At 69.0% G+C, this 56,794-nt stretch carries 54 protein-coding genes and 1 pseudogene (1 of these 55 only partly in view); 28 read left to right on the plus strand and 27 right to left on the minus strand.

All coding sequences use genetic code 11. The features are described from left to right. From ABC319_RS08985 to ABC319_RS09010, 6 genes are all read left to right on the plus strand, one after another. A protein-coding gene (locus ABC319_RS08985) for a TonB-dependent siderophore receptor (RefSeq protein ID WP_413069892.1) crosses the window boundary here: on the plus strand, positions 1-612 show its 3' portion. It extends 1,653 nt beyond the left edge of the window; the window shows 612 of its 2,265 coding nt (coding positions 1,654-2,265); its start codon lies beyond the left edge, outside the window; it ends in the stop codon at positions 610-612. Then, entirely contained in the window at positions 609-932 is a 324-nt protein-coding gene (locus tag ABC319_RS08990; protein ID WP_413069893.1) for a hypothetical protein, read from the plus strand. Before ABC319_RS08985 ends, ABC319_RS08990 begins: the two co-directional genes overlap by 4 nt. Positions 933-944: 12 nt before the next feature. Further along, entirely contained in the window at positions 945-2,546 is a 1,602-nt protein-coding gene (locus tag ABC319_RS08995) for a PepSY-associated TM helix domain-containing protein (protein ID WP_413069894.1), read from the plus strand. Then, positions 2,543-2,836 (plus strand): DUF3325 domain-containing protein, encoded by a 294-nt coding sequence (locus ABC319_RS09000; RefSeq protein WP_413069895.1) that lies wholly within the window; start codon positions 2,543-2,545, stop codon positions 2,834-2,836. Before ABC319_RS08995 ends, ABC319_RS09000 begins: the two co-directional genes overlap by 4 nt. A 31-nt stretch (positions 2,837-2,867) precedes the next feature. Next, complete coding sequence (locus ABC319_RS09005) at positions 2,868-3,494, plus strand: DUF4198 domain-containing protein (RefSeq protein ID WP_413069896.1); 627 nt, start codon at positions 2,868-2,870, stop codon at positions 3,492-3,494. A 177-nt stretch (positions 3,495-3,671) separates the two neighbouring features. Beyond that, positions 3,672-4,337, plus strand: a complete 666-nt coding sequence (locus ABC319_RS09010; protein WP_413069897.1) for a phosphatase PAP2 family protein — start codon at positions 3,672-3,674, stop codon at positions 4,335-4,337. A 9-nt stretch (positions 4,338-4,346) separates the two neighbouring features. On the opposite strand, the gene galE is transcribed toward ABC319_RS09010, so the two are convergent. Continuing rightward, positions 4,347-5,324, minus strand: coding sequence for a UDP-glucose 4-epimerase GalE (gene galE, locus ABC319_RS09015; protein WP_413071664.1), 978 nt, complete (start codon positions 5,322-5,324; stop codon positions 4,347-4,349). A gap of 72 nt (positions 5,325-5,396) precedes the next feature. Between galE and msrA the strand changes: the two genes are divergently transcribed. Further along, positions 5,397-5,936 carry a peptide-methionine (S)-S-oxide reductase MsrA gene (msrA, locus tag ABC319_RS09020; RefSeq protein WP_413069898.1) on the plus strand — a complete coding sequence of 180 codons (540 nt, stop codon included), beginning with the start codon at positions 5,397-5,399 and terminating at the stop codon, positions 5,934-5,936. Between the two features lie 160 nt (positions 5,937-6,096). On the opposite strand, the gene ABC319_RS09025 is transcribed toward msrA, so the two are convergent. Beyond that, positions 6,097-7,032 (minus strand): L-threonylcarbamoyladenylate synthase, encoded by a 936-nt coding sequence (locus tag ABC319_RS09025; RefSeq protein ID WP_413069899.1) that lies wholly within the window; start codon positions 7,030-7,032, stop codon positions 6,097-6,099. 36 nt (positions 7,033-7,068) lie between these two features. Here ABC319_RS09025 and ABC319_RS09030 point away from each other — a divergent pair, with 36 nt between their 5' ends. The 4 genes from ABC319_RS09030 to ABC319_RS09045 all read left to right on the plus strand — a co-directional run bounded on the left by ABC319_RS09030 (position 7,069) and on the right by ABC319_RS09045 (position 10,330). Further along, complete coding sequence (locus tag ABC319_RS09030; RefSeq protein WP_413069900.1) at positions 7,069-8,784, plus strand: acyl-CoA dehydrogenase family protein; 1,716 nt, start codon at positions 7,069-7,071, stop codon at positions 8,782-8,784. A gap of 72 nt (positions 8,785-8,856) precedes the next feature. Continuing rightward, the gene (locus tag ABC319_RS09035; RefSeq protein WP_413069901.1) at positions 8,857-9,135 is read left to right on the plus strand and encodes an antitoxin of toxin-antitoxin stability system; all 279 of its coding nucleotides are present in this window, start codon (positions 8,857-8,859) and stop codon (positions 9,133-9,135) included. Then, positions 9,132-9,341 carry a type II toxin-antitoxin system RelE/ParE family toxin gene (locus tag ABC319_RS09040; RefSeq protein ID WP_413069902.1) on the plus strand — a complete coding sequence of 70 codons (210 nt, stop codon included), beginning with the start codon at positions 9,132-9,134 and terminating at the stop codon, positions 9,339-9,341. Before ABC319_RS09035 ends, ABC319_RS09040 begins: the two co-directional genes overlap by 4 nt. Positions 9,342-9,499: 158 nt before the next feature. Further along, positions 9,500-10,330 (plus strand): arylamine N-acetyltransferase family protein, encoded by an 831-nt coding sequence (locus ABC319_RS09045; RefSeq protein WP_413069903.1) that lies wholly within the window; start codon positions 9,500-9,502, stop codon positions 10,328-10,330. Between the two features lie 226 nt (positions 10,331-10,556). On the opposite strand, the gene ABC319_RS09050 is transcribed toward ABC319_RS09045, so the two are convergent. Beyond that, on the minus strand, positions 10,557-10,913 hold the full coding sequence (locus tag ABC319_RS09050; protein ID WP_413069904.1) for a GntR family transcriptional regulator: 357 nt from the start codon (positions 10,911-10,913) through the stop codon (positions 10,557-10,559). 35 nt (positions 10,914-10,948) lie between these two features. Beyond that, complete coding sequence (locus ABC319_RS09055; RefSeq protein ID WP_413069905.1) at positions 10,949-11,518, minus strand: nitroreductase family protein; 570 nt, start codon at positions 11,516-11,518, stop codon at positions 10,949-10,951. Between the two features lie 94 nt (positions 11,519-11,612). Here ABC319_RS09055 and ABC319_RS09060 point away from each other — a divergent pair, with 94 nt between their 5' ends. After that, the gene (locus ABC319_RS09060; protein ID WP_413069906.1) at positions 11,613-13,223 is read left to right on the plus strand and encodes a peptide MFS transporter; all 1,611 of its coding nucleotides are present in this window, start codon (positions 11,613-11,615) and stop codon (positions 13,221-13,223) included. A gap of 76 nt (positions 13,224-13,299) precedes the next feature. Here ABC319_RS09060 and ABC319_RS09065 read toward each other — a convergent pair whose 3' ends face one another. Then, positions 13,300-14,553 (minus strand): dicarboxylate/amino acid:cation symporter, encoded by a 1,254-nt coding sequence (locus ABC319_RS09065; RefSeq protein ID WP_413069907.1) that lies wholly within the window; start codon positions 14,551-14,553, stop codon positions 13,300-13,302. Positions 14,554-14,644: 91 nt separating this feature from the next. On the opposite strand from ABC319_RS09065, the gene glmM reads away from it, so the two are divergent. The 7 genes and pseudogenes from glmM to folP all read left to right on the plus strand — a co-directional run bounded on the left by glmM (position 14,645) and on the right by folP (position 21,646). Continuing rightward, positions 14,645-15,994, plus strand: a complete 1,350-nt coding sequence (glmM, locus tag ABC319_RS09070) for a phosphoglucosamine mutase (protein ID WP_413069908.1) — start codon at positions 14,645-14,647, stop codon at positions 15,992-15,994. Continuing rightward, a complete protein-coding gene (locus ABC319_RS09075) occupies positions 15,994-16,218 on the plus strand; it encodes a DUF1272 domain-containing protein (RefSeq protein ID WP_413069909.1) in 225 nt (74 codons plus the stop codon). The genes glmM and ABC319_RS09075 overlap by 1 nt, the downstream gene beginning before the upstream one ends. A gap of 211 nt (positions 16,219-16,429) precedes the next feature. Continuing rightward, positions 16,430-17,486 (plus strand): annotated as a pseudogene (locus ABC319_RS09085) (IS30 family transposase). Positions 17,487-17,688: 202 nt separating this feature from the next. Continuing rightward, positions 17,689-18,633 carry a bifunctional hydroxymethylpyrimidine kinase/phosphomethylpyrimidine kinase gene (thiD, locus tag ABC319_RS09090; protein ID WP_413069910.1) on the plus strand — a complete coding sequence of 315 codons (945 nt, stop codon included), beginning with the start codon at positions 17,689-17,691 and terminating at the stop codon, positions 18,631-18,633. 1 nt (position 18,634) lies between these two features. Further along, entirely contained in the window at positions 18,635-19,261 is a 627-nt protein-coding gene (gene rnhB / locus ABC319_RS09095) for a ribonuclease HII (protein ID WP_413069911.1), read from the plus strand. A gap of 164 nt (positions 19,262-19,425) precedes the next feature. Beyond that, positions 19,426-20,580, plus strand: a complete 1,155-nt coding sequence (locus ABC319_RS09100) for a site-specific DNA-methyltransferase (protein WP_413069912.1) — start codon at positions 19,426-19,428, stop codon at positions 20,578-20,580. Between the two features lie 10 nt (positions 20,581-20,590). Continuing rightward, positions 20,591-21,646 carry a dihydropteroate synthase gene (folP, locus tag ABC319_RS09105; RefSeq protein ID WP_413069913.1) on the plus strand — a complete coding sequence of 352 codons (1,056 nt, stop codon included), beginning with the start codon at positions 20,591-20,593 and terminating at the stop codon, positions 21,644-21,646. 18 nt (positions 21,647-21,664) lie between these two features. Here the strand turns inward: folP and rfbC are convergent, their stop codons facing one another. Beyond that, the gene (rfbC, locus tag ABC319_RS09110; protein WP_413069914.1) at positions 21,665-22,231 is read right to left on the minus strand and encodes a dTDP-4-dehydrorhamnose 3,5-epimerase; all 567 of its coding nucleotides are present in this window, start codon (positions 22,229-22,231) and stop codon (positions 21,665-21,667) included. Between the two features lie 301 nt (positions 22,232-22,532). Between rfbC and ABC319_RS09115 the strand changes: the two genes are divergently transcribed. The 3 genes from ABC319_RS09115 (at position 22,533) to ABC319_RS09125 (ending at position 25,040) form a co-directional block, all read left to right on the plus strand. Beyond that, entirely contained in the window at positions 22,533-23,363 is an 831-nt protein-coding gene (locus ABC319_RS09115) for a glycosyltransferase (RefSeq protein WP_413069915.1), read from the plus strand. Between the two features lie 119 nt (positions 23,364-23,482). After that, on the plus strand, positions 23,483-24,367 hold the full coding sequence (locus ABC319_RS09120; RefSeq protein ID WP_413069916.1) for a bestrophin family protein: 885 nt from the start codon (positions 23,483-23,485) through the stop codon (positions 24,365-24,367). A 10-nt stretch (positions 24,368-24,377) separates the two neighbouring features. Next, positions 24,378-25,040, plus strand: a complete 663-nt coding sequence (locus tag ABC319_RS09125) for an MBL fold metallo-hydrolase (protein ID WP_413069917.1) — start codon at positions 24,378-24,380, stop codon at positions 25,038-25,040. Positions 25,041-25,049: 9 nt separating this feature from the next. Here ABC319_RS09125 and ABC319_RS09130 read toward each other — a convergent pair whose 3' ends face one another. The 15 genes from ABC319_RS09130 to leuC all read right to left on the minus strand — a co-directional run bounded on the left by ABC319_RS09130 (position 25,050) and on the right by leuC (position 40,243). Continuing rightward, on the minus strand, positions 25,050-26,687 hold the full coding sequence (locus ABC319_RS09130) for a M28 family peptidase (protein ID WP_413069918.1): 1,638 nt from the start codon (positions 26,685-26,687) through the stop codon (positions 25,050-25,052). 793 nt (positions 26,688-27,480) lie between these two features. After that, positions 27,481-29,004 (minus strand): peptide chain release factor 3, encoded by a 1,524-nt coding sequence (locus ABC319_RS09135; protein ID WP_413069919.1) that lies wholly within the window; start codon positions 29,002-29,004, stop codon positions 27,481-27,483. Positions 29,005-29,135: 131 nt separating this feature from the next. After that, on the minus strand, positions 29,136-29,456 hold the full coding sequence (locus ABC319_RS09140) for a DMT family transporter (RefSeq protein WP_413069920.1): 321 nt from the start codon (positions 29,454-29,456) through the stop codon (positions 29,136-29,138). 158 nt (positions 29,457-29,614) lie between these two features. Then, complete coding sequence (gene nadA, locus ABC319_RS09145) at positions 29,615-30,613, minus strand: quinolinate synthase NadA (protein ID WP_413069921.1); 999 nt, start codon at positions 30,611-30,613, stop codon at positions 29,615-29,617. A gap of 31 nt (positions 30,614-30,644) precedes the next feature. After that, positions 30,645-31,439, minus strand: coding sequence for a hypothetical protein (locus ABC319_RS09150; RefSeq protein ID WP_413069922.1), 795 nt, complete (start codon positions 31,437-31,439; stop codon positions 30,645-30,647). A gap of 55 nt (positions 31,440-31,494) precedes the next feature. After that, positions 31,495-32,226: a DUF4230 domain-containing protein gene (locus ABC319_RS09155; protein WP_413069923.1), complete on the minus strand. Its 732-nt coding sequence runs from the start codon at positions 32,224-32,226 to the stop codon at positions 31,495-31,497. Next, on the minus strand, positions 32,208-33,077 hold the full coding sequence (locus ABC319_RS09160) for an MBL fold metallo-hydrolase (RefSeq protein WP_413071665.1): 870 nt from the start codon (positions 33,075-33,077) through the stop codon (positions 32,208-32,210). The genes ABC319_RS09155 and ABC319_RS09160 overlap by 19 nt, the downstream gene beginning before the upstream one ends. Before the next feature lie 132 nt (positions 33,078-33,209). Then, a complete protein-coding gene (locus ABC319_RS09165) occupies positions 33,210-34,883 on the minus strand; it encodes a M56 family metallopeptidase (protein ID WP_413069924.1) in 1,674 nt (557 codons plus the stop codon). Then, a complete protein-coding gene (locus ABC319_RS09170) occupies positions 34,880-35,248 on the minus strand; it encodes a BlaI/MecI/CopY family transcriptional regulator (protein ID WP_413069925.1) in 369 nt (122 codons plus the stop codon). Before ABC319_RS09170 ends, ABC319_RS09165 begins: the two co-directional genes overlap by 4 nt. A gap of 530 nt (positions 35,249-35,778) precedes the next feature. Beyond that, positions 35,779-36,117: a Grx4 family monothiol glutaredoxin gene (gene grxD / locus ABC319_RS09175; protein ID WP_413069926.1), complete on the minus strand. Its 339-nt coding sequence runs from the start codon at positions 36,115-36,117 to the stop codon at positions 35,779-35,781. A 25-nt stretch (positions 36,118-36,142) separates the two neighbouring features. Continuing rightward, positions 36,143-36,373: a BolA family protein gene (locus ABC319_RS09180; RefSeq protein ID WP_413069927.1), complete on the minus strand. Its 231-nt coding sequence runs from the start codon at positions 36,371-36,373 to the stop codon at positions 36,143-36,145. Then, a complete protein-coding gene (locus tag ABC319_RS09185; protein WP_413069928.1) occupies positions 36,373-36,696 on the minus strand; it encodes a DUF1476 domain-containing protein in 324 nt (107 codons plus the stop codon). Before ABC319_RS09185 ends, ABC319_RS09180 begins: the two co-directional genes overlap by 1 nt. A gap of 295 nt (positions 36,697-36,991) precedes the next feature. Beyond that, positions 36,992-37,990 (minus strand): NADPH:quinone oxidoreductase family protein, encoded by a 999-nt coding sequence (locus ABC319_RS09190; RefSeq protein WP_413069929.1) that lies wholly within the window; start codon positions 37,988-37,990, stop codon positions 36,992-36,994. Further along, the gene (gene leuD, locus ABC319_RS09195) at positions 37,953-38,582 is read right to left on the minus strand and encodes a 3-isopropylmalate dehydratase small subunit (RefSeq protein WP_413069930.1); all 630 of its coding nucleotides are present in this window, start codon (positions 38,580-38,582) and stop codon (positions 37,953-37,955) included. The genes ABC319_RS09190 and leuD overlap by 38 nt, the downstream gene beginning before the upstream one ends. Positions 38,583-38,803: 221 nt before the next feature. Then, a complete protein-coding gene (leuC, locus tag ABC319_RS09200; RefSeq protein ID WP_413069931.1) occupies positions 38,804-40,243 on the minus strand; it encodes a 3-isopropylmalate dehydratase large subunit in 1,440 nt (479 codons plus the stop codon). A gap of 145 nt (positions 40,244-40,388) precedes the next feature. Here leuC and ABC319_RS09205 point away from each other — a divergent pair, with 145 nt between their 5' ends. Continuing rightward, a complete protein-coding gene (locus ABC319_RS09205) occupies positions 40,389-41,618 on the plus strand; it encodes an MFS transporter (protein ID WP_413069932.1) in 1,230 nt (409 codons plus the stop codon). Positions 41,619-41,621: 3 nt separating this feature from the next. Here ABC319_RS09205 and ABC319_RS09210 read toward each other — a convergent pair whose 3' ends face one another. The 5 genes from ABC319_RS09210 to ABC319_RS09230 are packed head-to-tail and all read right to left on the minus strand — an operon-like array spanning position 41,622 to position 44,051. Next, positions 41,622-41,933: a nucleotidyltransferase family protein gene (locus tag ABC319_RS09210; protein WP_413071666.1), complete on the minus strand. Its 312-nt coding sequence runs from the start codon at positions 41,931-41,933 to the stop codon at positions 41,622-41,624. Position 41,934: 1 nt separating this feature from the next. Then, positions 41,935-42,390, minus strand: coding sequence for a nucleotidyltransferase substrate binding protein (locus tag ABC319_RS09215; RefSeq protein ID WP_413069933.1), 456 nt, complete (start codon positions 42,388-42,390; stop codon positions 41,935-41,937). Further along, a complete protein-coding gene (locus ABC319_RS09220) occupies positions 42,383-43,033 on the minus strand; it encodes a CoA transferase subunit B (RefSeq protein ID WP_413069934.1) in 651 nt (216 codons plus the stop codon). The genes ABC319_RS09215 and ABC319_RS09220 overlap by 8 nt, the downstream gene beginning before the upstream one ends. Further along, complete coding sequence (locus ABC319_RS09225) at positions 43,033-43,347, minus strand: DUF5076 domain-containing protein (protein WP_413069935.1); 315 nt, start codon at positions 43,345-43,347, stop codon at positions 43,033-43,035. Before ABC319_RS09225 ends, ABC319_RS09220 begins: the two co-directional genes overlap by 1 nt. After that, entirely contained in the window at positions 43,344-44,051 is a 708-nt protein-coding gene (locus ABC319_RS09230; RefSeq protein WP_413069936.1) for a CoA transferase subunit A, read from the minus strand. The genes ABC319_RS09225 and ABC319_RS09230 overlap by 4 nt, the downstream gene beginning before the upstream one ends. A 331-nt stretch (positions 44,052-44,382) precedes the next feature. Here ABC319_RS09230 and rplJ point away from each other — a divergent pair, with 331 nt between their 5' ends. From rplJ to rpoC, 5 genes are all read left to right on the plus strand, one after another. Next, on the plus strand, positions 44,383-44,898 hold the full coding sequence (rplJ, locus tag ABC319_RS09235) for a 50S ribosomal protein L10 (protein WP_413069937.1): 516 nt from the start codon (positions 44,383-44,385) through the stop codon (positions 44,896-44,898). Between the two features lie 69 nt (positions 44,899-44,967). Then, a complete protein-coding gene (rplL, locus tag ABC319_RS09240) occupies positions 44,968-45,342 on the plus strand; it encodes a 50S ribosomal protein L7/L12 (RefSeq protein ID WP_413069938.1) in 375 nt (124 codons plus the stop codon). Between the two features lie 296 nt (positions 45,343-45,638). Continuing rightward, a complete protein-coding gene (locus tag ABC319_RS09245; RefSeq protein ID WP_413069939.1) occupies positions 45,639-46,649 on the plus strand; it encodes an SdiA-regulated domain-containing protein in 1,011 nt (336 codons plus the stop codon). Positions 46,650-46,915: 266 nt separating this feature from the next. Then, positions 46,916-51,088, plus strand: a complete 4,173-nt coding sequence (gene rpoB / locus ABC319_RS09250) for a DNA-directed RNA polymerase subunit beta (protein WP_413069940.1) — start codon at positions 46,916-46,918, stop codon at positions 51,086-51,088. Positions 51,089-51,215: 127 nt separating this feature from the next. Next, positions 51,216-55,502: a DNA-directed RNA polymerase subunit beta' gene (gene rpoC / locus ABC319_RS09255; RefSeq protein ID WP_413069941.1), complete on the plus strand. Its 4,287-nt coding sequence runs from the start codon at positions 51,216-51,218 to the stop codon at positions 55,500-55,502. Positions 55,503-55,697: 195 nt separating this feature from the next. Here rpoC and ABC319_RS09260 read toward each other — a convergent pair whose 3' ends face one another. Then, positions 55,698-56,267, minus strand: a complete 570-nt coding sequence (locus tag ABC319_RS09260; RefSeq protein ID WP_413069942.1) for a hypothetical protein — start codon at positions 56,265-56,267, stop codon at positions 55,698-55,700. Between the last annotated feature and the right edge of the window lie 527 nt (positions 56,268-56,794).

The following is a 56,794-nucleotide window of genomic DNA, read 5'->3' on the forward strand; positions in this document are numbered from 1 at the left end:
AAGCTGTCGCTGATGGGCGACCGGCTGCTGCTGTCCGCCGCCGCGTACCAGATCACGCAGAAGAACCGTCTGTTCAACGATCCCGTCGACCAGACGCTCTACTACCAGCTGGGCCAGGTCCGCTCGCGCGGGATCGAGGCGGAGGCGACCGGGTACATCCTGCCGGGCTGGAAGGTGAACGGCGGCTACACCTTCACCCGCACCAAGCTGCTGGAGGACATCAACCCGTCGCTGGAGGGAACGTCGCTGGTGCCCGTCGTGCCAAAGCACATGGTGAAGCTGTTCACCAACTATGCGCCGGTCGACGGCGTGCTGGCCGGCGCCAGCCTGGGCGGCGGCCTGACCTTCTTCAGCGAGACGTTCGGCGGCGCGGCGGCGGTGCTGAACGCCGACGGCACCGTCCGCACCCGCTCCACGATCGTGCGGCAGGGCAGCTACGCCGTCGTCGACCTGCGCGCCGGATACAAGCTGACCGAGCAGCTCAGCCTGTCGGTCAACGTCAACAACGTGCTCGACAAGACCTATTACGCGCGCATCTTCTCGACCGCGCGCGGCAATTTCTACGGCACGCCGCGCACCGTGTTCGCGACCGTGCGGTACAGCTTCCCATGACCGCGGCGAGCCAGCAGGAACGCGCCGCGCTGACCGCGTGGCGGCGGCGCACCGACATGACGCTGCGCGTGATCGCGGCCGTCCCGCTCGGCTATGCGGTGGGCAGCCTGTGGGCGATGGCGCTGGCCCGGATCATCCCGGGCGACCGGGGGGAGGCGACGGTGGCGGCGACGCTGATCTCGTTCGCGATCTGCGCGGTGGCGGCGATGTGGTCGTTCTTCGCGCGCAGCGGCTGGCGCGCGGTGTGGACGCTGGTGGTGCTGGGCGGGGTGGCGGCGGCGATCACCGCCGCGTCGATCGCACTGACCGGCCGGCTGTAGGAGACGCGGACGATGAGCAAGAGCTTCAGGCAGTCGCAATCCTTCCTCCACACCTGGTCGGGGATGCTGCTCGGCTGGATCCTCTTCCTCGTCTTCGTCACCGGCACCATCGCCTTCTGGCGAGAGGGGATGAACCGCTGGATGCGCCCCGAACTGGCGCGGGTCGAGCAGCCGATGCAGGTGCTGGCCGCGACCCAGCGCTTCCTGGCGAGCAAGGCGCCCGACGCGAAGAGCTGGTTCATCACCATGCCGACCGGGCGGGCGCCCGGCGCCCAGACCTTCTGGATCCCGGCCGAGAAGAAGGGCGAGGCACCCCGGCGCGGGCGACGCGGCCGGCGCGGCGATACCCAGGCGCTGATCGGCGCCGACGGCCAGGTCGCGACCGCGCGCGAGACCCGCGGCGGCGAGTTCTTCTACCGCTTCCATTTCGACCTCCACTACATGCCGGTGATCTGGGCGCGCTGGCTGGTCGGCATCGCATCGATGATGATGCTGGTCGCGATCCTCAGCGGCATCGTGACGCACAAGAAGATTTTCCGCGATTTCTTCACGCTGCGCCGGCACAAGGGCCAGCGATCGTGGCTGGACGGGCACAACGCCACCGCGGTGCTGGCGCTGCCGTTCCACCTGATGATCACCTATACCGGCATCGTCACGCTGATGGCGCTGCTGATGCCGTGGGCGGTCGTCGCCAACTATACCGACCAGACCAAAGTGGCCGCGCACCTGTTCCCCGCCGCGGCCGAGGTGGAGCGCACGGGCCGCCCCGCGCCGCTGATGCCGCTGACCCGCATCGTCGCCGATGCGGAGGGGCGGCTGGGCGCGCCGGTCGGCTATATCGAGGTCGCCAACCCCGGCGACGCCGCCGCGCGCGTCACCGTCGGGCAGAGCCCGTCGTCCGCGCTGTCCACCCGCACCCCGCGCCTCGCCTATAACGGCGTGTCGGGCCGGGTCGTCTGGCGCTCGCCCGATCCCGGCGGTGCGTCGCTGACCGCGGGCGTGATGGTCGGCCTGCACGCCGGGCGCTTCGCCGACACCATGATGCGCTGGATCTATTTCCTGTGCGGGGTCGCCGGCACGCTGATGGTCGCCAGCGGTCTGGTGCTGTGGACCGTCAAGCGCCGCGAGAAGCTGCCCGATCCGGCCCGGCCACATCTGGGCTTCCGCATCGTCGACGGGCTGAACGTCGCGGTGATCGGCGGCTTCCCGTTCGGCATCGCCTGTTTCCTGTGGGCCAACCGGCTGCTGCCGGTGGCGATGCGCGGCCGGGCGGAGTGGGAGGTACACAGCCTGTTCATCGCCTGGGGCCTCGCCCTCGTCCTGACGCTGGTCGCGTCGCGGCGGATCGCGTGGACCGGGCTGCTGGCGGCGACCGGCGCGCTCCTGATCGCCCTGCCCGTGTACGACGCGCTGGCGACGCGTCACGGCCTGCTCACCTCGCTGATCGCGGGCGACTTCATGATGGCGGGGATCGACACGACGCTGCTGGTCTTCGGCCTCGGCTTCCTCGGCGTGGCGCGCCGTACCGCCTTGCATCGCCCCACGGTCCGTGCAGCGCGGCGCCAGCGCGCCGCTGCCGCCGTCGCCGATCCCGTGCTGGAGCCCGCCGAATGACCGTCGTCGCCTTCCTCCTCGCGCTCGCCGGCTTCGCGCTGCTGGCGTTGGCCACCGACGAGCATCACCGCCACCGCATCGGCCATCGCCCGGCCGGGCCGCTGCGGCGGCGATTGCGCGGCGGCGGCTGGGCGGCGCTGGCGCTCGGATTCCCCGCGGCGATCGCGGCGCGCGGCTGGATCTTCGGCCCGGTGCTGTGGACCGCGCTGGTCATGCTGGCGGCCGGGGCCGTGTTCCTGTTCCTCCACCTCGTCCCTGCCCGCCACGCCGGCGGCAAACGCCCGTCCTGATCCCCCCGTTCTGATTCCCGGAGTCACGATCATGAAGAAGTTCCTGCTGTCGGCCCTGCTGTTCGCGCTGCCCGTCACCGCGCAGGCGCACGAGGTCTGGATCGAACGCGACGGCAGCGGCCCGGCCCGCCTCTATCTGGGCGAACCGGCCGAGGTGCCCCCGCCCGGTGGCGATCCGGAGTTCGCGAAGCTGCAGGCGCCGACCATCCTCGACCATCGCGGCGCCGCGCCGGTGCGCAAGGCCGGCTTCCTCGAGGTCGCAATGCCGCGGGGTGACGTGCACGCCTGGGACGACCGCGTGTTCGCGCCGTGGGGCCCGGCGGAGAAGCGGGAGACGGTCGTCTACTACGCCCGCGCCGGCCGCGCGAAGGCGGCGACCCGCCTGCCGTTCGAGATCGCGCCCGCCGCACCCGGTGCCACCCGCTTCGTCCTGTGGCGCGACGGCGCGCGCGTGCCCGGTGCCGCCGTCACGGTGGTGACCCCCGCGCGGGCCGAGGTGAAGCTGACCACCGATGCGGACGGCGGGTTCGACGTGCCCGCGACCGCCACAGGCCGCTACCTCCTGACCGCCGCGCAGCAGGACGGCCCCGCGACGATCGCCGGCACCCCCGTCGCGGTGGTCCACCGGATCACCACGACGACGTTCGTGGCGCCGTGACGCCCGCCCACCTTCCCGGCGAAGGCCGGGGCCCAGGTGGGGACCATCCATCGGGGAGCGCGGCGCTTCCATCACGCAAGCCTTCCCGACTGGGCCCCGGCCTCCGCCGGGGTGGGAAGACCGAGCGCGATCCACCACCGGTGACACGCCACCACCGCCGCGTGTAGGCACGCGCCCATGACCACCGACCGTCGCCGCCTGCCCCGCGAACTCGCCGGCCTCGCCACCCTCGCGGTGGCCGCGCTGGTCGTCCTGCTGCTAGGCATCGTCGTCGCGCGGATGCCGTTCGCGGCGGATCGCGCGATCATCCAGGCCCTGCGCGCCTGGGGCGGGCCGCGCTGGCTGGCGCCCGCCGCGGTTGACGTGACCGCACTGGGCGGCGGCACCGTGCTGACGCTGGTGGTCTCGCTCGTCGCCGGCTTCCTGCTGGTCCAGCGCCTGTGGCTGACCGCACTGATGCTGGTGCTGGCGGCGTTCACCGGCGGCCGGGCGGTCGCGCTGGTCAAGCACCTGTTCGACCGCGCCCGCCCCGATCTGGTCGATCATCTGGTGCCGGTGTCCAGCGCCAGCTTTCCCTCCGGCCATGCCGCCAGCAGCGCGATCGTCTATCTGACGCTCGCCGCGCTCGCCTCGCAGGTGGTACGCGAGCGGGCGGCGCGGCGCTTCCTGTTCGGCGCCGCGGTGCTGCTGGTCGGCGCGATCGGGTGCAGCCGCGTCTATCTGGGCGTCCACTGGCCGTCGGACGTGCTGGCCGGGTGGAGCTTCGGCACGCTCTGGGCACTGGGCTGGTGGTGGGCGACCGCCTTCACCCGCGCCGCGATCGGCGGCGAGCGGGAGGGATAGGGCCCGCCCCTACTCCCGCTCGGCCAGCGACCGCTCCCATGCCAGTGCGTCGCGCACGATCGTCTCCAGATCGTCGCGTGCCGGCCGCCACGGCAGCGCCGCCAGGATCGCGGCATTGTCCGCCACCAGTTCGGCCGGGTCGCCCGCGCGGCGACCCTCCAGCCGGCGCTCGATCGTCCGGTTGGTCACCCGGTCGACCGCATCGAGCACCTCGCTGACCGAGAAGCCGCGGCCATAGCCGGCGTTCAGCGTGTGGCTGCGCGCCGGCTCGGCGCGCAGCAGGTCGAGCGCGGCGACATGCGCCGCCGCCAGATCCGACACGTGGATATAGTCGCGCACGCCGGTGCCGTCGCGGGTGGGGAAATCGGTACCGAACACCGACACATGGCCGCGCCGCCCCGTCGCCGCCTCGACCGCCACCTTGATCAGGTGCGTCGCGCCCGCCGTCGACTGGCCCGAGCGTCCTTGCGGATCGGCGCCGGCGACGTTGAAATAGCGGAGCGCCGCATAGTTCATCGGATGCGCCGCCGCCACGTCGCGCAGCATCGCCTCGGTCATCAGCTTCGACATGCCGTACGGGTTGATCGGCACGGTCGCATCGCCCTCGGCCACCGGCACCTTCTCGGGCGTGCCGTATGTCGCGGCGGTCGACGAGAAGATGAAGTGCCTCACCCCCTCCGTCACCGCGCTCTCGATCAGCGCGCGCGAGGCGGCGGTGTTGTTGCGGTAATATTTCAGGGGGTCGCTGACCGATTCGGGCACCACCACCGATCCGGCGAAGTGCATGATCGCATCGACATGGTGGCCGCGGATCGCCGCGCGCACCCTGCCGTCGTCGGCGACGTCGCACTCGACCAGCGTCGCGCGCCCGTCCACCGCCCACTCGAACCCGGTCACCAGATTGTCGACCACGACCACCTCGTGCCCGGCATCGAGCAGCGCCAGCACCGCATGGCTGCCGATATAGCCCGCGCCGCCCGTCACCATCACCGCCATATCGCCGTCTCCCTTTGCGGACGCCCTAACCGCTTCCTACATCTGGGCAAAGGAGATCGACGAATGACGGACCATGTCACGCTGGCCGGCGGCTGTTTCTGGTGCACCGAGGCGGTGTTCAAGGACGTGATCGGCGTTGAGAGCGTCGAGAGCGGCTATATCGGCGGCCACACCACCGACCCCACCTATCGCGAGGTATGCGACGGCACGACCGGCCATGCGGAGGCGATCCGCGTCGGCTTCGATCCCGAGCAGGTGTCGCTGGGCGACATCCTCGACATCTTCTTCGCCACCCACGATCCCACCCAGCTGAACCGGCAGGGCAACGATGTCGGCACCCAGTACCGCTCCGCCATCTTCCCCGCGACCGTGATGCAGGAGGAGCAGGCGAACCAGGCGATCGCCCGCGCGCAACAGACGCTCGACAAGCCGATCGTGACCACGATCGAGCAGGCCGACAACTGGTACCCGGCGGAAGGGTATCATCAGGACTATTGGGAAACCTCGGGCCGCTCGAACCCCTATTGCATGGCGGTGATCCCCCCCAAGCTCCAGAAGCTGCGCAAGAGCTTCGCGGCGCGGGCGAAATCCGTGGCGGCGTGAACGGGCGGGTGGCGGGTGCGGCGTACCGCAGCACCGTGCCACCCGCCCCACCCCGAGATCCGCGAACCCTCTGCCGAACGCCTCCGTCATCCAAGCGTTTGCTGCCAACAGCCTCGGTACTTTCGCCTGATAAACAGCCGCAAGGCGGCGGCAAAAAACCCTACCGCGTCGCTGCGCGGCGCAGCCGGTCGTTGATCGCCGCGCCGATCCCCTCCTCCGGCACCGGTGCCACCGCGATCCGCGGCCGCCCGCTCGCGTCGGCGTGGTGGAGTGTATCGAACAACCGTGCCGCCGCCTCGGTCAGGTCGCCGCTCGCCGACAGTGTGTCGTCGCCCGCGACCGCACCGAAGCCGATCAGCCACTCGTCCGCCGTGGCCTCGGTCGCATCCAGCCGGAGCGGCTTGCCCGGCGCATAATGGGTCGCCAGTTGCCCCGGCGCGACGATGGCCCCCTCGTCGACGACCGGATCGGCCGCGCCGACCACGCTGGCGATCATCGCCGCCGTCACCGGGCCCGGCCGCAGCACGCGCCGCCCCATGACGATCGTCGACTCCACCCCGGCCGCACAGGCGCCGTCGTCGATCACCAGTCCCACCGCATCGCCCAGGCTGGCGACGACATGCGCCGCGCGCGTCGGGCTCAACCCGTTGCTGCGATTGGCCGACGGCGCCGCCAGCGCCCGTCCGCTCGCCGCGATCAGCGCGCGCATCGCCCGGCCCGCCGGCACCCGGATCGCGATCGTGTCGAGCCCCGCGGTGACCAGCGACGCCACCGGCGCGCCCGGCCGCAGCGGCAGCACCAGCGTCAGCGGACCCGGCCAGAACGCCGCCGCCAGCGCCCGCGCCCCGTCGTCGAACACCGCCAGCGCTTCGGCCGCATCCAGATCGGCGACATGCACGATCAGCGGGTTGAAGCCGGGCCGCCCCTTCGCCGCATAGATATGCGCGACCGCCGCCGCATCGCCCGCATCGGCGGCGAGGCCGTACACCGTCTCGGTCGGCACCGCGACGATGCCGCCGCCGCGAATCACCGCCGCCGCCGCATCGATCGCGGCCATGCCGTAGCGTCGGACGACGGGGTTTGGAGCGGCCATCATTCCGGCGCTATACCAGCGGAAAATCCGGAGAGAACCGTGCCTTTCACACCGCCCGTCGCCGAGCAGCGCTTCGTCCTCGATCACGTCGTCGGCCTGCCCGATCTGGCTGCCACCGATCGCTTCGCGGCAGCGAGCGACGACGTGGTCGATGCGGTGCTGGAGGGGGCCGGCCAGTTCGCCGCCGGCGAGTGGGCTCCGCTGGCGCGCATCGGCGACACGGTCGGCGCCCGCTGGAGCGAGGACGGCGTGCACATGCCGGACGGCTATGCAGACGCGTACCGCGCCTATGTCGAGGGCGGCTGGGGCACGATCGGCGCGCCGGAGGCATGGGGCGGCCAGGGCCTGCCCTTCGCGCTCCAGACCGCGGTGCTCGACACGCTGGGCACCGCCAACATGGCCTTCGCGCTCTGCCCGACGCTGACCGTCGGCGCGATCGAGGCGCTCCAGCACCATGGCAGCCCCGCACAGCAGGCCGCCTATCTCCCCCGTCTCGCGACCGGCGAATGGACCGGCACGATGAACCTGACCGAGCCGCAGGCGGGATCGGACGTCGGCGCGCTGCGCGCCACCGCCACGCCGCTGGGCGATGGCCGCTGGTCGATCCGGGGAACGAAGATCTTCATCTCTTTCGGCGACCACGACATGGCACCCAACATCGTCCACCTCGTGCTGGCCCGCACCCCCGACGCGCCGGCCGGCACGCGCGGCATCTCGCTGTTCCTCGTCCCGAAATACCGGCTGGCGGACGACGGCACGCCCGGCGACTTCAACGACGTGCGGGTGGTATCGATCGAGCACAAGATGGGCCTGCACGCCTCGCCCACCTGCGTGCTGTCGTTCGGCGATCACGGCGACTGCATCGGCGAGCTGATCGGCCCCGAACATGGCGGCATGCGCGCGATGTTTACGATGATGAACAACGCCCGCCTGAACGTCGGCCTGCAGGGCGTGCAAGTGGCGGAGGGTGCGACGCAAGGCGCGGTCGCCTATGCGCTCGACCGCATCCAGTCCGCCCGCGCCGGCGCCGCCAGCCGCGATTCGGTGCCGATCGTCGAGCATCCCGACGTCCGCCGCATGCTGCTGCGCATGAAGGCGCAGACGCAGGCCGCGCGCGCGCTGGTCTACTACGCCGCCGGCCAGGTCGATCGCGCCGCGCTGGGCGATGCCGCGGCGCGCAACCGGCTCGAACTGGTCACCCCGCTGGCCAAGGCGCACGGCACCGACCTGGGCAACGAGGTCGCCAGCCTGGGCATCCAGGTCCATGGCGGCATGGGCTATGTCGAGGAGACCGGCGCCGCCCGCTTCTTCCGCGACGCGCGCATCACCCCGATCTACGAGGGGACGAACGGCATTCAGGCCGCCGACCTAGTCGGCCGCAAGCTGGGCCTGTCGGGCGGCACCGCCTTCGCCGCACTGATCGCCGACCTGCGCGCCGGGGCGGAGCACCCCGCGCTCCGTCGCCTAATCGACGCTTGCGAGGCGGTGGGCACCCACCTGTCCGCCGCCGGCCATGACGACCGGCTCGCGGGCAGCTCCCCCTTCCTGACCATGCTGTCGGTCGCGACCTGCGGCTGGCTGATGGAACGCCAGTCGCGCGCGGCGACCGGCACGGACGATTTCGCGCAAATGAAACGCACCTGCGCCCGCTTCTACCTCGACCAGATCGTGCCCGAGGCACTGGGCCTCGAAGCCGCCGCCACCGCCTCGGCGGAGGTGCTGTACGCCCTACCCGCGGCGATGCTGGCGGCGTGAGGCGACCGGGTCGGCATTGCCCGGCAGGCGGTGCGATCGTATATACCTTGTCATCACCGTAAGGACGACCGAATGGCCAAGGCCGCCATATTCACGATGAAGCTGGAGGCCGAATTGCGGGCGGAATTCATCGCGGCGGCCGAAGCGAGCCACCGCCCGGCATCGCAGGTGGTTCGGGAACTGATGCGCGAATATGTCCAGCGCCAGCACGAGCGATCGGAAAATACCGATTTTCTGCAGCGCAAGGTTGCGGCGGCACGCGCCTCCACCCAGCAAGGTGTTGGCCGGTCGAATGACGCGGTGGAGGCTGACTTCGCAGAACGCCGCGCCCGCCTCGCCGCCAAGGCGTGAAGGTCCGCTGGACGCCGGAAGCCGAGCAGGACCGACTGGCGATCTGGAACTATCTAGAAGCGCGCGATCCTGCGGCCGCCATCCGGCTGGATGAACCGTTCAGCGCAGCCGCCGCCGGCCTGGCGGACTATCCCCTGCTGGGTCACGAAGGCGAGATACCCGGCACGCGCGAGCTTACGCCGCATCGCAGCTACCGTCTCGTCTAAGAGGTCGAGGACGACACCGTCTGGATCCTCGTCCTGATCCATACCGCCCGGCAATGGCCACCGCTTCACGCGTTCTGACATCGCGGCACAGCCACGAGGCTTTCCACTACCCGAACCCCATCGCCACCCCCGTCCGCACCCGCTAAGACCCCGCCGCCATGTTCGACCTCGACGCCTATCTCGCCCGCATCGACCTGCCCGCGCGCCCGACCCTCGACGCAGCGGGGCTGTCGCGCCTGCAGCGCGCGCACCGGCTGGCGATCCCGTTCGAGAATCTCGACGTCATCCTCGGCCGCGGCATCGCGATCGACGGCGCGTCGGTGTTCGCCAAGATCGTCACCGCCCGCCGCGGCGGCTATTGTTTCGAGCAGAACCGCCTGTTCCTCGACGCGCTCGCCACGCTCGGCTTCGGGGCCCGGCCGCTGCTGGCGCGGGTCTGGCTGGGCACCGATCCGGCCGACGGCCCGGTGCCGCCGCTGACCCACACGTTCAGCCTGGTCGCGGTCGACGGGCGCGAGTGGGTGGCCGATCCCGGCTTCGGCGGCACCTATGCCCCCGTCCTGCCGCTCGAGGACCGGGCGGAGGCGGAGGCGCCCGACGGTGCCCGTTTCCGGCTGACGCGCCACCCGCGTCACGGCTGGCTGCTCGAGCGCCACGGCCCCGCCGCCGCCACCGACGGGCGCGGCACGGGCGAGGGATGGCAGCCGCAGTACAGCTTCACCACCGACGAGGTGTTCGACGCCGATCTGGCGCTCGGCAACCTGTGGTCGTCGACCGCGCCCGGCACCCGCTTCACGACGCTGCGCATCGCCAGCATCGTCCTGCCGCACGGCTTCGCCTCGCTGACCGACGCGCATTATCGCCGCGTCGCCGCCGACCAGGCGACCGAGGGCATCATCACCGATCCGCGCGTCTATCGCATGCGGCTGAGCCTGATGTTCGGGATCGCGCTCAGCGTCGAGGAGGTGGCGGCGCTCGGCGTGGTGTGACGGGTGACGGTACGTCCGGCGTGGTCATCCCGACATTGCCGTCAGCGCCGCCCCGGCGAAGGCCGGGGTCCAGCGGGGATGGCCGCCGTGACGATGCGCGACGCACCTCACTGCCGCCTTTCCGACTGGATCCCGGCCTTCGCCGGGAAGGCGCCGGATCCGCCGGATTGAGGATCCCCGTCAGTGAACGACGCCCGGGCAGAACAACGGCCGCCCCCCGCGCGGCCTAGACCCGCTCGCCGTCCAGCAACTCGTCCCAGCGCAGCTCCAGCAGCTCGACCGCCTCGACGATCCGCGGCCAGTGCACGGTCCGGAACGTCTCGCGCTCCGCGGCGCGCAGCCGCTCGGCCGCTCCGGGCAGCACGAACATGCCGATCCCGCGCCGGACCTCGACATAGCCGTCGTCCTGGAACCCCTGATACGCCTTGGCCACGGTCAGCGGGTTGGCGCGGTGCTCCGCGGCGAAGGCGCGGACCGAGGGGAGCTGGTGCCCTGCGCGATATTCGCCGCGCAGGATGCCCGCGGTGATCGCGCTGCGCAGGCGCAGATAGACGGGGCCGTCCTCGTTGCTCAGGGCTGTCATGCTGCCTTAATACAGCAACCGCGGCGAAAGTCGACTCACCACCTGCAAACGATCTTGTCCATATCGGGACGCGGCCGTTCCTCCAGCGGGCGGCCCGGCGTGCCGATGAAGACGAACCCGACGATCCGCTCGCCGGCCGCGCCGCCCAGCCCGTCGCGCACCGCATCGCTGAACGCCGGCCAGCCGGTCAGCCAGCCGCCCGCGAAGCCCAGCGCGCCTGCCGCGTGGAGCAGGTTCATGCACGCCGCCCCCGCCGACATCTCCTGCTCGAACAGCGGGATGTGGCTGCCGGCGCGCGGGCTCGACAGCACCACGACCAGCGTCGGCGCCTGCCGTGCGAACTGGTCCATCGCGGCGATCTCAGTCGCCGAGGCGCCGGGTCGCTCCGCCCGGTACGCCTCGATGATCAGCGCCGCCAGCCGGTCGCGGTCGTCGACGATCACGAAGCGCCACGGCGCCAGCTTGCCGTGATCGGGCGTCCGCGCCGCCAGTTCCAGCATGCGGGCGAGCGTGGCGTCGTCGGGTCCCGGCGCCGCCAGGTCGCGCGGCTTGCCCGACCGGCGGGTGGCGAGGAAGGAGGCGGGGCTGGACAGGTCGTTGAACATGCGCCCTCCCCTAGCCCGCCCCCTCGGATATTTACACCCGGACCGTTTGGACCCTAGTGTCAGGTGAAACCAGTTCTCGGAGAGTAGCGTAACGATGGCGACAGTGACCCAGCATGGCGGCCCGCCCGTCCGCGGCGGCGGCGTGCCAGCCCATGCCAAGACGTTCCTCGGCCATCCGCGCGGCCTGTTCCTGCTGTTCTTCGCCGAGTTGTGGGAGCGGTTCTCCTATTACGGCATGCGGGCCATCCTGGTCTTCTACCTGACCAAGCATTTCCTGTTCGGCGAGCAGCCCGCCTATGCCGTCTACGGCGCCTACACCTCGCTGGTGTACATCACTCCGATCATCGGCGGCTACCTGTCCGACAAGTATCTGGGGCCGCGCAAGGCGGTGCTGGCGGGCGGCATCCTCATCACCGTCGGCCATCTGCTGATCGCGTTGCTGGAGGGGCCGCAGGGCCAGCAGGGGTCGGCGCTGCAGGGTTTCTTCCTCGGCCTGGCCTTCATCATCGTCGGCACCGGCTTCCTGAAGGCGAACATCTCGGTGCTGGTCGGCGCGCTCTACCCGCGCGACGACATCCGCCGCGACGGCGCCTTCTCGATCTTCTACATGGGGATCAACACCGGCGCGTTCGTCGGCCCGCTGATCGTCGGCGCGCTGGGCGAGACGGTGGGCTGGTCCTGGGGCTTCGGCGCCGCCGGCATCGGCATGGCGCTGGGCCTCGTCGTGTTCGTGCTCGGCCGGCGCGAGCTGCACGGCGTCGGCGAGCCGCCGGTGCCCGCCACCCTGTCCGCCCGCTCGGCCGTCGGCCTGTCGACCGAGTGGCTGATCTATCTCGGCGCGCTCGCCGGCGTCGGGGTGTCGTGGTGGCTGGTGGGCAACCAGGGCGTCGTCGGCACGCTGCTGATCGTCGCCGCTGCCGTCACCATCGGCTATATCCTGATGACCAGCTTTCGCACGCTGGAGCGGGAGGATCGCCACCGCATCTTCGCCGCCCTGTTCCTGATCGCGCTGTGCCCGCTGTTCTGGGCGCTGTTCGAACAGACCGGCTCGTCACTGAACGTCTATACCGACCAGCAGGTCGACCGGACGCTGCTCGGCTGGCAGATCCCCGCCTCGTGGTTCCAATCGGTCAATCCGTTCTTCATCATCACGCTGGCGCCGCTGTTCGGCGCCTTGTGGATCAAGCTGGCGCGCCGCGGTCTGGAACCCAGCGCACCGTTCAAGTTCGGCATCGGCCTGATCCTGGTCGGCGCCGGCTTCTTCGTCCTCACCTGGGGCGCCCCGGCCGAGGGGCTGACCCCGGCGATCGTCGTCATCACCCTCTACGCGCTGCATTCGATGGGAGAGCTGTGCTTCTCGCCGGTCGGCCTGTCGTCGATGACGCGGCTGTCGGTCGGCAGCATGACCGGGCTGATGATGGGCACCTGGTTCCTCTCGACCGCCGCGGGCAACTTCCTGGCCGGCCTGATCGCGCAGGCGACCGGCGGCGAGGGTGCGGGCGCGGGGCAGGTGCTGGAGGTCTATGGCCGGATCGGCTGGTTCGCGGTCGGCATCGGCGTCGTCGTGCTGCTGGTGGCACCCTTCGTCGCCAGGCTGATGCACCTCGACACACTGGGTGACACCGACCACGCACTGGCGGGCGAGCGGGAACTGGCCGAGCCGACGGCGCCCGGCGTGCATCCGGAGATGACACGAAAGGGGTAGGGGGCGCCTCCCAAAGACTCCTGCCACCCCGCCGACAGCCGGGGTGGCAGGATAGCGCGCGCCCGCCGCTGATCGGCTACGTCGCCACCCCCTCCGCCCGCGCGACATAGCGCGTCACCGCCACGTCCATCGTCGCGTTGCCCACGGTGCGGAACAGGTCGGGGATCGTCTCCACCGCGACCAGCAGCGCCAGCGCCTCCAGCGGCACGCCCATCGCCAGCGCGACCGGCGCCACGCTGGCGAAGAAGCTGATCGTGCCGGGCAGCGACACCGATCCCATCGTCGTGATCGCCGCCGTCGCGATCCCCGCCGCCATCGCGCCGGCGCCGATCTCGGTCCCGGTCAGTTGCGCGACGTACAGCGCCACTGCCAGGTTCATCGCCGGGCTGGTCGCGCGGAAGACCGCCACCGCCATCGGCAGCACGATGCCCGCGGTCGTCGCCGGCACGCCCAGCCGCTCGCACCCCTTCAGCATCGCCGGCAGCGTCGCCAGCGACGATTGCGTGCTGATCGCCACCGCCTGCGCCGGCGCCACCGCGCGGGCGAAGCGCAGCAGGCCGACGCGCCCGGCCACCGCCGCCAGCGGATAGGCGAGGGCCAGCACCACCACGCCGATCGACGACACCAGCACGATATAATGGAGCAGCGCCCCCACCGCCGCCACGCCGGTCCGCGCGCCGACGCCGTACGCCAGCATGAACACGCCGACCGGCGCCAGCCGCAATACCCAGCCGACGATCACCAGCATCGCATCGACCAGCGCCTGGAACAGTCCGGTCAGCCGGTCGCGCGACGCCGGCTCCAGCTGCGCCACCGCGAATCCGAACACCAGCGCGAACACCGTCAGCGGCAGGAACGCGTCCGCCGCCGCCGCCGCGACGACGTTGCTCGGCACGACCGCATCGAAGAACGCGGCCAGCCCCGGCACCTCGCCCGCCGGCGCCGCCGCGGTCAGGCTGCGCCTGAGCGCCGTCGCCCATTCGGGCGGTAGCGGGAACAGCCGCAGCAGCACCGGCATCAGCGCCGCCGACATCAGCGTCGTCGTCCACAGGATCGCCACGAAGCTGGCCAGCGCGCGCGCCGCGATCCGCCCCGCCCGCGCCGCCTCTGCGGCCGCCGCGATCCCGGTCACGATCAGTCCGGTGACCAGCGGCACGATCACCATCTGCAATCCGTGCAGCCACGCCGCGCCGATCGGCTGCGTCACCGATGCCGCCGCCAGCGCCCAGTCGGCCCGCCAGCCCGCCATCGCCATCCCGATCGCCAGCCCCGCGGCCAGCGCCACCAGGATACGCGTCGCCTGCGGCACGCGGCGCCACCATGATCTCACGCCTCGTCGCCCGATTGTGGAGACATGCTCGCCCTTTCGTCATCGTCGCGCTATCGCGCGCCAACACGCAGCGGACGGAAAGCGGCACGCGATGGCAAGGAAATATTTCGGCACCGACGGCATTCGCGGCGCCACCAATGCGGGCGCGATGACCGCGGCGATGGCGATGAAGGTCGGCATGGCGGCCGGCGCGTATTTCCTGCGCGGCGATCACAAGCACCGCGTGGTGATCGGCAAGGACACGCGTCTGTCGGGCTACATGCTCGAATCCGCGCTGGTCGCCGGCTTCACCTCGGTCGGCATGGACGTGGTGATGACGGGGCCGCTGCCCACCCCTGCGATCGCGATGCTGACCCAGTCGATGCGCGCCGATATCGGCGTCATGATCTCGGCCAGCCACAATCCCTTCGCCGACAACGGCATCAAGCTGTTCGGGCCCGACGGCTACAAATTGTCCGACGAGGCGGAAGCCGCGATCGAGGCGCTGATCGACGGCGTCGACGAAGGCCGGGTGCCCCTCGCCCCCTCCGCCCAGATCGGCCGCGCCAAGCGGATCGACGACGCGCAGGGCCGCTACATCCACTTCGCCAAGTCGACCTTCCCGCCCAACCTGCGGCTCGACGGCATGCGCGTCGTGATCGACTGCGCGCACGGCGCCGCGTACAAGGTCGCGCCCGCCGCCCTGTGGGAACTGGGCGCCGACATCATCGCGATCGGCGTGACGCCCGACGGCACCAACATCAACGACGGCGTCGGCTCCACCGCGCCGCAGGCGCTGGGCGAGACGGTGGTCGCCGCGGGCGCCGATATCGGCATCGCGCTCGACGGCGATGCCGACCGGCTGATCGTCGTCGACGAGCACGGCGAGGTCGTCGACGGCGACCAGCTGATGGCGACGATCGCCGCCGCCTGGGCGCGCACCGGCCGGCTGGCGGGCGGCGGACTGGTCGCCACCGTCATGTCCAACCTCGGCCTGGAGCGCCATCTCGCCACCCACGGGCTCGACCTGATCCGCACCAAGGTCGGCGACCGCCACGTGCTGGAGGCGATGCGTGCGAAGGGCCACAATGTCGGCGGCGAGCAATCGGGCCACATCATCCTGTCCGACTATGCCACCACCGGCGACGGGCTGGTCGCCGCGCTCCAGATCCTGGCCGAGGTGAAGCGCGCCGGCGCGCCCGCCAGCCAGGTGCTGCACCGCTTCGACCCGCTGCCCCAGCTGCTCCGCAATGTCCGTTTCGCCGGCGGCAAGCCGCTCGACGCCACCTCCGTCAGGCACGCGATCGCGGCGGCCGAGGCGCAGCTGGAGGGGCGCGGCCGCGTCCTCATCCGCCCGTCCGGCACCGAACCCGTCATCCGCGTGATGGCCGAGGGAGAGGACGCCGCCGAGGTCGAGCAGGTCGTCGCCGGCATCTGCGACGCGATCCGGGCCGCCGCCTGATGCTGGCGATGCACCCGGACTGCCAGCGCTGCGGCGCCGACCTGCCGGCGGCGGCGGGCGGCGCCTTCATCTGCTCGCTGGAATGCACTTTCTGCGCCGACTGCGCCGACGATCTCGACGAGCGCTGCCCGGACTGCGGCGGCGAACTCCTCGACCGCCCCACCCGCACCGGCGCCACCCTGAAACGCCACCCCGCCGCAACGGAGCGCCGGTTCGCAGGCTGACGCGGACGCGATCGGGAACCGCACCCCCGTCATTCGCCGCGCTCTCCCGTCATCCCCGCCCCCTTTCCGCCATCCCCTCCCCGCCCCCTTCCGTCATCCCCGCGAAGGCGGGGATCCAGAGGCGCTGACGGACGGGGCTCATGCCAAGCGCCGCGCGTCTGGATCCGACGGATTCACGAAAGAAGTGCACCACCGATAGGGTGGCGGCGCGATGGGACAGGGATACAGGCAGCTCAGCCTCGATGAGCGGATAGAGATCGCCCGGCTTTGGGCGTCAGGATGGTCGTGGCGTCGTATCGGGGCGGCGATCGGACGCAGCCATACGACGGTGAGCCGAGAGGTGAGGCGCAACAGTCGCATGACCAGGATGTGGTCCGGCGGCTATGCGCCTGTGCGGGCGCAGGAACTGGCACAGCGACGGCGGCGATGGGATTGCCGCTTCAAGCTGGTGCGCCAGCCGGACCTGCGGGACCGCGTCAGGCAAAGCCTTGCGATGGGGATGATGCGGTCGGATCGCCTGCCGATCCGCAAACATGCCGGGGGCATGTTTGACGCATCGTCCGCCCGAGCAGATCGCCGGCCGACTGGCGCGCGAGGCTGGTCGCACCGTCATCAGTCATGAGTCAATCTACCGCTTCGTCTATCACCGCTCGGCGCAGAAGGATTACTGGCACCGCCTGCTGCCCCGCGCCAAGTCGCGCCGCGGACGACACCGCCTGCAAGGCGGCAGTCCCGCCAGCTTCATCAAGCACCGCCGCTCCATCCACGAACGCCCGCCCGCGGCACAGGACCGACGTCAGCCGGGCCATTGGGAAGCCGATTACATGCTGTTCTCGCGCTACGGCGACAACATCCTCGTCCTCCACGAGCGCACCACCCGCTTCACCATGCTCGACCAACCGCCTCATCGCAGGGCATCGATGACCGCTCGGCGCATCGCCCGGCAGCTCCGCGACATGCCCCAGCCGTTGCGACGGACCATCAGCTTCGACAATGGGACCGAGTTCGCAGAACACCATCGCCTGCGGCACCTTGGACTGCAGACCTTCTTTTGCGATGTGCGAAGCCCCTGGCAGAAGGGCGGGGTCGAGAACACCATCGGTCGCCTGCGGCGCCTGCTGCCCCGCAAAACCAACCTCGACACCCTCTCACCCGCCCAACTGCGCGCCTACGCCACCCGACTCAACGACACACCTCGAAAATGCCTCGACTTCCAAACACCCGCCGAGGCATTCCTCAACCTCTCAACCGGTGCACTTCAAACGTGAATCCACATCCCCGCCTGCGCGGGGATGACGGAGGTGCAAAGGACCGCACAGCATGTCCTACCCACCCGCCAATCATGTATAGCCCTCCTACGATGACTGCGATCCGGCCCCTCCCCACATCCCCTCTCTCACCCTATCAACATTCGCGGGCCACACCCCCTCGCATCCCGAAACTTCCTCAACATTCGCGGGGCGTCCGGGCATGACGATCCCCCGCATCCTGATCGTCGCCGGCTCCGATTCGGGCGGCGGCGCCGGTATCCAGGCCGATATCAAGACCGTGACGATGCTGGGCGGCCACGCCATGACCGCGGTCACCGCAATCACCGCGCAGAACACGCTGGGCGTGCAGGCCGTCCACCCCGTCCCCGTCGACATCGTCGTCGCGCAGATGCGATCGGTGATCGACGATATCGGCGTCGACGCGGTCAAGATCGGCATGATCGGCTCCGCCGCCATCGCGCACGCGGTGGCGGATGTGCTGGAGGGCCTCACCTCGCCTGCAGCCGCCACCCCGGCGCAGGCCGGGGCCCAGTCGGGGGCCGCTGCCGCATCGCTCGGCCCGCTCGCAACTGGACCCCGGCCTGCGCCGGGGTGGTTCGGGGAAGGCGGGCGCGCACTCGTCCCCATCGTCTTCGACCCCGTGATGATCGCCACCGGCGGCGCCGTCCTCGCCGACGACGCCACCATCGCCGCCTTCGCCCGCCTGATGAAGCTCGCCACGCTCGTCACCCCCAACTTGCCCGAACTCGCGGCGCTGGGCGGCGGGGCGGCGGTGCGCGCCCATGGCCCCGCGCTGCTGGTGAAGGGTGGCCACGCCACCGGCGACACGATCGAGGATCGGCTGGTCACCGACGCCGGCGACACCGTCTGGACGCATCCGCGCATCGATACGCGCCACACCCATGGCACCGGCTGCACGCTTGCCAGCGGCATCGCCGCCGGACTGGGCGCGGGCATGCCCCTCGGCGACGCCTGCGGCCGCGCGATCGATTACGTCCAGGCCGCCCTCGCCGCCGCACCGGGGCTCGGCGCCGGGCACGGCCCGATGGGCCATATGCTTGCCGACATACCCTTCTACCACCTGCTCGCGGCGCACGATCCCGATGGCTGGGATGCCGCAAGCTTCGCTGCGAGATGGTCCTGACATGCCCTCCCTCCGCCACGAGAAGCTCTGCCTCGCCCCGGTCGCCGGCGTCGACGAGGCCGGCCGCGGCCCGCTCGCCGGGCCGGTGGTCGCTGCCGCCGTCATCCTGCCCGCCCGCGGCGTCCCCCGCGGGATCGACGATTCCAAGAAGCTCTCCGCCGCCGAGCGCGAGCGGCTGTTCGGCCGCCTCACCGGCTGCGCGCAGATCGGCGTCGGCATCGTCGAGCCCGACGAGATCGATCGCCTGAACATCTACTGGGCGACGATGAAGGCGATGACCCTCGCGGTCGACCGCCTGTGCGAGGGGCTGGGCTGCCCGCCCGGGCATGTGCTGGTCGACGGCAACCGCCTGCCCCGCTGGACCTATGCCGCGACCGCGATCGTGTCGGGCGACGCGCACAGCCTGTCGATCGCCGCCGCCTCGATCGTCGCCAAGCACACCCGCGACCGGATCATGCTGGACCACGCCGAAACCTGGCCGCACTACAACTGGCACTCGAACAAGGGCTATGGCTGTCGCCATCACCTCGCCGCCCTGCGCGAACATGGCCCCACCCCGCTCCACCGGCGCAGCTTCGCGCCCGTCGCGGCCGTCTGTGCCGGTTTCGCGCCGACGAGTCCTGCATGACACACTCGCAACATCTGGGGGCATGAACCTCGGCCCGCCCCCCATCCCTGCCCGTTGGCCGCGGATCGCCACCCGCATTCACGGTCCCGCAAGCTTTTTCGTTAACCATTGTCCGCTTGACGGATTCCGGGCGCTCGGCACTTTAGCGACAGAAGGGGACGGGAATGGGGGCAGTTCACACGATCGCGCGGCCACGCGCCACGGCAGCGGAGTCGATGCCGGGCTCGACGGACGCGCCCGCCGCGCTGTTGGTCGACCGGATCGTCATGGGCGACTGCATCGCCGCGATGAAGGCGCTGCCGCCCGCATCGGTCGACATGATCTTCGCCGACCCCCCCTATAATCTCCAGCTGGGCGGCGAGCTGTTCCGGCCCGACGGCACGCATGTCGACGCCGTCACCGACGACTGGGACAAGTTCGACAGCCTGAAGCATTACGACGCCTTCACCCGCGCCTGGCTGGCAGAGGCGCACCGTATCCTGAAACCCGCCGGCACGATCTGGGTGATCGGCAGCTATCACAACATCTTCCGCGTCGGCACCGCGGTGCAGGATCTGGGCTTCTGGATCCTGAACGACATCGTGTGGCGGAAATCGAACCCGATGCCGAACTTCCGCGGCACCCGCTTCACCAACGCGCACGAGACGCTGATCTGGGCGTCGAAGGGCGAGAAGGCGAAATACACCTTCAACTACCGCGCGATGAAGACCCTGAACGACGAGCTGCAGATGCGCTCCGACTGGGAATTCCCGATCTGCGGCGGGCAGGAGCGGCTGAAGAAGGACGGGCACAAGGTCCACCCGACCCAGAAGCCCGAAGCCCTGCTCTACCGTATCCTCCTGGCCTGCACGAAGCCGGGCGACGTCGTGCTCGACCCGTTCTTCGGCACCGGCACCACCGGCGCGGTCGCCCGTCGCCTCGGCCGCCACTGGATCGGGATCGAGCGCGAGGCCGGCTATGTCGCTGCCGCGACCCAGCGGATCGAGGCGGCACTGCCGCTCGACGAATCCGCCGTCGCGACGATGCAGAGCCCGCGCCAGCAGCCGAAGGTCGCCTTCGGCACGCTGGTCGAGAACGACTATCTGACCCCCGGCGCGATCCTGACCGATGCGAAGCGCCGCTTCCGCGTCACCGTTCGCGCCGATGGCAGCCTCGTCAGCGACTGCGGCGCGATCGGCTCGATCCACAAGCTGGGCGCCTCGTTGCAGGGTGCGCCCGCCTGCAACGGCTGGACCTTCTGGCACTACGAGGCGGAGGACGCCGGCCTGCGCCCGATCGACGCCCTGCGCCAGACCTGGCTGCTGGCGACGCAGCCCTGATCGCCCGACATTGGTCGATTACCTCCGCCCGGTCCGCTTCGTCGATACGCCGGTCGGCCTGCCCGACGGCGACGTCGCGCGGCTGGCCGGCGGCATGCTGTGGTTTTCCGCCTATGAGGTGACGGCCGGCACCGACCGCCACACCGTGCCCGTCGCCGGGATCGCAGGGCACGGCGAGCGTGCCGCCGCGCTCCACGCCCGCATCACCGCCCCGCGCCCGCCGCTGGTGCTGGGCGACCGCACGCTGCGCTTCGACCAGCCGCAGGTCGCCGGCATCCTCAACATCACCCCCGACAGCTTTTCCGACGGCGGGCGCCATGTCGACGATCCCGCCGCCGCCGCTGCCGCCGGCACCGACATGCTCGCCGCCGGCGCCGCGCTGGTCGATCTGGGCGGCGAATCGACCCGCCCCGGCGCGAGCGCGGTGTGGGAGGGAGACGAGATCGCCCGCACCGTCCCCGTCGTCGAGCGGCTCGCCGCCGGCGGCGCGCTGGTCTCGATCGACACGCGCAAGGCTGCCGTCATGGAGGCCGCGCTGGCGGCGGGGGCGCGCATCGTCAACGACGTGTCGGCGCTCCTGTGGGACGATCGCGCGCTCGCCGTCGTCGCCCGGGCCGGCTGTCCCGTCGTCCTGATGCACTCGCCCGATCCCGCGAAGGGCGGCCATGGCCGCGTCGCGTACGGCGATGTCGTCGGCACCGTCTTCGCCTGGCTGGAAGAGCGCGTCGCCGCGGTCGAGGCGGCGGGCGTGCCCCGTGCGCGCATCCTCGTCGATCCGGGCATCGGCTTCGGCAAGTCGCTCGCCGACAACCTCGCGCTCATCAACGGCCTCGCCGCGTTCCACGGCCTCGGCTGCCCGATCATGCTCGGCGCCAGCCGCAAGCGGATGATCGGCGCCCTGTCGGGCGAAGCGCCCGTCGACCAGCGCCTGGGCGGCAGCCTCGCCCTCGCGCTGAAGGGAGCCGACGCCGGCGTCCAGTTGCTCCGCGTCCACGACGTGCCGGACACCGTGCAGGGCTTGCGCATCTGGCGCGGGCTCAGGGACCGCGCGCTGGTCGGCGGTTGATGCCGACGCTGGCCGGGACTAGCTGGCCATGACGAACGGAGAGACGAAGTCGCGAAGCGCGGTACCACGCGTGTCGTTGTCCGAGGTGATCGGCCCGGCTCCCAGATGCGGCCATGGCGCCGCGACATCGGGATCGTCCCAGGCGATGATCCCCTCCGTCTCGGGATGGTAGATATCGGTCAGCTTGTTCAGGACATGGGTTTCCGGCTCCAGCGTCATATAGGCATGGGCGAAGCCGGGCGGCATCCACAGCTGGTGGCCGTTCTCCACCGACAGCACCGCCTGCGCCACCTGACCATAGGTCGGCGAGCCGCGGCGGATGTCGAGCGCGAAGTCGAGGATCGATCCCCGCATCACCTTCAACAGCTTCCCCTGCGCACGGGGCGCCGCCTGATAATGGAACCCGCGGATGGTATTCGGATCCGGTGAGTAGAGGTGGTTTTCCTGAACGAACGCAATCGGCTCGCCGACCGCTTCGCGAAACTTGTCCAGCCTGAACGATTCGGAGAAATATCCACGACGATCCGGATGCCGCGTCGGCGTGATGAGGATGACGTCCGGAATGGCCAGGCGCTCGAAGTACATGCGTGCTTTCCCGTCGATGGCCGCCAAACAGATGATGTACCGCCGCCAATCGGCGATCGATTGATTGCCATCCGGTCGTGAGCGAATTTCCCGAATGATGGGTAGTCTGCGAAATGCCGATGAACCAGCCAGGATTACCCGTTATTTCGGGACAGAATTATATATTTGGCCACGTCATTGGTCAGGCAAGCGCGCTATGGCGGCAATCCGCAGGAACGGCCGTTCCCGTAACTGTCGCGGCCTCATCCAGGGTGGGGACCTCGACCGGGATCTTTCCTACCGTCCGCACCGAGGAACGCCGATGCCAACGTTCACCATCATGTTGCCGATCGTAAGGCCGCCTGCGCTGCTGCCCTTCGCGGTGCGGTCGGTGCAGAGCCAGACGGTAACCGATTGGGAATTGCACATCATCCTGGATGGTGCTCCCCCGGAAACGCTGGCCGTGGCAACTGCGCTGGCGGCGGACGATGCCCGGATCCGGGTACGTCCCTTCGCCAAGGGCGAGCGTAACGGCGAGGCGCATCGACATGCCGTACTGGGTGAGACGAGCGGACGCTTCATCGCGCAGATCGCTGACGACGACCTCTGGTTTCCCCGCCACCTGGCAGAGCTTGGCCTGCTGCTGGCCGACCATGACTTCGGCAACCTGCCGCAATGCGAGATCACGCTCGATGGGCGCCCGGTGATGCTGCACGGCAATCTTGCGTCGGCGGCGATGCGCAGGGCGATGTGGACGAGGACGGGGAACTTCTTCGGACCGTCCTGCGCGGGCTATCGGCGAACGGCGTACGAGCGATTGCCGATCGGATGGAGCCCGGCGCCGCCCGACGTCTTCTCGGATCAATACATGTGGCGCAAGTTCCTGGCCGTGCCCGATCTTCGCGTCGGCACCCGCTTCTCGATCCAGGCGGTGAAGTTCGAGGCCCGGGTGCGACGCCACATGACGCTGGAAGCGCGCGCGATCGAGACGGCCGCGATGGCGGAACGGATCGCGACGGCGGACGGGCGATCGCAGATCACGGAGCGTGCATTCCGCGACGCTCTGTGGGTGGAGGCGGGATGGGCGACGCCGGCCTATCGGTTCAAGGAGCGCCTCCGGCGCATGCGGCGGGCCTATCGGACGGTCGGCTGACCATGCGGGAACGATTGATCTGGATGTATCCCCCGGACTATCGCTACGGGCCCGTACCGGCCGCATCCATCGCGCCGCCCATGCGTTCGCCGGGCGCCTAAACGTGAAGAGGGATACGAATGATCGTCGATGCCGCACCCCGCATGAGCCAGATCGTGCGCGAAGTGTGGAAGCCGTTGCTGATCCTGGCCGTCTGGGATGTGATCGTCACGATCAGCTACTTCGTCCTGCCGTTCAAGGCGCCGTCGCTGCCGCTGACGCTGTTCGGCTCCGCCCTCGCGCTGTTCCTGGGATTTCGCGACAATTCCGCCTATCAGCGCTGGTGGGAGGGTCGCGTGCTGTGGGGCGCGATGATCAATGCGTCGCGCAACCTGGCGCGTGCCGCGCGCAACTTCCTGCCCGATCCCGAGGCTCATGACCTGAAGCGGTCGATCGTCCTGCGCCAGGTCGCCTATGTCAACGCGCTGCGCTGTCAGTTGCGCCGGCAGGAGCGCGACGGCGAAGTGCTGCGCTTCCTGTCTCGCGGAGAGGCGGAACCGGCACTGGCGCGGGTCAACACCGCCAACGGCCTGCTCGACGGCACCGGCCGGCGCATCGACGATGCCCGGCGCAAGGGCTGGATCGACACCATCCAGCAGACCCAGATGGAGGCGGTGCTGGTCGACATCGCCAACGCGCAGGGCGGGATGGAGCGGATCAAGAATACGCCGCTGCCCAACCAGTATCGTTTCTTTCCCACCTTCTTCACGCATCTGTTCTGCGTCCTGCTGCCGATCGGGCTGGTCGAGACGCTGGGCTTCGCGACGCCGCTCGGCTCGACGATCGCCGGGCTGATGTTCCTCGCGGTGCTCCAGATCGGCGACGATCTGGTCGATCCCTTCGCCAACACGGTACACGACGTGCCGCTGTCGGCGATGTGCCGGACGATCGAGATCGACCTGCTCCAGTCGATCGGCGACGAACCGCCCGAACCGCTGCAGCCGGAAAAGGGCATCCTGTGGTAGGGACGGGATCATGAGCCAGCCCCCGCTTCGCGCCGCCATCATCCCCGTCACCCCGCTCCAGCAGAACTGCACGCTGATCTGGTGCACCGCGACGATGAAGGCCGCGGTGGTCGATCCCGGCGGTGACCTGCCCCGCATCCACGCGGCGATCGCGCGGGAGGGGGTGACGGTCGATAAGATCCTGCTGACCCACGGCCATATCGACCATGCCGGCGAAGCCAAACCGCTGGCCGACGAACTGGGCGTCCCGATCGAGGGCCCGCACGAGGCCGACCGGTTCTGGCTGTCCCGGCTGGACGAGGACGGCCGCAACTACGGCATCCGCGGCGTCGTGTTCGAGCCCGACCGGTGGCTGGACGACGGCGACACGGTGACCATCGGCCAGTTGACGGTCAACGTATACTTGACGCCCGGCCATACCCCCGGCCACGTCATCTTCCATCACCCGCCCTCGCAGTTCGCGCAGGTCGGCGACGTGCTGTTCCAGGGTTCGATCGGCCGCACCGACTTCCCGCTCGGCAGCTTCGACGACCTCGTCCGATCGGTGCGCGAGAAGCTGTGGCCGCTGGGCGACGTCACCTTCGTGCCCGGTCACGGCCCGGCCAGCACCTTCGCCCACGAACGCCGCACCAATCCGTTCGTCGGCGATGCGGCGCTGGCGGCAAAGGGCTGATCCCGAACGCTAGTTCCGCTCGGCAGCGGACTTCTCGCGGATCGCCCGGAACTCCGACGCAGGCCGCCACTGCGGCCAGTCGCTGCCGTTCGCCAGCCCGAAGCCGATGCGGCGCAGCAGGTCGACATCGGCCGCCGCGCCGGTCAGGTCCCACCCGGCCGACCACGCGTCGCAGGTCTGGTGATAGCATTTCATGTACCCGTCCAGCCACGCCTGCCCCGCCGCGCGGCCACCCTGCACCAGATCCGGCGCCCCGCTGATCGCCATCAGCAGCAACGTCGGCACCCCCCGCCGCGCCACCGAGAAATGATCGGCGCGATAGAACAGCCCGCGTTCCGGCAGCGCCTCCGGCGTCACCGTACGACCCTGGGCCCTGGCTGCGCCAACCAGCAGATCTTCCAGCGAATTCTGCCCGTCGCCGACCAGCATCACGTCGCGCGCGGCGCCCGCGGTCTGGAGGATGTCGAGCGTCAGGTTGGCGACCGTCTTCGCCGCCGGATAGACCGGATCGGCGGCATAGGTTTCCGAGCCGAGCAGCCCGCGCTCCTCCCCGGTCCACAGCGCGAACACCTGCGTGCGGGCGGGGCGCGGCGCCCGCGCGGCGGCGCGCGCGATGGCGAGGACGCCGGCGGTGCCCAGCGCGTCGTCGTTGGCGCCCGGGCGGATGCGGCGGCCCTGCGCATCGGGTGCCCCCTCGCCATAGGCATCCCAATGCGCGCCGTACATCACCACCTCGTCCGGCCGCGAGCGGCCGGGCAATCTGGCGAGGACGTTGCGGCTCTCGGCGCGGACGACCGTGACCGGCAGGTCGGCGGAAAAACCCCTGCCCTTCAACGCGACCGGCCGAAAATCGGACCGGCGGGCGGCGGCGCGCTGCTGCGCCAGATCCAGCCCCGCATCGGCGAACAGCCGGGTCGCCGCCTGCCCCTCGATCCAGCCCTGCAACAGAACGCGGGGGACGGGCGGTTTCGCCACGTCGTAATTCTCGCCCGCCGGCGCGGTGACCGTCGCCCAGCCGTAACCGGCGCCCGGCGTGTCGTGGACGATCAGCGCCGCGATCGCGCCCCGCCGCGCCGCCTCTTCGAACTTGTAGGTCCAGCGACCGTAATAGGTCATGCGCCGGCCACCGAACTTGCCGGTCGCATCGTCACCCGCCGCCGCCTCGAAATCGGGATCGTTGACCAGGAAAACCGCGACCTTGCCCTTCAGGTCGACACCCTTGAAATCGTCCCAGCCGCGTTCCGGCGCGGTAACGCCGTAGCCGACGAACACCAGCGGCGCATCGGCGATACGCGCCCGATCGACCGGGCGGACGGTGGACAGATACACGTCCTTGCCCACTGTCCAGGCGGTGCCGTTCGCGCCGACCGTACCCGCGCCCAGCTGGGTACGGACCAGCGGCACGGCCTGCGTCCAGCTGCCGTTCGGGCCGCCCGGCTGGAGCCCGGCGGCCTTGAACTGCGCGACCAGCCAGTCGATCGTCTTCGCCTCACCCGGGGTGCCCGGCGCACGACCGCCGAAATCGTCCGACGCGAGTATCTTCACATCGGCCGACAGGGCGGCGGGCGAGACCGGATCGGCCGGCGCGGCGGCGGCGGCCAATAGCGGCAGGCCGACGAGCGGCAGCAGGGCGGACAATCGGTACATCGGGGCGCTTTCTTTCGGACAGGACGAGGTCGTCGTAGCGGCCACGACGCGGCGTGGCGAGCGGGCGTTGCGGCGGCGAATGTTGAGGAAGTTGCGGGATGCGACGCATTCCGGCCGAGGTGGCGCGAAGACGAAATCGTTTCGCGTCAGGGAGATGCGGCGGCGCGGCGCGGGGATGCCGGCGCGACGTTGCGGGCGAATGTTGCGACAGTCATGCTGTCGTAAGGCGACGAGGCGAGCGGGCGGTGCATGATGCGCGGTATACGCACGACCGGCCGGTGTAGGACAGTTGCGGGCCGTCGCGGGATCGTGATGGTGCGGGCCGGTCCGGGTGGCGGAGAGACATCGACGGCTTTGACGCTCGTGGAGAGATGGGTCCGGCGTGCGCCGGGATGACGGAAGATTATGAGGTCTGGCGAAGGCCGGGGTTTAGACTGGATTGCGATCAGGTCTGGTCAACAGCATCGTCACCCCGGACTTGATCCGGGGTCCCGCTTGTCCCGCGTCCAGCGGGATCCCGGATCAAGTCCGGGATGACGAGTGTATAAAGCTGATCGACAACGACTCTGGGCGGAACGGCGGTGATGACGACGCGCGACGCGCCTCTCTGCCGTTCCCCGACTGGGCCCCGGCCTTCGCCGGGGTGGCGATGTCGAGGGCTGCGTTTTCAGCCCCTCCCCTTCAGGGGAGGGGTTGGGGTGGGGCCTCTCCACGAGCGCTGCATAGGCGGAAGCGCCCCACCCCCGCCCCTCCCCTGAAGGGGAAGGGAGCAGACGGCCCTTCGTCAGCCGTCCTACCGCTCGCGCGTGGCGGCGAACTTTACCTTGGGGTAGCGGTCGGCAACGTAGCCGACTTCCCAGCTGCTCTTGGCGAGGAAGACGGGGTTGTCGTCGCGGTCCTTGGCCATGGCGGCGCGGTTCAGGTCCATGAACGCCTTCAGGTCGGCGGGATCGGCGGCGCTGATCCAGCGCGCGGTGTCGAAGGGTGCGGGTTCCAGCCCGGCGGCGACCTTGTACTCGGCATCCAGCCGCGACAGCAGCACGTCGAGCTGGAGCTGGCCGACGACGCCGATGATCCAGTTCGATCCGATCTCCGGATAGAAGACCTGCGTCACGCCCTCCTCGGCCATGTCGTCCAGCGCCTTGCGCAGCTGCTTGGTCTTGGTCGGGTCCTTCAGCTGGACGCGGCGCAGGATCTCCGGCGCGAAATTGGGCAGGCCGGTGAAGCGGATCGCGGCGCGTTCGGACAGGGTGTCACCGACGCGCAGCGTGCCGTGGTTGGGGATGCCGATGATGTCGCCGGGAAACGCCTCGTCGGCGATCTCGCGGTCCTGCGCGAAGAACAGGATCGGCGAGTGGACCGCGATCGGCTTGCCATGCCCGGTCGGCGTCAGCTTCATGCCGCGCTTGAAGGTGCCCGAGCACAGCCGCATGAATGCGATCCGGTCGCGGTGCTGCGGGTCCATGTTCGCCTGCACCTTGAAGACGAAGCCGGTCACCTCCTTCTCGTCCGGATCGACCGGCGCGGGATCGGCGGGCTGCGGGCGCGGGCTGGGCGCGTAGTCGGCAAGGGCGGCGATCAGCTCGGCCGGGCCGAAATCCTTGAGCGCGGAGCCGAAATAGACCGGCGTCAGGTCGCCGTTGCGGTACGCGACATCGTCGAACGCGGCATAGCCGCCCTGCGCCAGCTCCACCTCCTCGGCGAAGCGATCGGACAGGGCGGCGGTGTCGGTGCTGCCCTGGAAGGTGCGGCTGTCACCCTCCGGCCGGCTGATCCGGCCGCTCTTCAGGTCCATGATCCCCTCGAACTCGCCGCCCATGCCGACCGGCCAGTTCATCGGCGCGACGTCGAGCGCCAGGATGTCGGCGATCTCGTCGAGCAGCTCGAACGGGGCGCGCCCTTCGCGATCGACCTTGTTGACGAAGGTGATGATCGGGACGGAGCGCAGGCGGCAGACCTCGAACAGCTTCCTCGTCTGCGCCTCGATCCCGCGTGCCGCGTCGATCACCATCACCGCCGAATTGACCGCGGTCAGGGTGCGATAGGTGTCCTCGCTGAAATCCTCGTGCCCCGGCGTGTCGAGCAGGTTGAAGGTCACGCCGTCCTTCTCGAACGTCATCACCGAGGAGGTGACGGAGATGCCGCGCTGCTGCTCGATCTTCATCCAGTCGGACTTGGCGCGGCGGTTCTGGCCACGCGCCTTCACTTCGCCGGCGAGGTGGATCGCGCCGCCGACATAGAGCAGCTTTTCGGTCAGCGTCGTCTTGCCCGCATCGGGGTGGGAGATGATCGCGAAGGTACGGCGGGGAGAGGTCAAGGCGGGATGGTCTCGGATGGGAGGAGTGGCGCCCCCTTGCCAGAAGCGGGGGCGGTTAGACAGGGGGTGGCACGCCCTGCCGCGTTCCACAGGACCGGGTCCCCGCCGTCGCGGGGACACGGACGGCCGGATCAGGCGGGGCTCGACAGCTTCATCAGGACGAGGCCGCCGACGATCAGCAGCGCGGCGAGGATGCGCAGCGGCGTCACCGTCTCGCCCAGCACGGCGATGCCGACGATGAACGCCCCGATCGCGCCGATCCCGGTCCAGATGGTGTAGGCGGTGCCGAGCGGCAGGCTGCGCATCGATGCCGACAACAGCCCGAAACTGACCAGCATCGCCGCGATGGTCAGGACGGAGGGCCACAGGCGGGTGAAGCCGGCGGACTGCTTCATCGCATAGGCCCAGACGACCTCGAACAGGCCGGCGACGAGCAGGAGGAGCCAGGGCATTGGGGTGCTTTCGTGGTTACGAGATGCGCTTGACTACCCACCCCGGCGAAGGCCGGGGCCCAGTTGGGCAGGCTCCGGTTTCAGAAGCGACCCGTTCCCCGACTGGACCCCGGCCTTCGCCGGGGTGGTATCATGGTGCGGGTTCCGCTTTCCCAACCTCAGTCCCCGGTCACCCGCGCCGGGCCCAGATCGCCCTGCCCCACCGTGCCGCCGGCCATCGACAGCATCGCATCGAGGCTCTTCTTCGCGCGCAGGCGCAGCCCCTCTTCCATCTCGATCCGCGGTTCCAGATCGCGCAGCGCGACGTACAGCTTTTCCATCGTGTTCAGCGCCATGTACGGGCAGATGTTGCAGTTGCAGTTCCCATCCGCCCCCGGCGCACCGATGAAGTGCTTGTGCGGCATCGCCTTTTCCATCTGGTGGATGATGTGCGGCTCGGTCGCGACGATCAGCGTGTCGCCGGGCATGCTGCCGGCATATTCCAGGATCCCGCGCGTCGACCCGACATAGTCGGCATGGTCCAGGATCACCGCCGGGCATTCGGGATGCGCGGCGATCGGCGCGTTCGGATACTGCGCGCGCAGCTTCAGCAGCTCGGTTTCCGAGAACGCCTCGTGCACGATGCACACGCCCGGCCACAACAGCATGTCGCGCCCGGTCTTGCGCGCCAGATAGCCGCCCAGATTGCGGTCCGGCCCGAAGATGATCTTCTGCGTCGGCGGGATCTTGGCCAGGATCGTCTCGGCGGAGGAGGAGGTGACGATGACGTCGCTGAGCGCCTTCACCTCGGCGGAACAGTTGATGTAGGTCAGCGCGATGTGATCGGGATGCGCGGCGCGGAAGGCGGCGAACTGCTCGGGCGGGCAGCTGTCCTCCAGCGAGCAGCCGGCATCCATGTCGGGCAGGACGACGATCTTCTGCGGGCTGAGGATCTTGGCGGTTTCGGCCATGAAGCGCACGCCGCAGAACGCGATCACGTCCGCCTCGGTCGCCTGCGCCTTGCGGCTGAGATCCAGGCTGTCGCCGACGAAATCGGCCAGGTCCTGCAACTCCGGCTTCTGGTAGTAGTGCGCGAGGATCACGGCGTTCCGCTCCTTGCGGAGGCGGTCGATCTCGGCGCGCAGGTCGACGCCGGCGAGGTTCGTGGGCTGGTCCATCACGCGCAGATGGCCCGGCGGCGGCGATCGATCAAGGGACCGCGGCCGGCGGCGGTCCGGGGAAGGGCGGATAGGCGAGCGGCGCGACCCGCTCGCCCGCCCCGCCCGCGACGACCGTGCGGTACAGCGACACCCCCGGCCCGCTCTGTGCGGCGACGTCCATCAGCAGCTGCGTGCCCGCCAGCGCCGCAATGCCGCACCACCAGCCGGGATGGACGCGGCCGCGGGTGCGCAGGTCGGCGACGATGCCGGCCAGCGGGAACAGCATCACCGCCGCGAACACCGTCCAGCCTGCGTAAGGGATCACCAGCGGCAGCGGCAGCAACCGGCCCCATGCCGGCCCGGTCAGCGCCGCCATCGCGCACGCCATCAGCCGGTTGTGCCACGCCGTCTGCCGGCGCAGCCGGATCGCCGCCGCGACCAGCGCGCCGAAGCACAGCACCGACAGGGTGTTCATGACGAGAAAGTAGGAGGGGGTGAAGAAGAACGGCACGCCGCCGCGGCGCACCATCAGCACGGTCATGGTGATGCCCAGCACCACGATCACCGTCGCCCAGCCCGCGCCCAGCCAGCCCAGCCGGCGGTGCAGCGCCACCGATCCGCTGGCGACCAGCCAGTTCTGCAACAGGTAGAACAGGGTCCAGCCGAAGAAGACGGCGGCATGGACATGCACGATCGCCGGCACCGCGAAGGTCGATCGCCCCATCAGGAACTGCATCGGAAAGCCGATGAAGATCGTCGCGGTCATCGCGACCGCCAGCCAGAAGAAGAAACGGTGATCCCGCACCCGCAGGCGCGGCGTCTTCAGTGGAGCGGCAGTTGCCATCGCGATATCCCCCCAGACACGGCGATGCCGAAGCTATGCCGAATCGCAGGCGGGATCAACGGGCGTTGCCGAGTACTTCCTCCAGCGAGCGCGATACGTCCCATCGTTCGGTCACGGCGGACGGTTCGTCGGCGAAGGCGACCTGGACGCGGGCGTCGACTCCGGCGGCGCGCAGCGGCAGCGAGAAGTTGCTCTCCACCGCGCGGCGGGTGGCGTCGCGGGCCAGGCGGATCATCGCCGGCTGGCGCGCCTGGCGCAGCAGCTCGGCCTGCCCGGCCTGACGATTCGCCTCGTCCAGCTGCTTCTCGGCATCGGTGAAGGTCGCCAGTACGCCGCCCGATCCATATTCGCGGATCGCCGCCAGATCGACCTGCGGCCCCTCCACCTCGACCGGCGGCAGCCGCACCGACAGGGTGCGGGTCGCGGCATCCCAGCGCACGTCGCGCGGCCCCAGCTTCGCCAGATCCACCTCGTAGCGGACCGAGCCGGGCATGATCAGCGTCTTCTGCGTCGAGAAGCCCAGCTGCGACTGGCGCGAGGTGACGACCGCGACATAGCGCGCGGCGAACGCCGACAGGCGGTTCTGCTCGCGCAGGCCCGCCAGGCTGGCCGAGGCGATCGTCGTCGGATCGGGGGCCAGCCGCTTCTCCACATAGCGCTGCACCCCCCACAGCCCGATCAGCACCGCCAGCAGCAAGAGGACGATGACGCCCCCCGCCTTGGCGAGGAAGGTGCCGAACCCGCCGCGTGGTGCGGGCACCTGCGGGGTCACGCCGCTATCCGCCATGTATCGTCCTTGCCGTTGGGATCGTCGACGACGAGGCCGCGGCCCCGCAGATCGTAGAGATGGGCCAGCACCGACCGCGCCGCCGCGCCCAGCAGCCGCGGGTCGAGGCCGGCATACATGCGCCCGACCATCGCCGGCACGCCTTGCGCCTCCTGCCGCAGCAGGCGCAGGATCTGCCCCTCGCGCTGCTTGCGGTGGCCCAGCATGCCGCGCACCAGGCGCTGCGGATTGTCGACCGCCTCGCCGTGCCCCGGATAATAGACGCGGTCGTCGCGGCCGAGCAGCTTTTCCAGGCTGGCCATATAGGCGCCCATGTCGCCGTCGGGCGGGGAGACGATGCTGGTCGCCCAGCCCATGACATGGTCGCCGGAGAACAGCGCGCCGGTGCCCGCCAGTTCGAAGCACAGGTGGTTCGAGGTGTGGCCCGGCGTCGCGACCGCGACCAGCGACCAGCCGTCGCCCGCGACCTCCTCGCCCTCCGCCAGCACGCGGTCGGGGCGATAGTCATGGTCGAAGGCGGCATCGGCGCGGGTACCGTCATCGTCCGGCGCGAAGGGTGCGGCACCGACGACCGGTGCCCCGGTCCACGCGGCGAGCGGGCGGCTGGCCGGGCTGTGATCGCGGTGGTGGTGGGTAATGAGGATGGCACGGACCGGCCGGTCGCCGATGGCCGATCGCATGGCGGCGAGATGCGCCGGATCGTCCGGGCCCGGATCGATCACCGCCACGTCGCTGCCGCCGACCACGTACGACTGGGTACCGGTATAGGTATAGGCGGACGCGTTCGGGGCGAGGATGCGGACGACGAGCGGCTCCAGCACCATCGGAACGCCGGTGGGGATTTCGGCCATGGCGACGAGATGGCGGGTCGCGCCGCCGCTGGCAAGGGTGGCGGTGGCGCGCCGGGACGGTGCCGTCACCCGTGGGGCTGCCCGCCCGCGTCGCCCCGGCACGCGCAACGTCGCGCGTGCCGGGGCGGACGCTCAGTCCCGGGCACCGTCGCGGATCTCGGTCAGCGCCTCGTCCAGGCTGGCGAGAGCGTCGCGGCGCTGGTCGCTGCTCAGGTTGCGGTTCGCCTCGATCGACCGGCGCGCGAACCGGATGCTGGCGGACGCCTGGGCCAGGCCGATGCGCTTCTCCACGTCGGCGCGGCGCTCGGCGGCGGCGGCCTGGCGCTCGGCAATCATCGCCTGCCGCTCGGCGAGATCCATCCCGGCCTCGGCGCGGACGCGGGCCTGCACCGCGGCGTCGGCCATCGCGTGGATGCGATTGCGGCAGATCGTCATCGTGCGCCGGCCGTCACGGTCCTGGCTGACGACGGTGGCACCGGTGCCGGGCTGGCAGTCGCCGCTCGATACCAGCAGCTGCCCACCCTCGCCGTTCACGACGATGTCGGGCACCGGGGGTACCGGCGGCACCGGCGGCACCGGCGCGATGCGCGCGGCGGCGGGCATCGGCGGGACGGGCGGCACCGGCGGCAGTGCGACCGGGTGCGCGGCGATGTAGCGGGCAGCGGCCGCGCCCTCGTAGGTGGTGGTCCGGCCGTCCTTGACGATCACGACGCGGTGGGTGGACCGGGACGTGGGAGCGGCGGGCGCGGGCGGCGCCGGCGGGGCGGCGATCTGCACGCCGGTGGCGCGCTCGACCCGCTCGGTGATCGCGGCGGCGGCCTGCGTGCCGGAGGCGGTGGCGAGCAGGCCGGCGGCGACCAGCCCGACGACCGCGGCGGCGCCGGCGGCCAGACGGGTGCGCGACAGGCGCGAGATGGACAGCATCCTCAATCTCCCCTTCAGGTCGGTGATGGTGTGGAGGTGGCAGGTCGCGGCCACCGCGCCGCCGTGCGCCGCCTTGACGATGGCGCAGGCATAGATGTGGCGGTCGGCACGGCTGCGGCCGGCGAGCACGCGGGCATCGTTGGCGAGTTCCTGATCGCTGCGGAACGCGCGGAAGGCACGCCACGCCAGCGGGTTGAACCAGTGCAGCGCCAGCACGGCGAGCGCGACCCAGTTGGCGAACAGGTCGCCGCGGGCGTGGTGGCCCAGCTCGTGCGCCAGCGCCAGTTCGCGCTCGTCGGCGTCGTAGCGGTCGGCGAAATCGTCCGGAAAGGCGACGAAGCGGCGGCCCAGCCCGGCCAGTTCCAGTCCGAAGGCGAGCGGCCCGGCGGCGGCCGGCGTCTCGACGACGCGGACCCCGTCGATCTCGTCGATCACCCGCGCCTGGGTCAGCAGCCCCCGGCAGAACCGCTGGTGACGGACGAAATGATAGACGAAGAACGCCAGCGCCCCCGCACCCCAGGCCAGCGCGATGATCAGGCCCCATGGCAGCGCGGCCGCGACCGGCAGCGAAGCGGTCAGGCCCGGCATCGCGGCGGCGGCGGGCGCCGTGGCGGCGATCGCGGGGGCGGCGACGAGCGGCGCGGTGTCGGCGGCGGGCGCCAGCAGCACGGTCACCACCTCCCCGGCGCGACTGATCGGCATCGCCGCCTGCTCGCGCCACTCCGCCGGCAGCGGCGGCGTCAACAGCCGGAGCACCGGCAGCGCCCACAATGCATAGGCGAGTTGCGGCCCGAACATCCGCCGCACCGGTGCGCGGACCAGCAGCACCACCAGCATCAGCACGGTCGAGGCGATCAGCGCCTCGGTCGCCCACGCGATCATGCCTTCAGCTCCTTCAGCAGCGCCTCGATCTCGGCGATATCGCGGGACGTGAGTTCGTCGCGCTCGGCCAGATGCGCGACCAGCGGGGTCAGCCGGCCACCGAACAACCGGTCGATCAGCCGGCGGCTCTCGCCCGATACGTAATCCTCGCGCCGGACGAGCGGACGGTACAGATAGCGGCGGCCATCCTCCTCGTGCGCGATCGCCGACTTGGCCATCAGCCGGCCGAGCAGCGTCTTGACGGTGTTGGCGCTCCAGCCGCGATCGGGATCGACGCGCTCGGCCACGTCCTGCGCGGTGAGCGGGGAGTCCTCCCACAGCACCTCCATGACGACATGTTCGGCATCGCTGATGCGTTCGGCCACGACTCGGCTCCCTTGCTGACTACGGGTGTAATCACATCGATTACGTGCGTAGTCAATAACTGGGTGGCGAGTGTCGGCGAGGTTTACAGCTTCGACCTAGGTCGGATGGTCGTTAACCAGCAGACGCGGCGGGAAAGGGCCGTCCCCCCCGTCTGGCATGCCACCTGCTACACACCGGGCAGCCGAAGCCTCAGCGCTTTCAGCAGGGTGGACCGTACGCTCGATCTGGTCTCGCGACGGTCCACCCGCACCCGGCAAACTCAATCGAAAGTCCACCGGCGTCCGGCAACGTGGTCGCTGATGCAACGGCGCCGTCGCGCCTTTAACTCCCCTCCCCTTCAGGGGAGGGGCTGGGGGTGGGGCGCTTCCACAGGCGCCGCGCTGGTGAAGAGGCCCCACCCCAACCCCTCCCCTGAAGGGGAGGGGCTATAAGAGCCGACCGTAGCGATCACCGGGCGGGGTTAACGCGAGACGAAGGAGTGACGCCGCCGAGATCGGCTCGCCCCTTACGCCCCGGCCGGCCCGCGCTATTAAGCCGCGGGCCGCTCCGCGCCGAACAGCTCGGCCAGCTCGCCGCTCTCGTACATTTCCATCATGATGTCCGATCCGCCGACGAATTCGCCGTCGACGTACAGCTGCGGGATGGTCGGCCAGTCGGAATAGGCCTTGATCCCCTGGCGGATGCCCTGATCCTGCAGCACGTCGACGCTCTCGAACTCGGCGCCCAGATGGTTCAGGATGGCGACGGCCCGGCTGGAAAAGCCGCATTGCGGGAACAGCGGGCTGCCCTTCATGAACAATACCGCCTTGTTGCCCTTCACCAGCGCGTCGATGCGGCCGGTGGCGTCGGTGTCGATCTGGTCGGTCATGTCGTTTAACCCTTCACGCGAATGTTCAGGCGGCGGCGGTGGTCAGCTGGAGGGCGTGGAGCACGCCACCCATCCGCCCGCCGAGCGCCGCATAGACGGTCTGATGCTGCTTCACCCGCGACAGCCCGGCAAAGCTGGGCGCGACGACGCGGGCGGCATAATGGTCGCCGTCGCCGGCCAGGTCGGTGATCTCCACCTGCGCATCGGGGATGGCGGCGCGGATCATCGCGGCGATGTCGTCGGCGGCCATCGGCATCAGCGGGCCGCCATCAGCTGGCGCCGCGCCTCGATCGCGACGTCGTTCAGGGCGACGCGCACCGTCGCCTCGTCGGTCTCGATCCCCGCCGCGGTCAGGTCGCCGACCACCTTGCGGATCACGTCGTCGTCGCCCGCCTCCTCGAAATCGGCCTGGACCACCGCCTTTGCATAGGCGTCGGTCTCCTCCGGCGTCAGCCGCATCTGCGTGGCCGCCCACTGGCCGAGCAGGCGGTTGCGCCGCGCGGTGATGCGGAACGCCATCTCGTCGTCACGTGCGAACTTCGCCTCGAAGGCCCGCTCGCGATCGTCGAAGGTGGTCATGGATGGCGCTCCCCGCTGGTTCCCGCCCGAGATAGGGGCGGGCGGCCGGGGGTGCAACGGTGGCGCGCAGGCAGCGTCGCGGGATGAGGATGCGATCCATCCGGGCGCATCCTTCACGACCGCCTCCCCGGCGAAGGCCGGGGCCCAGTCGGGGAACGGCAGAGAGGCGCGGCGCGCGTCGTCACGACGGCCATCCCATCTGGCCCCCGGCCTTCGCCGGGGAGGTGTTTCATCCGATGGCCCGCAACCATGGGTCCCGGCGTTCGCCGGGATGACGGCAGAGGATGGGAGCCCCCTACCCCACCTCCACCACCAGCTTGCCGATCGCGCCGCGCGCCGCCATCGTCGCGATCGCCTCGCCGCCGCGCTCCAGCGGGAAGGTCTGCGTGACGCGCGGGCCGATCCGCCCCTCTTCCCACAGGCGGAACAGCGTCTCGACATGCGCGGCGTTGGCGCGGGGATCGCGCGCGGCGAACGCGCCCCAGAACACGCCGCATACGTCGCAGCTCTTCAGCAGCGTCAGGTTCAGCGGCAGCTTCGGGATGCCGGCGGGGAAGCCGACCACCAGATACCGCCCCTCCCACCCGATCGAGCGCAGCGCCGGCTCGGCATAGTCGCCGCCCACCGGGTCGTAGATCACGTCGAACCCGGCCTTTCCGCCCGCCGCCTTGAACCGGTCGGCCAGCGCCTTCGACTGGTCCCTGTCGAACGGGGCGCGGGGGTAGACGATGGTCTCGTCGGCGCCCGCCTGCACCGCGGCGGCGGCCTTCTCGTCCGACGAGACGGCGGCGACGACATGCGCGCCGTACGCCTTGCCCAGTTCGATCGCGGCGAGCCCGACGCCGCCCGCCGCGCCCAGCACCAGCAGCCGCTGCCCCGCCTGCAACCGCCCGCGATCGAGCAGCGCGTGGATCGTGGTGGCATAGGTCAGGATCAGCGACGCACCCTCGGCGAAGCTGCGCCCCTCGGGCAGGCGGTACAGGCTGGCGACCGGCACCACGACCCGTTCCGCCAGCCCGCCATGGCCGATCATGCCGATCACCCGGTCGCCGACCTGCCAGCCGGTCACCCCCTCGCCCAGCGCGGCGATCGTGCCGGCGATCTCGCCGCCGGGGGCGAAGGGGCGCGGCGGCTTGAACTGGTATTTGTCCTCGATGATCAGGACGTCGGGATAGTTGATCGCGCACGCCCGCACCGCGACCACGACCTGCCCCGCGGCAGGCGCCGGATCGGGCGCTTCGGCCAGTTCCAGAGTTTCAGGTCCGCCCGGCGCCCTCGACAGCAATGCCCGCATAGCCGCGTCTCTCCTCTATCCAGGGGCGGTCGGCCTGCATGCCGCCCTCGAATTTCGAAATCGCGGTATCCCGGGCCAATGTCAAACCGATCTCGTCCAGCCCCTCCATCAGGCACTGGCGGCGGAAGGCGTCCAGCTCGAAGGCGAACCGGTCCTGATAGGGGGTGGTGACGGTCATCGTCTCCAGATCGACCGTCACCGGCTGGTCGACCGCCGCCGCCAGCAGCCGGTCGACCGCGTCCTGCGGCAGCACCACGGGGACGATCCCGTTCTTGAACGCGTTGCCGGAAAAGATGTCGGAGAAGCTTGGCGCGATCACCGCGCGGATGCCCATGTCGGCCAGCGCCCAGGCGGCATGCTCGCGGCTCGACCCGCAGCCGAAATTGTCGCCCGCGATAAGGATCGGCGCCCCGGTGTAGCGGGGATCGTCGAAGATGTTGCCGGGCTGCGCCCGCACCGTCTCGAACGCACCGCGCCCCAGGCCGGAACGCTGGATGGTCTTCAGCCAGTGCGCCGGGATGATGACGTCGGTGTCGATGTTCTTGGCACCCCAGGGATAGGCGGTGCCGCTGACGGTGGTGACGGGATTCATGCGAATATCCTTCTCCCCTCCCGCCTGCGGGAGGAGCTGGGGGAGGGCAGAGCCGCGGGCGGCGCCCTTGCCGCACTGCCCCACCCCGACGCTCCCCTGAAGGGGAGGGAGTTTAGCGGCTCAGCGCTTCTCGGTCGCCGCGGCGCTGCGCGCCACGCCGGCGGTATAGGCCGCAAAGCCGCTCAGCAGCGCGCCGGCCACCAGCATCACCAATACCTTCTTCATCGTTCCGCTCCCATCAGATCGCGCACGTCCGCCAGCCTGCCCGTCACCGCCGCCGCCGCCGCCATCGCCGGCGAGACGAGGTGCGTGCGCGCCCCCGGCCCCTGCCGCCCGACGAAGTTGCGGTTCGAGGTGGAGGCGCAGCGTTCGCCCGGCGGCACCTTGTCCGGGTTCATCGCCAGGCACATCGAGCAGCCGGGCTCGCGCCACTCGAAGCCGGCACCGGTGAAGATGCGGTCCAGCCCCTCGGCCTCGGCCTGGCGCTTCACCAGTCCGGACCCGGGCACCACCATCGCGCGCACGCCGTCGGCGACGCGGCGGCCATCCGCCACGGCGGCGGCGGCGCGCAGATCCTCGATCCGGCTGTTGGTGCAGCTGCCGATGAAGACGTGCTGGACGGGCACGTCCTGCATCGCCGTCCCCGGCTCCAGCCCCATGTAATCCAGCGACTTGCGCGCGGCGACACGCTTGGCGGGATCGGCGAAGCTGTCGGGATCGGGGACCGCGCCGGTGATCGGCACGACATCCTCGGGGCTGGTGCCCCAGGTCAGCGACGGCGCGATGTCGGTCGCGTGCAGCACCACGCTGCGGTCGTACGCCGCGCCCGCATCGGTCGGCAGCGTCCGCCACCAGTCGACCGCGCGGTCCCACTCGGCGCCCGACGGCGCCATCGGCCGGCCCTTCAGATAGGCGAAGGTCGTCTCGTCGGGTGCGACCAGCCCGGCGCGCGCGCCGCCCTCGATCGACATGTTCGCGATCGTCAGCCGCCCCTCGACCGACAGGGCGCGGATCACCTCGCCGGTATATTCCACCACATATCCGGTACCGCCCGCCGCGCCGATCCGGCCGATGATCGCCAGGATCACGTCCTTGGCCGACACGCCGTAGCCGAGCGTGCCGTCGACGCGGATCTCCATCGTCTTCGACGGGGTCAGCAGCAGCGTCTGGGTGGCCAGCACATGCTCGACCTCGCTGGTGCCGATCCCGAACGCCAGCGCGCCCAGTGCACCGTGCGCGGAGGTATGGCTGTCGCCGCAGACCAGCGTCGTGCCCGGCAGGGTGAAGCCCAGCTCGGGCCCGACGACATGGACGATCCCCTGCTCGGCGGCAGTCGCGTCGATGTAATCGATGCCGAATTCGGCGGTGTTGCGGCGAAGCGCGTCCAGCTGCGCCGCGCTCTCCCTGTCGGCGATCGGCAGCAGGCGGCCGGCGGCATCGACGCGCGGCGTCGTCGGCAGGTTGTGGTCCGGCACCGCCAGCGTCAGTTCGGGCCGGCGCACCCGGCGCCCGGCGACGCGCAGCCCCTCGAACGCCTGCGGGCTGGTGACCTCGTGGACGAGATGGCGGTCGATATAGATCAGGCAGGTACCGTCGTCGCGCCGCTCGACGACGTGCGACGCCCAGATCTTCTCGTACAATGTCTGCGGACGGGTGGCCATGACGCGCGCGTTAACCGAAACGAGGCGTCATCGAAAGGGTGGGCGACATTTTATTGCCGGATGACGTGGATGTCATGGAGCGTGGCGGAGCAACGATCGTTCCGCAGCGGACCTTATCCTCCCCGCTCCTGCTGCAAGGACCGTCATGCCGCCTCCTCCCCCTATCCGCGGCGCACGGGCGCTGGATGCGATGAACTTCTTCCTCGCCGATGTGCGCGACGGGCTGGGTCCGTATCTGGCCATCTATCTGGTCAGCGTCCGCGGCCCGACGCATGGCTGGAACGAGGCGAGCGCCGGGCTCGTCATGACCATCGCCGGGATCGCCGGGCTCGTCGCCAATGCGCCCGCCGGTGCGCTGGTCGATCGCACCCATGCCAAGCGCGCGGTGCTGGTCGCCGCCGCGCTGGCGGTGACGATCGCCAGCCTGGCGTTGCCGCTGTCGCACGGCTTCGCCGCCGTGGTCGCCGGCCAGTCGCTGGCGGCGGTCGCGGCGGCGGTGTTCGCGCCGGGGATCGCCGCGATCTCGCTCGGCATCGTCGGGCCGAAGGCGTTCACCGCCCGGGTCGGCCGCAACGAGGCGTTCAATCACGGCGGCAACGCGGTGGCCGCAGCGCTGGCCGGGCTGCTGGCATGGCGGTTCGGCCCGGTCGTGGTGTTCTGGCTGATGGCCGCGCTGGCCGCGGCCAGCGTCGTCGCCATCCTGCGGGTCGATCCGTCGGCGATCGACCATGCGGTGGCGCGCGGCTGTGCCGATCCCGACGCGGAGGCGGAGGACGACCGGCCCGAATCGCTGCGCCAGGTGTTGATGGGAACCCCGGCACTCGGCCTGTTCGCGCTCGTCTGCTTCCTGTTCCACCTCGCCAATGCGGCGATGCTGCCGACCGTCGGACAGCTGCTGGCGCGCGAGGTCGGCGGCGGCCAGGCGACCTCGCTGACCGCCGCCTGCATCGTCGGCGCGCAGCTGGTGATGGTTCCCGTCGCCGTCCTGGTCGGGCGCCATGCCGACCGGTGGGGGCATCGGCCGATCCTGCTCGCCGGGCTGGCGGTGCTCGCGTTGCGCGGGCTGCTCTATCCGCTGTCGGACGCGCCGGGCTGGCTGCTGTTCGTCCAGCTGCTCGACGGCATCGGCGCGGGCATCTTCGGCGCGCTGTTCCCGGTCGTGGTCGCCGCCATCATGCGCGGCACCGGCCGCTTCAACGTCGCGCAGGGCGCGGTGGCGACGGTGCAGGGGCTGGGCGGCGCGCTCAGCACCACGCTGGCGGGCGCGGTGATCGTCGGCATGGGCTACACCACCGCCTTCCTGACGCTGGCGGTGGTGGCGCTGGCCGGGCTGGTGCTGGTCGCGTGGAAGATGCCGGAGACGGCGCGGCGGTGACGGTTACGCCGCCTGCAGCTCGGCACGCGAGAAGAGCGGCCGTGCCGTGCGGTCGATATGCTGGCGCAGCGGTGGATACACGCCATCGCCATAAGCGACAATATCGACCGAGACGCTCAGCGCGCTATCCTCCAGCAAGCTCCAGAGCCGGTCGACCGCCGCCTGATCCAGCATGCCGTAGATGACGATATCGATGTCCGAATTCGGGCGGGCACGGCCGGTCGCTCGCGAACCGAACAGTGCGACCGAATCGATCCGGTCGGCGAACGCGGCCAGCACGTGGCGCAGCGCCTGCCGATCGGCCGGTCCGATCATGTCAGTCACTGCCGGCATCCGTGCGCACCGCCTCGCTCAGCAGCATGTCGTGCAATTCTTCGAACAACGAGAAGAAGCGTTCGCGGATTTGCACGATGACTGCCTCGAACTGCCTCAGGTCGTAGGTGTGCGACATCTTGTTCCGCGCATCCAGCGCCGCCATCCAGTCCTCGCCACGGGTGACGAAGCCCGACTCGTACGCCGCCCGCAGCACCGTGCGTGGCGATACGGCAGGCACCATGATGCCCTGATGGACAAGAAAGTCAGCCAGCGTCTTCCAGGCGAGTTCCCAGCTATATTCGAAACGCTGGATGATGCCCTCACGCTCCAAGGGCGTCAGCGATCGCTCCGCCAGCAGTTCCATCGCCTCGCGGAGCAGGACGAACGCGCGGTGGTAATTGTCGAACCGGTATCGCCAGCGTGGCCGCTCCCCCACCGACGGCGAATCCTCAGCCATCATACGCCGCCGTCGTCTTCGCCCGCACCTCGTCCGCCGTCACGCCGGGCGCGCATTCGATCAGGCGGAACGCGCTGTCGTGGTCCGGGCGGCGGAAGACCGCCAGATCGGTGACGATCATGTCGACGACGTTCTTGCCGGTCAGCGGCAGCGTGCACGACGGGATGAACTTGGGGCTGCCGTCCTTGGCATTGTGGTCCATCACCACGATGATCTGCTTCACGCCGGCGACCAGATCCATCGCGCCGCCCATGCCCTTGATCATCTTGCCCGGGATCATCCAGTTGGCGATGTCGCCATCCTCGCTGACCTCCATCGCGCCCAGCACGGTCAGGTCGATATGCCCGCCCCGGATCATCGCGAAGCTCTGCTCGCTGCCGAAATAGGCGGACTGGGGCAGTTCGCTGATCGTCTGCTTGCCGGCATTGATCAGGTCGGCGTCCTCCTCGCCCTCGTACGGGAACGGCCCGATGCCCAGCATCCCGTTCTCCGACTGCAACGTCACCGTCATCCCCGCGGGGATGTTGTTCGCCACCAGCGTCGGGATGCCGATGCCGAGATTGACGTAATAGCCGTCGCGCAGCTCCTGCGCCGCACGCGCCGCCATCTGGTTGCGATCCCACCCCTTGTTTTCCAGGGCCATCAGTTCAGACTCCCTTCCTGTATCGTCGTGATGGTGCCGGTTTGGTCGCGCAGCTGTTCGCTTAGGCCACCAACGATCGCCTGCAGCGCCGCGCCCTCGTCGATCGACCACGTCCCCGCATAGGCGCGCGCGGCATGGCGGATGGTATCCGTCATCAGATACCCGAAGACGATCGGGTCTTCGAGAATGTGCGCGGCGATCCACACGCTGCTGCCGGCGCCGTCCGTGATCCAGATGCGCGCGATCTCGGCAGATTCGTCAGTCAGGGTGTCGCCATTCTCCAGCACGATGGCGCCCTTCCGGTCGGCGGTCATGCCGATTCCCGCTGCCGCACGGTGCGGAACTCGATCTTCTTGTCGTAGGGTGCACCCACGATCATCCGCTTCACATAGATGCCTGGCAGGTGGATGTGGTCGGGATCGAGCGTGCCGACCGGCACCACCTCCTCCACCTCCGCCACGCAGACGCGGCCCGCGGTCGCCATCGGCTGGTTGAAGTTGCGCGCCGTCTTGCGGAAGATCAGGTTGCCGCTCTCGTCGGCCTTCCAGCCCTTGATGATCGACAGGTCGGCGCGGATGCCGCGCTCCAGGATGTAATCCTGCCCGTCGAAATTCTTGACTTCCTTGCCCTCGGCCACCTGGGTGCCGACGCCGGTCTTCGTATAGAAGCCGGGAATGCCCGCGCCCCCTGCCCGGCAGCGTTCGGCCAGCGTCCCCTGCGGGCAGAACTCCACCTCCAGCTCGCCGGCCAGGTACTGCCGCTCGAACTCCTTGTTCTCGCCGACATAGCTGGAGATCATCTTCTTCACCTGCCGCGTGCGCAGCAGCTTGCCGAGGCCCTCGCCGTCGATGCCGGCATTGTTGCTGGCGATCGTCAGGCCCGTCGTGCCGGCGTCGCGGATCGCGTCGATCAGCCGCTCGGGGATGCCGCACAGCCCGAACCCGCCCGCGCAGATCGTCATCCCGTCGTGGAGGAGCCCCTCCAGCGCCGCCGCCGCATCCGGATAAAGCTTCCGCATCGAGATCTCTCCTTATGCGATGCGGCGGTAGGCGAGGCGGGCGGGCCGGGTCAATCGCGCCGCGGCGAATTGACTTTGCCGGCGCGCACGTTAAGGGCGGCGGCGCGTTCGACAGGCCCTGCCCGTCGAACTCCGTCCTAGACAGTAGGTGCCACGGGGTCTGCCCGCGGCTTAATTTCCTGCCGAGACGGGGATAGAGATTCCATCTGCCGCATCTCCATGCGGCCGATCCCCCTTTCCCCATCGCTGGACACTCCGGACGGCGTCGCCGTCCGGTCGTAACCGGACGCGCGTTCCTTCCCGGGCGCACGTCCAGAATGTGGAGAATGGCATGGATCGTGCTCAAAAGGCCGCGGCCGTCGCCGAACTGAACCGCACCTTCTCCGAGGTCGGCGTGGTGGTCGTCACCCGCAACCTCGGCATGACCGTTGCACAGTCGACTGTGCTGCGAAATCGGATGCGGGACGCCGGCGCGACCTACAAGGTCTCGAAGAACAAGCTTGCCAGGATCGCCCTTGACGGGACCGATTACGGATCGATCGGCGACATGCTGACCGGCCCCGTCGGCCTCGCCACCTCGACCGACCCGGTCGCCGCAGCGAAGATTGCGGTCGATTTCGCGAAGACGAACGACAAGTTCGAAATCGTGGGCGGCGCGATGGGCTCGACGCCCCTCGATGTCGCCGGTGTCCAGGCACTCGCCACCCTGCCGTCGCTGGACGAGCTGCGTGCGAAGATCGTCGGCCTGATCGTGGCGCCCGCCACGAAGCTGGCGACCATCACGCAGGCGCCCGCGGCCCAGATCGCGCGTGTCCTGTCCGCCTATGCGGAGAAGGAGGCAGCGTAAGCTGCCGGCCGATCACTGGTTTTTTCGAACTGAACTTTGGGGCCGGAGCGCCCCGCATGGAGAATACACATGGCAGACCTGAACGCGCTCGTTGAGAGCCTGAGCGAACTGACCGTCCTGGAAGCAGCCGAGCTGTCGAAGCTGCTCGAAGAGAAGTGGGGCGTCTCGGCCGCCGCCGCGGTTGCGGCTCCTGCCGCCGGCGGCGGCGCTGCCGCTCCGGTCGCTGAAGAGAAGACCGAGTTCGACGTGATCCTTACCGGCGACGGTGGCAAGAAGATCAACGTCATCAAGGAAGTCCGCGCGATCACCGGCCTGGGCCTGACCGAGGCGAAGGCTCTCGTCGAGGGCGCGCCGAAGGCCGTCAAGGAAGGCGTGAACAAGGACGAGGCCGAGAAGGTCAAGAAGCAGCTGGAAGAAGCCGGCGCGACCGTCGAGCTGAAGTAAGCCGAGCGGCCGGGTGGGCAGCGCGCTGCCTACTCACCGCGAGGCCGGCCGGCGGGCCAAGGCCCGTCCGACCCCCGCCTGCGCGGGGGCAGGCTCATGGGATTAACTCCCATGTCGGCCGCCAGCAAAAAGGGGGCGGCTTCCGCAAGGAGGCCGCCCCTTTTCGTGAGCCCGTGCCCCCCCGTCATCGTCGTCGATCCGTCATCACGGCGACCCCGATCCGTCATGCATGGCGGCTACCAGCCTCTCCGATCCGCGGCGGTTAACGGCGCGACAACCAAAAGGGGCACGCCACCATGATCCTCCGCTTCGCCGCCGCCGCCATCGCCGCGGCCGCGCTCGCCGGTCCCGCCCAGGCGGCGCTCGACCTGTCGACCTACAAGGTGACGCTGCAACGCGACATCGACTTCGACGAGGCATCCGGCGTCACCTACAATTACGATCGCAACGTCCTGACCATGGTCGACGACGAGGGCGACGACATCGCCGATTTCTCGCTGACCGGCACCAAGCTCAGCGCCGACAAGCTGCGCAACCGCGACGTCCAGACCGGCGGCTACCGCGATGTCGAGGGGATCGCCTATCTCGGCAATGGCCAGTACGCGCTGGCCGAGGAGCGGACCGAGGAGATCGTCCGCGTGGGCGTCGCATCGTCGAACGGCACCGTCGGCGGCCTGCCCTCCAGCTACTATACCGACAAGCCCGCGGCCGAGCGCTACCTGATCAACGGCGGCACCGCCGTCGGCAACAACGGGCTGGAGGGGATTGCCCTCGACCCGGTCACCGGCGGCTTCTTCGGCGTGCGCCAGGGCGGCACCGCGACGATCGCGCCGGCGGTGTATTTCAGCCAGGTCGCGTTCGGCACGCCGACCACCGGCACGACCACGCGTCCCTTCGATCCGTCGTCGCTGCTCGCCGCCGGCACCACCCTCGCCGATGTCGCGGTGCTGGCGCAGGTGCCGGGGTTCGCGGGCACCGACTATTTCTCGAACCTGCTGCTCCTCAGCGGCGACGGGCGGATGCTGTACGAGGTGACGCGCACCGGCGGGCTGGTCAGCAGCCTGAGCCTGGCCGGCCTGAACGCCCCCGGTGTGTTCGAGGGGATCACCCTCGACCGGCAGGGCAACATCTATCTGGTCGACGATCGCGGCAATGTCGGCAACGCCCGCGGCGCCGGCCTGACCGTGCTGAGCCGCGCCGTCGCCCCGGTGCCGGAGCCGGCCACCTGGGCGCTGATGCTGGTCGGCTTCGCCATGGTCGGCGCCACCGCGCGGCGCCGCGCCCGCCGCGCAGCGGCGCTCGCCTGACCGATCGGGGACGCGATCGTCGGCGGGTGGCACGCGCCGCCGGCCGACCGCGTTCTCCGCCGGCCCCGCCGGTTTGACACGATCCAACACCGCGCCTATATCGCCACCTTCACCACAGCTTCCGGGAAACGACATGCCGTCGCGCAGCGTGTCGATCGAATGGGAAACTGGCGGTTTCACGACGCCGATCAGCCGACGCAGCTCTTGCGATCGGCTTTTTCGCGTCCGCTCCTGCGCTCGTAATTCTGGCTGACGAGGCACTATTCATGGCAACCAAGGCGATCGACGCCGGCAAGACCCGCCGGGCTGAGAGCGGCACCGCGAAGCGGCGTATCCGCAAGGTGTTCGGCAACATCCACGAAGTCGTGCAGATGCCGAACCTGATCGAGGTGCAGCGCGAAAGCTACGAGCAGTTCCTGCGCTCCGACAAGTCGACCGGCCACGTGTCCGGCCTTGAGAAGACGCTGCGCAGCGTCTTCCCGATCCAGGATTTCGCCGGCACCGCCTATCTCGATTTCGACGATTACGTGCTCGAGCCGCCGAAGTTCGACGTCGAGGAGTGCCGCCAGCGCGGGATCACCTATGCCGCGCCGATGCGCGTCACCCTGCGCCTGACCGCGTTCGAGGTCGATCCCGATACCGAGGCCAAGTCGGTCATCGATATCAAGGAGCAGGACGTCTACATGGGCGACATGCCGCTCATGACCGAGAACGGCACCTTCTTCATCAACGGCACCGAGCGCGTGATCGTGTCGCAGATGCACCGCTCGCCGGGCGTGCTGTTCGACCATGATCGCGGCAAGACGCACGCGTCGGGCAAGTACCTGTTCGCCGCCCGCGTCATCCCCTATCGCGGCAGCTGGCTCGATTTCGAGTTCGACGCCAAGGACATCGTCAACGTCCGTATCGACCGCAAGCGCAAGCTGCCGGTCACCGCGCTCCTCTACGCGCTGGGCATGACCAGCGAGGACATCCTGAACCACTTCTACAACCGCGTGACCTATGTCCGCGGCCAGGGTGGCTGGGTGATCCCGTTCGCGGCCGAGAACTGGCGCGGCGTGAAGCCGCTGTTCGACATCGTCGACGCCGCCAGCGGAGAGGTGGTGTTCGCCGCCGGCCAGAAGATCTCGCCCCGCGCCGCCAACAAGGCCGCCAAGGACGGTCTGGCCCAGCTGCTGATCCCGACCGAGGAGATCTACGGCCGCTATTCCGCCTACGACCTGATCAACGAGTCGACCGGCGAGATCTATGTCGAGGCGGGCGACGAGATCGGCGCCGACAATCTCGAGAAGCTGGATCAGGCCGGCATCTCGACGATCGAGCTGCTCGACATCGACCATGTCACCACCGGCCCGTGGATCCGCAACACGCTGAAGGCGGACAAGGCCGAGGAGCGCGAGCAGGCGCTGTCGGACATCTACCGCGTCATGCGCCCCGGCGAGCCGCCGACGCTGGAGACGGCGGAGGCGTTGTTCGCCGGCCTGTTCTTCGATCCCGACCGGTACGACCTGTCGGCGGTCGGCCGCGTCAAGCTGAACATGCGCCTCGACCTCGACGTCGAGGACACGGTCACGACGCTGCGCACCGAGGACATTCTCGAGGTCGTGAAGACGCTTGTGAACCTGAAGGACGGCAAGGGCGAGATCGACGACATCGACAATCTCGGCAACCGCCGCGTGCGGTCGGTCGGCGAGCTGCTGGAGAACCAGTACCGCGTCGGCCTGCTCCGCATGGAGCGCGCCGTGAAGGAGCGGATGTCGTCGGTCGACGTGTCCACCGTGATGCCGAACGACCTGATCAACGCCAAGCCGGCGGTCGCCGCGGTGCGCGAGTTCTTCGGCTCGTCGCAGCTGTCGCAGTTCATGGACCAGACCAACCCGCTGTCCGAAGTGACGCACAAGCGTCGCGTGTCGGCGCTCGGGCCGGGTGGCCTGACGCGTGAGCGTGCGGGCTTCGAGGTTCGCGACGTCCACCCGACCCATTACGGCCGCATCTGCCCGATCGAGACGCCGGAAGGCCCGAACATCGGCCTGATCAACTCGCTGGCGTCGTTCAGCCGGGTGAACAAGTACGGCTTCATCGAGACGCCGTACCGCAAGGTCGTCGACCACAAGGTCACCGACGACGTCGTCTACCTGTCGGCGATGGAAGAGGCCAAGCACACGATCGCGCAGGCCTCGGCCGAGCTGAACGAGGATGGTGGCTTCGCCGAGGAGCTGGTGTCGTCGCGTCAGGCGGGCGAGTTCCTGATGGCGCTGCCCGACAACATCACGCTGATGGACGTCAGCCCGAAGCAGCTGGTGTCGGTCGCCGCATCGCTGATCCCGTTCCTGGAGAACGACGACGCCAACCGCGCGCTGATGGGATCGAACATGCAGCGCCAGGCGGTGCCGCTGGTCCGCGCCGAGGCGCCGTTCGTCGGCACCGGCATGGAAGAGACGGTGGCGCGCGATTCGGGCGCCGCGATCTCGGCCAAGCGGGCGGGCGTGGTCGATCAGGTCGATGCCGCGCGCATCGTGATCCGCGCGACCGGTGAGGTCGATTCGGCCAAGTCGGGCGTCGACATCTACACGCTGATGAAGTTCCAGCGCTCGAACCAGTCGACCTGCATCAACCAGCGTCCGCTGGTGAAGGTGGGCGACATCGTGCGCGAGGGCGACGTGATCGCCGACGGCCCGTCGACCGAGTTCGGCGAGCTGGCGCTGGGCCGCAACGCCCTCGTCGCGTTCATGCCGTGGAACGGCTACAACTACGAGGACTCGATCCTCATCTCGGAGCGGATCGTGAAGGACGACGTGTTCACGTCGATCCACATCGACGAGTTCGAGGTGATGGCCCGCGACACGAAGCTGGGGCCGGAGGACATCACCCGCGACATCCCGAACGTCGGCGAGGAAGCGCTGCGCAACCTCGACGAGGCGGGCATCGTCTATATCGGTGCAGAGGTGGAGCCGGGCGACATCCTGGTCGGCAAGATCACGCCCAAGGGCGAGAGCCCGATGACGCCGGAGGAGAAGCTGCTCCGCGCCATCTTCGGTGAAAAGGCGTCCGACGTGCGCGACACGTCGCTGCGCCTGCCGCCGGGCGTGTCGGGCACGATCGTCGACGTCCGCGTCTTCAATCGCCACGGCATCGACAAGGACGAGCGCGCGATGGCGATCGAGCGCGAGGAGATCGAGCGCCTGAAGAAGGACTCGGACGACGAGCGCACGATCCTGAACCGGGCCACCTGGTCCCGCCTGCGCGAGATGCTGCTCGATCAGGTCGCGACCGCGGTGCCGAAGGGCCTGAAGAAGGGCGCCACGATCGACATGGACCTGCTGGACAGCGTCGACCGCCACGAGTGGTGGAAGTTCGCGGTGCAGGACGACACGGTCCAGTCGAACCTGGAAGCCGTGAAGCAGCAGTATGACGAGGCGGCCAAGCGGATCACGGACAAGTTCCACGATCGCCGCGAGAAGCTGGAGCGGGGCGACGAGCTGCCGCCGGGCGTGCTGAAGATGGTCAAGGTGTTCGTCGCGGTGAAGCGCAAGCTGCAGCCGGGCGACAAAATGGCCGGCCGTCACGGCAACAAGGGCGTCATCAGCCGCATCCTGCCGCAGGAGGACATGCCCTTCCTCGCGGACGGGACGCCGGTCGATCTGGTGCTGAACCCGCTGGGCGTGCCGAGCCGCATGAACGTCGGCCAGATCTTTGAGACGCATCTGGGCTGGGCCGCGCGCGGCCTGGGCCAGCAGATCGCGGCACAGCTGGAGGATTGGCGCGAGGCCAATCCCGATGCGAAGCCCGGCCTCATGCCCGACGCGGTCAAGGCACGGCTGATCGAGGTCTACGGCGAGCATTACGCCACCGACATCGAGGCGCGCGACGGCCAGGAGATCGTCGAGCTGGCGGAGAACTTGAAGGCCGGCGTACCGATGGGGACCCCGGTGTTCGACGGCGCGGTGGAGGCCGATGTGGCGGCGATGCTGGATCTGGCGGGGCTCGACGTGTCGGGCCAGTCGGACCTGTTCGACGGGCGCACCGGCGACAAGTTCGACCGCAAGGTCACCGTCGGCATCATCTACATGCTGAAGCTGCACCATCTGGTCGACGACAAGATCCACGCCCGGTCGATCGGCCCCTACTCGCTCGTCACCCAGCAGCCGCTGGGCGGCAAGGCGCAGTTCGGCGGCCAGCGCTTCGGCGAGATGGAGGTCTGGGCGCTCCAGGCCTACGGCGCCGCCTACACGCTGCAGGAGATGCTGACGGTGAAGTCCGACGACGTGGTCGGCCGCACCAAGGTCTACGAGGCGATCGTCAAGGGCGACGACACGTTCGAGGCCGGCATTCCGGAAAGCTTCAACGTGCTGGTCAAGGAAATGCGCTCGCTGGGTCTGAACGTCGACCTGAAGAGCCATGAACTCGACGAGGACGGCGTCGCGATCGCGGCGGAGTGAGCGCGTAGCCTTCTTCCTCCCCTCCCGCCCGCGGGAGGGGCTGGGGGAGGGAACGCAGCACGCGTCGACGCCTGAAATTTCCCTCCCCTAACCCCTCCCGCAAGCGGGAGGGGAACGAGGTAAGAAAATGAACGAACTGACCAACTTCGCCAATCCGGTCGTCAAGCCGGAGACCTTCGACCAGATCCAGATCGGCATCGCGTCGCCCGACAAGATCCGCAGCTGGTCCTTCGGCGAGATCAAGAAGCCCGAGACCATCAACTATCGCACGTTCAAGCCCGAGCGTGACGGCCTGTTCTGCGCGCGCATCTTCGGTCCGATCAAGGATTACGAGTGCCTGTGCGGCAAGTACAAGCGCATGAAGTACAAGGGCATCGTCTGCGAGAAGTGCGGCGTCGAGGTCACCGTCTCGAAGGTCCGCCGCGAGCGGATGGGCCATATCGAGCTGGCCGCCCCGGTCGCGCACATCTGGTTCCTGAAGTCGCTGCCCAGCCGCATCGGCCTGCTGCTCGACATGCAGCTGAAGCAGCTGGAGCGCGTGCTGTACTTCGAGGCGTATATCGTCATCGAGCCGGGCCTGACCCCGCTGGAGAGGTACCAGCTCCTCACCGAGGACGAGCTGCTCGACGCGCAGGACCAGTATGGCGAGGACGCCTTCTCGGCCGGCATCGGCGCCGAGGCCGTGCGCATCATGCTCGAGTCGCTCGATCTCGAGGGCGAGAAGCGTGACCTGCTCGAAGAGCTGGCGACGACCAAGTCGGAGCTGAAGCCGAAGAAGATCATCAAGCGGCTGAAGGTCGTCGAGTCCTTCCTGGAATCGGGCAATCGGCCGGAGTGGATGATCCTCGAGGTCGTGCCGGTCATCCCGCCCGAGCTGCGCCCGCTGGTCCCGCTGGACGGCGGCCGCTTCGCGACGTCGGACCTCAACGACCTGTATCGCCGCGTCATCAACCGCAACAACCGCCTGAAGCGGCTGATGGAGCTGCGCGCGCCGGACATCATCGTCCGCAACGAGAAGCGCATGCTGCAGGAGGCGGTCGACGCCCTCTTCGACAACGGCCGCCGCGGCCGCACGATCACCGGCGCCAACAAGCGTCCGCTGAAGTCGCTCAGCGACATGCTGAAGGGCAAGCAGGGCCGCTTCCGCCAGAACCTGCTCGGCAAGCGCGTCGACTATTCGGGCCGCTCGGTCATCGTCACCGGTCCGGAGCTGAAGCTGCACCAGTGCGGGCTCCCGAAGAAGATGGCGCTCGAGCTGTTCAAGCCGTTCATCTACGCGCGCCTCGACGCCAAGGGTCTGTCGATGACCCTGAAGCAGGCCAAGAAGTGGGTCGAGAAGGAGCGCAAGGAAGTCTGGGACATCCTGGACGAGGTGATCCGCGAGCATCCGGTGATGCTGAACCGTGCCCCCACGCTCCACCGTCTCGGCATCCAGGCGTTCGAGCCGGTGCTGATCGAGGGCAAGGCGATCCAGCTCCACCCGCTGGTCTGCTCCGCGTTCAACGCCGACTTCGACGGCGACCAGATGGCCGTGCACGTCCCCCTGAGCCTCGAGGCCCAGCTGGAAGCGCGCGTCCTGATGATGTCGACCAACAACATCCTGTCGCCGGCGAACGGCAAGCCGATCATCGTGCCGTCGCAGGACATGGTGCTGGGCCTGTACTACCTGTCGATGATGAAGGAAGGCGAGCCCGGCGAGGGCATGCTGCTCGGCGACATGGCCGAGGTGCATCAGGCGCTGAACGCCCAGGCGGTGACGCTGCACACCAAGATCGTCAGCCGCGTTCCGCAGACCGACGAGCAGGGCAAGCAGTATCTGAAGCGGTACGAGACCACGCCCGGCCGCATGCTGCTGGGCGAGACGCTGCCCAAGTCGCACAAGGTGCCGTTCGAGACGGTCAACCGCCTGCTGACCAAGAAGGACGTCGGCGACGTGATCGACGAGGTCTATCGCCACACCGGCCAGAAGGAGACCGTGCTGTTCGCCGACGCGATCATGACGCTGGGCTTCCGCCACGCGTTCCGCGCCGGCATCTCGTTCGGCAAGGACGACATGATCATCGCGCCGGACAAGGAGAAGCTGGTCGACGAGACGCGCGACCAGGTGAAGGACTTCGAGCAGCAGTATCAGGACGGCCTGATCACGCAGCAGGAGAAGTACAACAAGGTGGTCGACGCCTGGAGCCGTTGCGGCGACCAGGTCGCGAACTCGATGATGAACGAGATCAAGGCCGTCCGTCACTATGAGGACGGGCCGATGAAGGGCCGCGAGCGCGACATCAACTCGATCTACATGATGGCCCATTCCGGCGCCCGCGGTTCGCAGGCCCAGATCAAGCAGCTGGCCGGCATGCGCGGCCTGATGGCCAAGCCGTCGGGCGAGATCATCGAGACGCCGATCATCTCGAACTTCAAGGAAGGCCTGACCGTCCTCGAATATTTCAACTCCACCCACGGCGCCCGCAAGGGCCTCGCGGACACGGCGTTGAAGACCGCGAACTCGGGCTACCTCACCCGCCGCCTCGTCGACGTCAGCCAAGACTGCGTCATCATCGAGGAGGATTGCGGGACCGAGCGCGCGCTCGAGATGAAGGCGATCATGCAGGGCGGCTCGACCATCGCGTCGCTCGGCGAGCGCATCCTGGGCCGCACCACGGCCGAGGACGTGGTCGACGGCAAGACCGGCAAGGTCGTCATCCCGTCGGGCACGCTGCTCGACGAGCCGATGGTCGCGCAGATCGAGGCGCTGGGCGTCCAGGGCATGAAGATCCGCTCGCCGCTGGTCTGCGAGAGCAAGATCGGCGTGTGCGGCAAGTGCTACGGGCGCGATCTCGCCCGCGGTACGCCGGTCAACATCGGCGAGGCGGTCGGCGTGATCGCGGCGCAGTCGATCGGTGAGCCGGGCACGCAGCTGACGATGCGCACCTTCCACATCGGCGGCGCGGCGCAGCTGAACGAGCAGTCCAACCTGGAGGCGCCGGTCGACGGCACCGCCCAGTACAAGGACCTGCGCATCATCATCGACCAGCGTGGTCGTCGCGTGGTGCTCAGCCGCTCGGGCGAGATCGTGATCGTCGACATGGACGGCCGCGAGCTTTCGACGCACCGTATCCCCTACGGCGCGTACGTGCTGTTCGACGACGGCCACATGCTGTCGAAGGGCGATCGCATGGCCGAATGGGATCCGTTCACCATGCCGGTCATCACCGAGAACCCCGGCACGGTGAAGTTCGTCGACCTGATCGAGGGCAAGACCCTGACCGAGGTGACGGACGAGGCCACCGGCATCGCCCAGCGCGTCGTCACCGAGTACCGCACCTCGACCAAGTCAAAGGAGGATCTGCGTCCGCGCCTGACCCTGCTCGACGAGAATTCGGGCGAGGCCGGCCGCTACATGCTGGCGGCGGGTGCGACCCTGTCGGTCGAGGACGGCGCCCAGGTGCAGGGCGGTGACGTGATCGCGCGAGTCAGCCGTGAATCGGCCAAGACGCGCGACATCACCGGCGGTCTGCCGCGCGTCGCCGAGCTGTTCGAGGCGCGCATCCCCAAGGAGGCGGCGATCATCGCCAAGGTCTCCGGCCGGGTCGTGTTCGGCAAGGACTACAAGGCGAAGCGCAAGATCGGCATCCAGCCCGAGGATGGCGGCGAGGTCGTCGAGTATCTGGTGCCCAAGTCGAAGGTGATCGACGTTCAGGAAGGCGACTACGTCAAGCGTGGCGACAACCTGATCGGCGGCTCGCCCAACCCGCACGACATTCTGGAGACGATGGGGATCGAGCCGCTGGCCGAGTATCTCGTGTCGGAGATCCAGGAGGTCTATCGTCTGCAGGGCGTGAAGATCAACGACAAGCACATCGAGACGATCGTTCGTCAGATGCTGCAGAAGGTCGAGATCACCGACGGCGGCGACACCACGCTGCTGAAGGGCGAGCAGGTCGATCGCGAGGAAATGGACGCGATCAACGACAAGCTGGACAAGAACCAGGCGCGGGCATCGGGCAAGCCGATCCTGCTCGGCATCACCAAGGCGTCGCTGCAGACCCGCAGCTTCATCTCGGCGGCGTCGTTCCAGGAGACCACCCGCGTCCTCACCGAGGCGGCGGTCCAGGGCAAGCAGGACACGCTGATGGGCCTGAAGGAGAATGTGATCGTCGGGCGCCTGATCCCGGCCGGCACGGGTGCGGGCATGAACCGTCTCCGCGTCGCCGCCACCAGCCGCGACGCCGCCCTCCGCGCCCAGCAGCGCGCACTGTCGGCCGCGCTGGTCGCCCCGCAATCGGCCGCGGAACTCCGCGCCGCCGAGGAGCAGCGCAGCGTGCGTGACGACGCCGGCACCGGCGACGATCCGCTGGCATCGGTCGTCCCCTCGGGCACCGGCACCGACGCCGATGCGGGCGAGTATCTGAACGACTGATCCGACCGATCATCCGGTCGCGACGAAATGGCCGTCGCCTGCACCCGCAGGCGGCGGCCTTTTTCGTTCGGATCAGGTCGGACCGCCGGCGCCGGTCATGCTGGCGTGATGCGAGGCGAGAGGAACAGGCAATGGCGGCACATCGGTCCGACGAAGCTATTTGCGCCACTGTCTATGGCCCGACTAACCGGGGAATTATTGCGCCAATTCACTTACCACAGCCAATGCCGTGTCTTTGAGGGAAAGAGGAGAAGCGTTGACTTCTCCTAAAATCGATAGGGTCACGCTTTTTTTCTCGCCAATCCACTCAAAGATGTAAAATTTTCTACCTTCGCCGGACGCCATGTATGTCGATAATAGCTTCCCGTTCGCAAAATCGACATAATCCAGTCTTGCCCTGAATTTTGACGACATAGCTGGATCGGTGGGCTTCGAGTAGTCGAACACCTCAGCTGTTACAGTCGCATTACCGTCCAGACATGATAGCAGCGCAGCCCTGCCGTTCAGACCATCGGTATTGATTACATTCGCTCCGATAACCAACGAGTCCATGATCGAACAAGACGAGATGTTTTGCTTGATAGGCTTGAGCGTAGAACCACTCGACTTAGCTCCTTTCTCAATCTTGGAATTGAACTGACCTATCAAGTAATTCTTGTCGGGCAATTCCGAATTACTTACTTTGCGAGGGTTGGACAAACTGCCCGGAGTCACCTTCAGCTGATCATCATATACGGAAGATGAATCCATGCCATCTTCAGCCATAATCCTAGGCACCTCCGCTTGTTGCGATGTGAGCGGGGTGGATATGGAAGGCATTGCCATCTGAGCGGATGCTACTATGAGAAAATCTACTAACAAGTTATTCCTCCTGATGGCGACTCGAACCTGCGGTTCTTATGTAGCAGAGTTCATCATCACAACGGCTCAGTATGGCTCCGCATGACACTCAAGTCGTAGGCTGGCCGAGCCTATGAGTACCGAAGGCCTTCCAGCCTCCTAAACGGGAGGGTGGTATCGCTGCGCACCCGATATCATGGGTGTAATTGCCTTGGTTCATACCCAATACTTCCGCCTTATCGAACTGGGCAGGCCATCACAGGCGACCGAGACAATTGTCACTTTTCACAAGAACGAAGCATACCGGAACAGTCCGGGCGATTGCGCCGGGAGCCGCAGGACAGGAGCTGGGGAGCAGTTCCACGACGGGTCCCGTCGACCCGTGACCGCCAGCCCTCGCTACTGGCACGAAAGCTCTTGGACCACATGAACGGTCCGCACATACGCTTCCC

Origin of the sequence: Sphingomonas phoenicis, from assembly GCF_047238005.1 — a bacterium.
Classification (GTDB): domain Bacteria; phylum Pseudomonadota; class Alphaproteobacteria; order Sphingomonadales; family Sphingomonadaceae; genus Sphingomonas.

Coding starts and splice junctions, on each gene's coding strand:
- ABC319_RS09180 (WP_413069927.1), bottom strand. CDS start 36,373: ATGCCGATGGCCGCCGACGACATCGCCGCGATGATCCGCGCCGCCATC.
- ABC319_RS09160 (WP_413071665.1), bottom strand. CDS start 33,077: ATGGCCGAAATCCCCACCGGCGTTCCGATGGTGCTGGAGCCGCTCGTC.
- ABC319_RS09045 (WP_413069903.1), top strand. CDS start 9,500: ATGTTCGACCTCGACGCCTATCTCGCCCGCATCGACCTGCCCGCGCGC.
- ABC319_RS09230 (WP_413069936.1), bottom strand. CDS start 44,051: ATGCGGAAGCTTTATCCGGATGCGGCGGCGGCGCTGGAGGGGCTCCTC.
- ABC319_RS09150 (WP_413069922.1), bottom strand. CDS start 31,439: ATGGCAACTGCCGCTCCACTGAAGACGCCGCGCCTGCGGGTGCGGGAT.
- rnhB (WP_413069911.1), top strand. CDS start 18,635: ATGCCCTCCCTCCGCCACGAGAAGCTCTGCCTCGCCCCGGTCGCCGGC.
- ABC319_RS09185 (WP_413069928.1), bottom strand. CDS start 36,696: ATGACCACCTTCGACGATCGCGAGCGGGCCTTCGAGGCGAAGTTCGCA.
- ABC319_RS09000 (WP_413069895.1), top strand. CDS start 2,543: ATGACCGTCGTCGCCTTCCTCCTCGCGCTCGCCGGCTTCGCGCTGCTG.
- rplJ (WP_413069937.1), top strand. CDS start 44,383: ATGGATCGTGCTCAAAAGGCCGCGGCCGTCGCCGAACTGAACCGCACC.
- ABC319_RS08995 (WP_413069894.1), top strand. CDS start 945: ATGAGCAAGAGCTTCAGGCAGTCGCAATCCTTCCTCCACACCTGGTCG.
- ABC319_RS09055 (WP_413069905.1), bottom strand. CDS start 11,518: ATGTTCAACGACCTGTCCAGCCCCGCCTCCTTCCTCGCCACCCGCCGG.
- galE (WP_413071664.1), bottom strand. CDS start 5,324: ATGGTGACGGGCGGCGCGGGCTATATCGGCAGCCATGCGGTGCTGGCG.
- ABC319_RS09215 (WP_413069933.1), bottom strand. CDS start 42,390: ATGGCTGAGGATTCGCCGTCGGTGGGGGAGCGGCCACGCTGGCGATAC.
- leuC (WP_413069931.1), bottom strand. CDS start 40,243: ATGGCCACCCGTCCGCAGACATTGTACGAGAAGATCTGGGCGTCGCAC.
- ABC319_RS09130 (WP_413069918.1), bottom strand. CDS start 26,687: ATGTACCGATTGTCCGCCCTGCTGCCGCTCGTCGGCCTGCCGCTATTG.
- ABC319_RS09165 (WP_413069924.1), bottom strand. CDS start 34,883: ATGATCGCGTGGGCGACCGAGGCGCTGATCGCCTCGACCGTGCTGATG.
- ABC319_RS09155 (WP_413069923.1), bottom strand. CDS start 32,226: ATGGCGGATAGCGGCGTGACCCCGCAGGTGCCCGCACCACGCGGCGGG.
- ABC319_RS09120 (WP_413069916.1), top strand. CDS start 23,483: ATGATCGTCGATGCCGCACCCCGCATGAGCCAGATCGTGCGCGAAGTG.
- msrA (WP_413069898.1), top strand. CDS start 5,397: ATGACGGACCATGTCACGCTGGCCGGCGGCTGTTTCTGGTGCACCGAG.
- glmM (WP_413069908.1), top strand. CDS start 14,645: ATGGCAAGGAAATATTTCGGCACCGACGGCATTCGCGGCGCCACCAAT.
- ABC319_RS09035 (WP_413069901.1), top strand. CDS start 8,857: ATGGCCAAGGCCGCCATATTCACGATGAAGCTGGAGGCCGAATTGCGG.
- ABC319_RS09210 (WP_413071666.1), bottom strand. CDS start 41,933: ATGATCGGACCGGCCGATCGGCAGGCGCTGCGCCACGTGCTGGCCGCG.
- rpoB (WP_413069940.1), top strand. CDS start 46,916: ATGGCAACCAAGGCGATCGACGCCGGCAAGACCCGCCGGGCTGAGAGC.
- ABC319_RS09205 (WP_413069932.1), top strand. CDS start 40,389: ATGCCGCCTCCTCCCCCTATCCGCGGCGCACGGGCGCTGGATGCGATG.
- ABC319_RS09005 (WP_413069896.1), top strand. CDS start 2,868: ATGAAGAAGTTCCTGCTGTCGGCCCTGCTGTTCGCGCTGCCCGTCACC.
- ABC319_RS09220 (WP_413069934.1), bottom strand. CDS start 43,033: ATGGCCCTGGAAAACAAGGGGTGGGATCGCAACCAGATGGCGGCGCGT.
- ABC319_RS09225 (WP_413069935.1), bottom strand. CDS start 43,347: ATGACCGCCGACCGGAAGGGCGCCATCGTGCTGGAGAATGGCGACACC.
- leuD (WP_413069930.1), bottom strand. CDS start 38,582: ATGAATCCCGTCACCACCGTCAGCGGCACCGCCTATCCCTGGGGTGCC.
- thiD (WP_413069910.1), top strand. CDS start 17,689: ATGACGATCCCCCGCATCCTGATCGTCGCCGGCTCCGATTCGGGCGGC.
- ABC319_RS09060 (WP_413069906.1), top strand. CDS start 11,613: ATGGCGACAGTGACCCAGCATGGCGGCCCGCCCGTCCGCGGCGGCGGC.
- rfbC (WP_413069914.1), bottom strand. CDS start 22,231: ATGTACTTCGAGCGCCTGGCCATTCCGGACGTCATCCTCATCACGCCG.
- ABC319_RS09010 (WP_413069897.1), top strand. CDS start 3,672: ATGACCACCGACCGTCGCCGCCTGCCCCGCGAACTCGCCGGCCTCGCC.
- nadA (WP_413069921.1), bottom strand. CDS start 30,613: ATGGACCAGCCCACGAACCTCGCCGGCGTCGACCTGCGCGCCGAGATC.
- ABC319_RS09245 (WP_413069939.1), top strand. CDS start 45,639: ATGATCCTCCGCTTCGCCGCCGCCGCCATCGCCGCGGCCGCGCTCGCC.
- ABC319_RS09260 (WP_413069942.1), bottom strand. CDS start 56,267: ATGGCTGAAGATGGCATGGATTCATCTTCCGTATATGATGATCAGCTG.
- ABC319_RS09100 (WP_413069912.1), top strand. CDS start 19,426: ATGGGGGCAGTTCACACGATCGCGCGGCCACGCGCCACGGCAGCGGAG.
- ABC319_RS08990 (WP_413069893.1), top strand. CDS start 609: ATGACCGCGGCGAGCCAGCAGGAACGCGCCGCGCTGACCGCGTGGCGG.
- grxD (WP_413069926.1), bottom strand. CDS start 36,117: ATGACCGACCAGATCGACACCGACGCCACCGGCCGCATCGACGCGCTG.
- rplL (WP_413069938.1), top strand. CDS start 44,968: ATGGCAGACCTGAACGCGCTCGTTGAGAGCCTGAGCGAACTGACCGTC.
- ABC319_RS09115 (WP_413069915.1), top strand. CDS start 22,533: ATGCCAACGTTCACCATCATGTTGCCGATCGTAAGGCCGCCTGCGCTG.
- ABC319_RS09075 (WP_413069909.1), top strand. CDS start 15,994: ATGCTGGCGATGCACCCGGACTGCCAGCGCTGCGGCGCCGACCTGCCG.
- ABC319_RS09140 (WP_413069920.1), bottom strand. CDS start 29,456: ATGCCCTGGCTCCTCCTGCTCGTCGCCGGCCTGTTCGAGGTCGTCTGG.
- ABC319_RS09125 (WP_413069917.1), top strand. CDS start 24,378: ATGAGCCAGCCCCCGCTTCGCGCCGCCATCATCCCCGTCACCCCGCTC.
- ABC319_RS09190 (WP_413069929.1), bottom strand. CDS start 37,990: ATGCGGGCATTGCTGTCGAGGGCGCCGGGCGGACCTGAAACTCTGGAA.
- rpoC (WP_413069941.1), top strand. CDS start 51,216: ATGAACGAACTGACCAACTTCGCCAATCCGGTCGTCAAGCCGGAGACC.
- ABC319_RS09050 (WP_413069904.1), bottom strand. CDS start 10,913: ATGACAGCCCTGAGCAACGAGGACGGCCCCGTCTATCTGCGCCTGCGC.
- ABC319_RS09025 (WP_413069899.1), bottom strand. CDS start 7,032: ATGATGGCCGCTCCAAACCCCGTCGTCCGACGCTACGGCATGGCCGCG.